Source organism: Aliigemmobacter aestuarii (assembly GCF_004799285.1).
Classification (GTDB): domain Bacteria; phylum Pseudomonadota; class Alphaproteobacteria; order Rhodobacterales; family Rhodobacteraceae; genus Aliigemmobacter; species Aliigemmobacter aestuarii.
In genome coordinates this window covers 619,951-673,740 of the sequence record NZ_SSND01000001.1, presented here as the reverse complement: position 1 = coordinate 673,740, position 53,790 = coordinate 619,951, and the positions used below count along the sequence as shown (strand labels likewise).

The 53,790-nt window shown below is 69.4% G+C and carries 59 protein-coding genes, 1 tRNA gene and 2 riboswitches (2 of these 62 cut by a window edge); of the genes, 20 read left to right on the top strand and 40 right to left on the bottom strand.

Going from position 1 to position 53,790, the window contains the following annotated elements; all coding sequences use genetic code 11:
- Window positions 1–497, bottom strand: partial view of a S8 family serine peptidase gene (locus tag E7811_RS03190; protein WP_246020193.1) — the 5' portion only. 889 nt of this gene lie to the left of the window's left edge; 497 of the gene's 1,386 nt are visible here — the first part of the coding sequence; it begins with the start codon at window positions 495–497; the stop codon falls past the left edge of the window.
- A gap of 190 nt (window positions 498–687) precedes the next feature.
- Between E7811_RS03190 and E7811_RS03185 the strand changes: the two genes are divergently transcribed.
- The 5 genes from E7811_RS03185 to E7811_RS03165 all read left to right on the top strand — a co-directional run bounded on the left by E7811_RS03185 (window position 688) and on the right by E7811_RS03165 (window position 4,894).
- Window positions 688–1,215, top strand: coding sequence for an RNA polymerase sigma factor (locus E7811_RS03185; protein ID WP_246020191.1), 528 nt, complete (start codon window positions 688–690; stop codon window positions 1,213–1,215).
- Complete coding sequence (locus E7811_RS03180; protein ID WP_136393128.1) at window positions 1,212–1,955, top strand: hypothetical protein; 744 nt, start codon at window positions 1,212–1,214, stop codon at window positions 1,953–1,955. Before E7811_RS03185 ends, E7811_RS03180 begins: the two co-directional genes overlap by 4 nt.
- 71 nt (window positions 1,956–2,026) lie before the next feature.
- Window positions 2,027–3,232 (top strand): FAD-binding domain-containing protein, encoded by a 1,206-nt coding sequence (locus E7811_RS03175; protein ID WP_136393127.1) that lies wholly within the window; start codon window positions 2,027–2,029, stop codon window positions 3,230–3,232.
- On the top strand, window positions 3,225–3,575 hold the full coding sequence (locus E7811_RS03170; protein ID WP_136393126.1) for a thiol-disulfide oxidoreductase DCC family protein: 351 nt from the start codon (window positions 3,225–3,227) through the stop codon (window positions 3,573–3,575). The genes E7811_RS03175 and E7811_RS03170 overlap by 8 nt, the downstream gene beginning before the upstream one ends.
- Complete coding sequence (locus E7811_RS03165; RefSeq protein WP_136393125.1) at window positions 3,572–4,894, top strand: ABC1 kinase family protein; 1,323 nt, start codon at window positions 3,572–3,574, stop codon at window positions 4,892–4,894. Before E7811_RS03170 ends, E7811_RS03165 begins: the two co-directional genes overlap by 4 nt.
- A gap of 115 nt (window positions 4,895–5,009) precedes the next feature.
- Here E7811_RS03165 and E7811_RS03160 read toward each other — a convergent pair.
- Window positions 5,010–5,084, bottom strand: a tRNA-Asn gene (locus E7811_RS03160).
- A gap of 81 nt (window positions 5,085–5,165) precedes the next feature.
- Window positions 5,166–6,080, bottom strand: a complete 915-nt coding sequence (locus E7811_RS03155) for an MBL fold metallo-hydrolase (protein ID WP_246020189.1) — start codon at window positions 6,078–6,080, stop codon at window positions 5,166–5,168.
- A 43-nt stretch (window positions 6,081–6,123) separates the two neighbouring features.
- On the opposite strand from E7811_RS03155, the gene E7811_RS03150 reads away from it, so the two are divergent.
- Window positions 6,124–7,443, top strand: coding sequence for an ATP-binding protein (locus tag E7811_RS03150; RefSeq protein ID WP_136393124.1), 1,320 nt, complete (start codon window positions 6,124–6,126; stop codon window positions 7,441–7,443).
- Window positions 7,444–7,445: 2 nt separating this feature from the next.
- Here E7811_RS03150 and E7811_RS03145 read toward each other — a convergent pair whose 3' ends face one another.
- Window positions 7,446–7,982 (bottom strand): CAP domain-containing protein, encoded by a 537-nt coding sequence (locus E7811_RS03145; protein ID WP_168732910.1) that lies wholly within the window; start codon window positions 7,980–7,982, stop codon window positions 7,446–7,448.
- A 156-nt stretch (window positions 7,983–8,138) separates the two neighbouring features.
- On the opposite strand from E7811_RS03145, the gene E7811_RS03140 reads away from it, so the two are divergent.
- A complete protein-coding gene (locus E7811_RS03140) occupies window positions 8,139–8,753 on the top strand; it encodes a CDP-alcohol phosphatidyltransferase family protein (protein WP_136393122.1) in 615 nt (204 codons plus the stop codon).
- Between the two features lie 362 nt (window positions 8,754–9,115).
- Window positions 9,116–10,090: an Lnb N-terminal periplasmic domain-containing protein gene (locus E7811_RS03135; protein ID WP_136393121.1), complete on the top strand. Its 975-nt coding sequence runs from the start codon at window positions 9,116–9,118 to the stop codon at window positions 10,088–10,090.
- A 15-nt stretch (window positions 10,091–10,105) separates the two neighbouring features.
- Here E7811_RS03135 and cobF read toward each other — a convergent pair whose 3' ends face one another.
- The 9 genes from cobF to cbiE all read right to left on the bottom strand — a co-directional run bounded on the left by cobF (window position 10,106) and on the right by cbiE (window position 16,911).
- Window positions 10,106–10,852: a precorrin-6A synthase (deacetylating) gene (gene cobF, locus E7811_RS03130; protein WP_136393120.1), complete on the bottom strand. Its 747-nt coding sequence runs from the start codon at window positions 10,850–10,852 to the stop codon at window positions 10,106–10,108.
- A 64-nt stretch (window positions 10,853–10,916) separates the two neighbouring features.
- Window positions 10,917–11,669: a CbtA family protein gene (locus E7811_RS03125; protein ID WP_136393119.1), complete on the bottom strand. Its 753-nt coding sequence runs from the start codon at window positions 11,667–11,669 to the stop codon at window positions 10,917–10,919.
- Window positions 11,670–11,684: 15 nt separating this feature from the next.
- Complete coding sequence (locus E7811_RS03120) at window positions 11,685–11,849, bottom strand: CbtB domain-containing protein (RefSeq protein ID WP_394345589.1); 165 nt, start codon at window positions 11,847–11,849, stop codon at window positions 11,685–11,687.
- Window positions 11,850–11,886: 37 nt separating this feature from the next.
- Window positions 11,887–12,109, bottom strand: a riboswitch (cobalamin riboswitch).
- 78 nt (window positions 12,110–12,187) lie between these two features.
- Complete coding sequence (locus E7811_RS18150; RefSeq protein ID WP_246020187.1) at window positions 12,188–12,505, bottom strand: DUF1636 family protein; 318 nt, start codon at window positions 12,503–12,505, stop codon at window positions 12,188–12,190.
- Complete coding sequence (cobA, locus tag E7811_RS03110; RefSeq protein WP_136393117.1) at window positions 12,502–13,233, bottom strand: uroporphyrinogen-III C-methyltransferase; 732 nt, start codon at window positions 13,231–13,233, stop codon at window positions 12,502–12,504. Before cobA ends, E7811_RS18150 begins: the two co-directional genes overlap by 4 nt.
- Window positions 13,230–14,564 (bottom strand): cobyrinate a,c-diamide synthase, encoded by a 1,335-nt coding sequence (locus E7811_RS03105; protein WP_136393116.1) that lies wholly within the window; start codon window positions 14,562–14,564, stop codon window positions 13,230–13,232. Before E7811_RS03105 ends, cobA begins: the two co-directional genes overlap by 4 nt.
- A 6-nt stretch (window positions 14,565–14,570) precedes the next feature.
- A complete protein-coding gene (cobM, locus tag E7811_RS03100; protein WP_136393115.1) occupies window positions 14,571–15,350 on the bottom strand; it encodes a precorrin-4 C(11)-methyltransferase in 780 nt (259 codons plus the stop codon).
- Window positions 15,347–15,733, bottom strand: a complete 387-nt coding sequence (locus E7811_RS03095) for a cobalamin biosynthesis protein (protein ID WP_136393114.1) — start codon at window positions 15,731–15,733, stop codon at window positions 15,347–15,349. Before E7811_RS03095 ends, cobM begins: the two co-directional genes overlap by 4 nt.
- On the bottom strand, window positions 15,730–16,911 hold the full coding sequence (gene cbiE / locus E7811_RS03090) for a precorrin-6y C5,15-methyltransferase (decarboxylating) subunit CbiE (protein ID WP_136394207.1): 1,182 nt from the start codon (window positions 16,909–16,911) through the stop codon (window positions 15,730–15,732). The genes E7811_RS03095 and cbiE overlap by 4 nt, the downstream gene beginning before the upstream one ends.
- A 10-nt stretch (window positions 16,912–16,921) precedes the next feature.
- On the opposite strand from cbiE, the gene E7811_RS03085 reads away from it, so the two are divergent.
- Window positions 16,922–17,671: a cobalt-precorrin-6A reductase gene (locus E7811_RS03085; RefSeq protein WP_136393113.1), complete on the top strand. Its 750-nt coding sequence runs from the start codon at window positions 16,922–16,924 to the stop codon at window positions 17,669–17,671.
- On the opposite strand, the gene cobJ is transcribed toward E7811_RS03085, so the two are convergent.
- Genes cobJ through E7811_RS03050 form a run of 7 tightly spaced genes read right to left on the bottom strand, consistent with a single transcriptional unit; the run spans window position 17,647 to window position 25,663 of the window.
- Window positions 17,647–18,381 (bottom strand): precorrin-3B C(17)-methyltransferase, encoded by a 735-nt coding sequence (gene cobJ, locus E7811_RS03080; RefSeq protein ID WP_136393112.1) that lies wholly within the window; start codon window positions 18,379–18,381, stop codon window positions 17,647–17,649. The genes E7811_RS03085 and cobJ overlap by 25 nt on opposite strands.
- Window positions 18,378–19,115 (bottom strand): precorrin-2 C(20)-methyltransferase, encoded by a 738-nt coding sequence (locus tag E7811_RS03075; RefSeq protein ID WP_136393111.1) that lies wholly within the window; start codon window positions 19,113–19,115, stop codon window positions 18,378–18,380. Before E7811_RS03075 ends, cobJ begins: the two co-directional genes overlap by 4 nt.
- A 2-nt stretch (window positions 19,116–19,117) precedes the next feature.
- Window positions 19,118–19,747: a precorrin-8X methylmutase gene (locus E7811_RS03070; RefSeq protein WP_136393110.1), complete on the bottom strand. Its 630-nt coding sequence runs from the start codon at window positions 19,745–19,747 to the stop codon at window positions 19,118–19,120.
- Window positions 19,748–19,749: 2 nt separating this feature from the next.
- Window positions 19,750–20,928: a precorrin-3B synthase gene (gene cobG, locus E7811_RS03065; RefSeq protein ID WP_136393109.1), complete on the bottom strand. Its 1,179-nt coding sequence runs from the start codon at window positions 20,926–20,928 to the stop codon at window positions 19,750–19,752.
- A complete protein-coding gene (gene cobN / locus E7811_RS03060; protein WP_136393108.1) occupies window positions 20,925–24,161 on the bottom strand; it encodes a cobaltochelatase subunit CobN in 3,237 nt (1,078 codons plus the stop codon). Before cobN ends, cobG begins: the two co-directional genes overlap by 4 nt.
- 15 nt (window positions 24,162–24,176) lie before the next feature.
- Window positions 24,177–25,211 carry a cobalamin biosynthesis protein CobW gene (gene cobW, locus E7811_RS03055; protein WP_136393107.1) on the bottom strand — a complete coding sequence of 345 codons (1,035 nt, stop codon included), beginning with the start codon at window positions 25,209–25,211 and terminating at the stop codon, window positions 24,177–24,179.
- A gap of 14 nt (window positions 25,212–25,225) precedes the next feature.
- Window positions 25,226–25,663: a DUF1636 family protein gene (locus E7811_RS03050; protein WP_136393106.1), complete on the bottom strand. Its 438-nt coding sequence runs from the start codon at window positions 25,661–25,663 to the stop codon at window positions 25,226–25,228.
- A 115-nt stretch (window positions 25,664–25,778) separates the two neighbouring features.
- A riboswitch (cobalamin riboswitch) is annotated at window positions 25,779–26,020 on the bottom strand.
- A gap of 41 nt (window positions 26,021–26,061) precedes the next feature.
- Between E7811_RS03050 and cobO the strand changes: the two genes are divergently transcribed.
- Together cobO and E7811_RS03040 are read left to right on the top strand one after the other, a co-directional pair.
- Window positions 26,062–26,715, top strand: coding sequence for a cob(I)yrinic acid a,c-diamide adenosyltransferase (gene cobO / locus E7811_RS03045; protein ID WP_136393105.1), 654 nt, complete (start codon window positions 26,062–26,064; stop codon window positions 26,713–26,715).
- A gap of 146 nt (window positions 26,716–26,861) precedes the next feature.
- Window positions 26,862–28,307: a cobyric acid synthase gene (locus E7811_RS03040; protein ID WP_136393104.1), complete on the top strand. Its 1,446-nt coding sequence runs from the start codon at window positions 26,862–26,864 to the stop codon at window positions 28,305–28,307.
- A gap of 7 nt (window positions 28,308–28,314) precedes the next feature.
- On the opposite strand, the gene bluB is transcribed toward E7811_RS03040, so the two are convergent.
- The 4 genes from bluB to E7811_RS03020 form a co-directional block, all read right to left on the bottom strand.
- Entirely contained in the window at window positions 28,315–28,938 is a 624-nt protein-coding gene (bluB, locus tag E7811_RS03035; protein ID WP_136393103.1) for a 5,6-dimethylbenzimidazole synthase, read from the bottom strand.
- 1 nt (window position 28,939) lies between these two features.
- Window positions 28,940–29,917: a threonine-phosphate decarboxylase CobD gene (gene cobD, locus E7811_RS03030; protein WP_136393102.1), complete on the bottom strand. Its 978-nt coding sequence runs from the start codon at window positions 29,915–29,917 to the stop codon at window positions 28,940–28,942.
- A gap of 20 nt (window positions 29,918–29,937) precedes the next feature.
- Window positions 29,938–30,831 (bottom strand): propanediol utilization protein, encoded by an 894-nt coding sequence (locus tag E7811_RS03025; RefSeq protein WP_136393101.1) that lies wholly within the window; start codon window positions 30,829–30,831, stop codon window positions 29,938–29,940.
- 96 nt (window positions 30,832–30,927) lie between these two features.
- Complete coding sequence (locus E7811_RS03020) at window positions 30,928–32,526, bottom strand: N,N-dimethylformamidase beta subunit family domain-containing protein (protein WP_136393100.1); 1,599 nt, start codon at window positions 32,524–32,526, stop codon at window positions 30,928–30,930.
- A 192-nt stretch (window positions 32,527–32,718) separates the two neighbouring features.
- On the opposite strand from E7811_RS03020, the gene E7811_RS03015 reads away from it, so the two are divergent.
- Genes E7811_RS03015 through E7811_RS03000 form a run of 4 tightly spaced genes read left to right on the top strand, consistent with a single transcriptional unit; the run spans window position 32,719 to window position 36,479 of the window.
- Window positions 32,719–34,074 carry an aminotransferase family protein gene (locus E7811_RS03015; RefSeq protein WP_136393099.1) on the top strand — a complete coding sequence of 452 codons (1,356 nt, stop codon included), beginning with the start codon at window positions 32,719–32,721 and terminating at the stop codon, window positions 34,072–34,074.
- 2 nt (window positions 34,075–34,076) lie between these two features.
- Window positions 34,077–35,006, top strand: a complete 930-nt coding sequence (locus E7811_RS03010; protein ID WP_136393098.1) for a BKACE family enzyme — start codon at window positions 34,077–34,079, stop codon at window positions 35,004–35,006.
- Window positions 35,006–35,464 carry a GNAT family N-acetyltransferase gene (locus E7811_RS03005; RefSeq protein ID WP_136393097.1) on the top strand — a complete coding sequence of 153 codons (459 nt, stop codon included), beginning with the start codon at window positions 35,006–35,008 and terminating at the stop codon, window positions 35,462–35,464. The genes E7811_RS03010 and E7811_RS03005 overlap by 1 nt, the downstream gene beginning before the upstream one ends.
- 1 nt (window position 35,465) lies before the next feature.
- On the top strand, window positions 35,466–36,479 hold the full coding sequence (locus E7811_RS03000; protein WP_136393096.1) for a histone deacetylase family protein: 1,014 nt from the start codon (window positions 35,466–35,468) through the stop codon (window positions 36,477–36,479).
- 317 nt (window positions 36,480–36,796) lie between these two features.
- Here E7811_RS03000 and E7811_RS02995 read toward each other — a convergent pair whose 3' ends face one another.
- The 3 genes from E7811_RS02995 to E7811_RS02985 all read right to left on the bottom strand — a co-directional run bounded on the left by E7811_RS02995 (window position 36,797) and on the right by E7811_RS02985 (window position 39,529).
- Window positions 36,797–38,353 (bottom strand): trimethylamine methyltransferase family protein, encoded by a 1,557-nt coding sequence (locus E7811_RS02995; protein WP_136393095.1) that lies wholly within the window; start codon window positions 38,351–38,353, stop codon window positions 36,797–36,799.
- A gap of 122 nt (window positions 38,354–38,475) precedes the next feature.
- Window positions 38,476–39,168, bottom strand: a complete 693-nt coding sequence (locus E7811_RS02990; RefSeq protein ID WP_136393094.1) for an HAD family hydrolase — start codon at window positions 39,166–39,168, stop codon at window positions 38,476–38,478.
- 79 nt (window positions 39,169–39,247) lie between these two features.
- On the bottom strand, window positions 39,248–39,529 hold the full coding sequence (locus E7811_RS02985) for a DUF3572 domain-containing protein (RefSeq protein WP_136393093.1): 282 nt from the start codon (window positions 39,527–39,529) through the stop codon (window positions 39,248–39,250).
- A 127-nt stretch (window positions 39,530–39,656) separates the two neighbouring features.
- Between E7811_RS02985 and E7811_RS02980 the strand changes: the two genes are divergently transcribed.
- Window positions 39,657–41,063 carry a diguanylate cyclase gene (locus E7811_RS02980; RefSeq protein ID WP_136393092.1) on the top strand — a complete coding sequence of 469 codons (1,407 nt, stop codon included), beginning with the start codon at window positions 39,657–39,659 and terminating at the stop codon, window positions 41,061–41,063.
- Window positions 41,064–41,088: 25 nt separating this feature from the next.
- Here the strand turns inward: E7811_RS02980 and E7811_RS02975 are convergent, their stop codons facing one another.
- From E7811_RS02975 to E7811_RS02960, 4 genes are all read right to left on the bottom strand, one after another.
- The gene (locus tag E7811_RS02975; protein ID WP_136393091.1) at window positions 41,089–41,577 is read right to left on the bottom strand and encodes a periplasmic heavy metal sensor; all 489 of its coding nucleotides are present in this window, start codon (window positions 41,575–41,577) and stop codon (window positions 41,089–41,091) included.
- Window positions 41,578–41,650: 73 nt separating this feature from the next.
- Window positions 41,651–42,043, bottom strand: a complete 393-nt coding sequence (locus tag E7811_RS02970; protein ID WP_246020185.1) for a dihydroorotate dehydrogenase — start codon at window positions 42,041–42,043, stop codon at window positions 41,651–41,653.
- Window positions 42,040–42,645, bottom strand: a complete 606-nt coding sequence (locus E7811_RS02965) for an RNA polymerase sigma factor (protein WP_168732909.1) — start codon at window positions 42,643–42,645, stop codon at window positions 42,040–42,042. Before E7811_RS02965 ends, E7811_RS02970 begins: the two co-directional genes overlap by 4 nt.
- 89 nt (window positions 42,646–42,734) lie before the next feature.
- Complete coding sequence (locus E7811_RS02960) at window positions 42,735–43,370, bottom strand: EF-hand domain-containing protein (protein ID WP_246020183.1); 636 nt, start codon at window positions 43,368–43,370, stop codon at window positions 42,735–42,737.
- Between the two features lie 184 nt (window positions 43,371–43,554).
- On the opposite strand from E7811_RS02960, the gene E7811_RS02955 reads away from it, so the two are divergent.
- Together E7811_RS02955 and E7811_RS02950 are read left to right on the top strand one after the other, a co-directional pair.
- Window positions 43,555–43,962: a DUF983 domain-containing protein gene (locus tag E7811_RS02955; protein ID WP_136393090.1), complete on the top strand. Its 408-nt coding sequence runs from the start codon at window positions 43,555–43,557 to the stop codon at window positions 43,960–43,962.
- Entirely contained in the window at window positions 43,955–44,644 is a 690-nt protein-coding gene (locus E7811_RS02950) for an NUDIX hydrolase (RefSeq protein ID WP_136393089.1), read from the top strand. Before E7811_RS02955 ends, E7811_RS02950 begins: the two co-directional genes overlap by 8 nt.
- 6 nt (window positions 44,645–44,650) lie before the next feature.
- Here E7811_RS02950 and E7811_RS02945 read toward each other — a convergent pair whose 3' ends face one another.
- The 3 genes from E7811_RS02945 to E7811_RS02935 are packed head-to-tail and all read right to left on the bottom strand — an operon-like array spanning window position 44,651 to window position 46,680.
- The gene (locus E7811_RS02945) at window positions 44,651–45,547 is read right to left on the bottom strand and encodes an EamA family transporter (RefSeq protein WP_136393088.1); all 897 of its coding nucleotides are present in this window, start codon (window positions 45,545–45,547) and stop codon (window positions 44,651–44,653) included.
- Window positions 45,548–45,587: 40 nt separating this feature from the next.
- Complete coding sequence (locus E7811_RS02940; protein WP_136393087.1) at window positions 45,588–46,484, bottom strand: fatty acid desaturase; 897 nt, start codon at window positions 46,482–46,484, stop codon at window positions 45,588–45,590.
- Window positions 46,471–46,680, bottom strand: a complete 210-nt coding sequence (locus tag E7811_RS02935) for a DUF2061 domain-containing protein (protein ID WP_136393086.1) — start codon at window positions 46,678–46,680, stop codon at window positions 46,471–46,473. The genes E7811_RS02940 and E7811_RS02935 overlap by 14 nt, the downstream gene beginning before the upstream one ends.
- A gap of 99 nt (window positions 46,681–46,779) precedes the next feature.
- On the opposite strand from E7811_RS02935, the gene E7811_RS02930 reads away from it, so the two are divergent.
- Complete coding sequence (locus E7811_RS02930) at window positions 46,780–47,643, top strand: helix-turn-helix domain-containing protein (protein ID WP_136393085.1); 864 nt, start codon at window positions 46,780–46,782, stop codon at window positions 47,641–47,643.
- On the opposite strand, the gene E7811_RS02925 is transcribed toward E7811_RS02930, so the two are convergent.
- The 3 genes from E7811_RS02925 to E7811_RS02915 form a co-directional block, all read right to left on the bottom strand.
- Window positions 47,640–48,170 (bottom strand): lipocalin family protein, encoded by a 531-nt coding sequence (locus tag E7811_RS02925; protein WP_246020181.1) that lies wholly within the window; start codon window positions 48,168–48,170, stop codon window positions 47,640–47,642. The genes E7811_RS02930 and E7811_RS02925 overlap by 4 nt on opposite strands.
- Window positions 48,158–49,171, bottom strand: a complete 1,014-nt coding sequence (locus E7811_RS02920) for a hypothetical protein (protein ID WP_136393084.1) — start codon at window positions 49,169–49,171, stop codon at window positions 48,158–48,160. The genes E7811_RS02925 and E7811_RS02920 overlap by 13 nt, the downstream gene beginning before the upstream one ends.
- Window positions 49,172–49,286: 115 nt before the next feature.
- Window positions 49,287–50,327 (bottom strand): aldo/keto reductase, encoded by a 1,041-nt coding sequence (locus E7811_RS02915; RefSeq protein ID WP_136393083.1) that lies wholly within the window; start codon window positions 50,325–50,327, stop codon window positions 49,287–49,289.
- A gap of 156 nt (window positions 50,328–50,483) precedes the next feature.
- Here E7811_RS02915 and E7811_RS02910 point away from each other — a divergent pair, with 156 nt between their 5' ends.
- The gene (locus tag E7811_RS02910; RefSeq protein WP_136393082.1) at window positions 50,484–51,137 is read left to right on the top strand and encodes a hypothetical protein; all 654 of its coding nucleotides are present in this window, start codon (window positions 50,484–50,486) and stop codon (window positions 51,135–51,137) included.
- A gap of 4 nt (window positions 51,138–51,141) precedes the next feature.
- On the opposite strand, the gene E7811_RS02905 is transcribed toward E7811_RS02910, so the two are convergent.
- The 3 genes in view from E7811_RS02905 to E7811_RS02895 are tightly spaced (at most 3 nt apart) and all read right to left on the bottom strand, a layout consistent with a single transcriptional unit that may run on beyond the window.
- Complete coding sequence (locus tag E7811_RS02905) at window positions 51,142–51,951, bottom strand: HpcH/HpaI aldolase/citrate lyase family protein (RefSeq protein WP_136393081.1); 810 nt, start codon at window positions 51,949–51,951, stop codon at window positions 51,142–51,144.
- A complete protein-coding gene (locus E7811_RS02900; protein ID WP_136393080.1) occupies window positions 51,942–52,778 on the bottom strand; it encodes an FAS1-like dehydratase domain-containing protein in 837 nt (278 codons plus the stop codon). The genes E7811_RS02905 and E7811_RS02900 overlap by 10 nt, the downstream gene beginning before the upstream one ends.
- A gap of 3 nt (window positions 52,779–52,781) precedes the next feature.
- Window positions 52,782–53,790 carry the 3' portion of a CaiB/BaiF CoA transferase family protein gene (locus E7811_RS02895; RefSeq protein WP_136393079.1) on the bottom strand. 86 nt of this gene lie beyond the right edge of the window, so only the last 1,009 of its 1,095 coding nucleotides appear in the window; the start codon falls outside the window, past its right edge; its stop codon occupies window positions 52,782–52,784.

Here is a 53,790-nt window from a genome sequence, read left to right as displayed (position 1 = left end):
TCGATCACCGCGTCGGGCAGCAGGCGCTGCAATTCGTCGCGTGCCTGCGCGACGGTCCGGGCGCGGGGCAGGCCAAGCCGCAGGAACCTCTGGCCGAACCGCGTGCTGATCCGCTGCGACAGGATGCGGTATCCCGCCGCCTCGATCCCGTCGAGGGGCAGGGATGCGGGCATCGCCATGACGATCTCCGGTGGCGGCCTGCGTGGACGGTTGACGGTGCGGGCCGGGCGCGACGGCTGGGCGCGGCGCGTCGGTGTCCGGGGGCGGCGGTCATCGTCGCGGTCGTCCCGCCGCCCGCCGCCGCCACGCCCGCCGCGATCGTCATCATCGTCGTCATCGTCATTGTGATCGTCGGCCCGCGCGACGGCGAGGCCGGTGAAGGCCGGGGCGGCATAACCCATGACGCTGGCCATCGCGATCCGCCGCAGAAGCCGCCTGCGATTGGCGTCCACCTTGTCCTTTTCCGTCGACACTGGGGCCTTGTCCTCGTCTGACATGAACGCAGTCTCCTTCGCGGTTGGGCCGGTGCAGGGCCGGCCTGTCCAGAACGGCAAAGGCGGCTAGGTTATTCCCTCGACCCGATCTAGGAAGCCGGCTTGGCCCGACGAAGGAAAAATTTTCGTGAGGTGGTGGAATACAGTCAAACCAGCCACCGTTGTAAAAGCGGAACGGCACAGGACCGGAAACGTGGACGAAAGCATCAGACAGGAGATGATCGCCCTTCTGCCCCGCCTCAGGGCGTTTGCACGGGCGCTGACCGGCGCGGCGGACCAGGCCGACGATCTGGTGCAGGTGACGCTTGAAAAGGCGCTGCGCGGGATCGCGGGTTATGAGGCGGGGACGCGGCTTGATTCCTGGATGTTCCGCATCATGCGGAACGCCCATCTGGACATCGTCCGCAGCCGCCGCCCCGAAACATCGGTCGATGACGCCGATGCGGCGGCCGAACTGGTGGGCGAGGACGGGCGGCGCACGACCGAGGCGCGGCTGCATCTGGCCGAGGTGCGGCGCGCGATGGCCACCCTGCCCGAGGACCAGCGCGAGGTGCTGATGCTGGTCTGCGTGGACGGAATGGCCTATCGCGAGGTGGCCGAAGCGCTTGGAATTCCGGCCGGAACCGTGATGAGCCGACTGAGCCGCGCCCGGATGGCGCTGGCCGCCCGGCTTGGCCTTGGGGCCGCCGGGGAACATGCAGGGAAAGGAACCCGGCAATGACGACGACAGGCAAGGATGATGTGGAGGATGCCATGCTGATGGCGCTGGCCGATGGGGAACTGCCCGAAGCCGAGGCGCGGGCGCTCGCAGCCCGGATCGCGGCGTCGCCCGCGTTGGCGGAACGCTTTGCCCTGTTTGCCGAAACCGCCGCGCAGCTGCGCGAGGCCTGGGCGGATGATCCAATCCCCGAGGCCTGGGTGGGCATGATCCGCGACGCCGGGAAGGACGCGCAGGACGGGGCCGGGGCGGCGAATGTGGTGGCCTTTCCGCCTGCGCACCGCCGCTGGGCCTTGCCTTCGGCTCCGCAGATGGCGCTGGCGGCCTGCCTGGCGCTCGGCATCGGTCTGGGCGGCTTCTGGCTGGGCCGCAGCGGGGCACCGGGGGTGGGTGACATGAACGCCGGGCCGCTGGCCGCCGCCGAACGTCTGGCGCAGACGGTCACGGGCGGGCAGACCGACCTGCCCGATGGCAGCAGGGCGCGCGTTCTGGCGAGCTTCGCGACCGATCTGGGCCTCTGCCGCCTTCTGTCGGTGGAAACCGCCGGGGCCGAGGCGATGGAACGGGCCATCGCCTGCCGCGACGGGCAGGGCTGGCGCATTGCGCTGGCGGTATCGACCCTCGGCGAGGGCAGCTTCGTTCCGGCTTCGGACATGGCGACCGGTCTGGTCGACGATTTCCTGACCGATATCGGGGCCGGCGCCCCGCTTGACCCCGAGGCCGAACGCGCCGCGCTGGACTGAGTGTCGCGCTTGCCTCCTGCCGACGCCGGAATACCTCTGCCCCGTGACGGGCACAGGGATGGATCGCGCGCATGGACGGAGGATTGCGGAGGGATGCGGAATTTCCGCTGACGCGGGCCGAGGCGCTTGACCGCCTTCGGGATTTCCTGCCGCGCGCCGGTGCGGATTATGCCCGGCTGCGCAACGTTGACCACGGGCCGGGGCAACACGATCATGTCTCGCGCCTGTCTGCGGCGCTGCGCCGCAGGCTTCTGTCCGAGTCCGAGGTCGTCGCGGCGGTCATCGCCCGGCACGGGCTTCGCGGGGCCGAGAAGTTCCTCAGCGAGGTCTTGTGGCGCAGCTATTGGAAAGGCTGGCTGGAACAACGCCCGGCCGTCTGGCCGGGCTATCGGCAGGCCCTGGCCAGGGCCGAGGCGGCATGTGCCGCCGATCCGGATCTGGCCCGGCGCCATCAGGCGGCGATTGACGGGCGGACGGGGATCGACTGTTTCGACCACTGGATGGGCGAGCTTGCCGAAACCGGCTATCTGCACAACTGGGCGCGTATGCAGTTCGCCTCGATCTGGGTCTTCACCCTCGGCCTTGCGTGGGAACTGGGCGCGGCGCTGACGCTGCGGCTGCTGCGCGATGCCGATCCGGCCTCGAACACGCTGTCCTGGCGTTGGGTGGCGGGCCTGCACACGACCGGAAAAGCCTATCTTGCGGATGCCGCGCGCATCCATGCGATGACGGGCGGGCGGTTTACACCCGACGGGCTTGCGCGCCATGCGGTCATCCCCGAAGACAGCATCGCCGTGCCCCCGGCGACATCCCCGCGCGCCCACAGACGGCCCGACCCGACGGAACCCGCGCTTCTGCTGGTCACGCCCGAAGACCTGTCGCTGGAAACCGAGGCCGCGATGGCGCGGCTCGACATCCGCGCCATCGCGGCCCTGCCGCCGACAACCGCGCCCGACCGCCGCGCGATGGCCGACGCGCTGGACCGCGCCGGGGCGCATTGGGGCCTGTCGCCCTCGGAATGTGCCGACCTCTCGGGCCTTGTCGACCTCGCCCGCCGCTGCGGCGCGCGCCAGATCGTGACCGGATACCTTCCCGTCGGCCCCGAGGCGGATCGCCTTTCCCCCCTCCGCGCCGCGGCCGGGGCCGCGGGGATCGCCCTTGCCGAACACCAGCGCGACTGGGATGTCCGCGTCTGGCCGCATTGCCGCAAGGGGTTCTTTGCCCTGAAGGAACAGATGCCCCGCCTCTTGGCGGGACTGGGGGCCGCCGATGGCTGATCCGCGCGTGACGGTCTGGTATGATGGCGCCTGCCCGATGTGCACACGGGAAATCGCGCTGATGCGGCGGCTTGACCGCCGGGGCGCGATCCGCTTCGTCGATGCGGTGGACCCGGCCACCGAGTGCCCGCTGGACCGCGCCAGCATGCTGGCCCGCTTCCACGCCCGCGAGGGGGACCGCCTGCTGTCGGGTGCCGCGGCCTTCGCCGCCATGTGGCGGGCGGTGCCGGTCCTGCGCCCCCTGGGCATCGTCGCGGGGCTGCCCGGCTTTGGCTGGATTTTCGAACGCGGCTATCGCCTGTTCCTGCGGGTCCGCCCGCGCCTGCAGAGGGCCTTCCGGTGACCGACCGCAGCCGCCGCGTTCCGCAGGCCCGCCTGTCGCGCCTTGCCGCCTTCGGCCAGATGGCGGGCGGCATCGCCGCCGGGGTTCTGGGCGAAGGCGCCCGCCGGCTTGCCCGCGGCGAACGTCCGCAGATGTCCGACCTGCTCTTGACCCCGGCCAACGCGCGCCGCGTGACGGATCAGCTTTCGCGCCTCAGGGGGGCGGCGATGAAGCTGGGGCAGATGCTGTCGCTTGACGCCGGCGACGTCCTGCCCGCCGAACTGACCGAAATCCTCGCCCGGCTGCGGGAAACCGCCCATGTCATGCCACCCGTCCAGTTGAGCCGCGTTCTGGCGGCGGGGTGGGGGCCTGACTGGCGCCGCCGCTTTGCACGGTTTGAGGCGACGCCGATCGCCGCCGCCTCGATCGGGCAGGTGCATCGCGCGGTGCTGCCTTCGGGGCAGGTTCTGGCGATCAAGGTGCAGTATCCCGGCGTCGCGGCCAGCATCGACGCCGACATCGACAATGTGGCGACGCTGTTGCGCCTTTCGGGCCTGCTGCCCGCATCGCTCGATGTCGCGCCGCTTCTGGCCGAGGCCAAGCGGCAGTTGCATGAAGAGGCCGATTACCTGCGCGAGGCCGATCAGATGCGCCGCTTCGGCGCACTGCTGGAAGGGGACGACCGTTTCGTGGTGCCCCGGCCCTTCGACGATCTGACCCGGCCGGGAATCCTCGCCATGGATTTCGTGCCCGGCACGCCGATCGAAACGCTGGAAGGCGCCCCGCAGGAAGCCCGCGACAAGGCGATGGGGGCGCTTCTTGACCTTGTCCTGCACGAGCTTTTCGACTTTGGCCTGATGCAGACCGATCCCAATTTCGCCAACTATCGCTGGCAGGCGGAAACGGGGCGGATCGTGCTGCTGGATTTCGGCGCGGCCCGCGCGGTCACGCCCGAAATCGCCGGGGCCTATCGCGCGCTCTTGCAGGCCGGCCTGGCCGGGGACCGGGCCGCGCTGCGGGCGGCGATGCTGCGGATCGGCTTTGCTTCGCCCGCGCTTCTGGCCCGCCATGGCGCCACCATCGACACGCTGACGGGGATTGTCCTTGACCATGTCGGCCAAAGCCGGGCATCGGGCCTGTTCGACTTCGCCGACCGCAGCTTCGTGGCCGACCTGCGAAACCGCGCCGCGCCCCTGATGGCCGACCGGCAAAGCTGGCACATCCCGCCGGCCGAAACCCTGTTCGTCCAGCGCAAGATCAGCGGCACCGCGCTTCTCTGCGTCCGCCTGCGCGCCCGCCTGCCGCTGGTCGAGATGGCCGGAACCTTCGCCGAAAGGTAGGGGAGCCGGTCAAGGCCGGACAAGACCGCACCGCAAGCCCGGTCAGCCTGGACGTTGCGTCAACAGGCCGTAAAACGCAGCCCGCGCCACTATCTGACTGCAATCAGAGGATTTTTGGCTCCGGCGGTAGGGATCGAACCTACGACCAATTGATTAACAGTCAACTGCTCTACCGCTGAGCTACGCCGGAACACGGGGGGCGATATAGCAAGGCTGGTGGGGGGCGTCCAGAGGGGAAGTGCAAGTTTTTTGCCAGGGCGGCCCGGTCGGTTCAGATCAAGGAAAACCGCGCGTCAAGCGACAGTTCCGGATCGGCCTGCACCAGATTTCTTTCCCAAAGATCAATGAGATGGGCAAGCGCGTTTCGGCGTGCAGCCGGCATCAGGGGCGCGGGCGTATCGGCATAGACCTGCGTGGCCAGCGCCTCGACCGTGGCTGGGCCCTTTGCCAGGGCCGTCAGCAGGGCGGCCTCGCGCGCGCGGCGGTGGCGGATCAGTTCGGCGATGCGCGCGGCCGGATCGTCCACGGGCGCGCCATGCGCCGGGTAGAACCGCCGCCAGCCCCGCGTCGCCAGCCGGTCGAGCGATCGCATGAAGGCCCCCATGTCGCCATCTGGCGGCGAGACCAGCGATGAGGCCCAGCCCATCACGTGATCGCCGCTGAACAGCCGGTCGCCCCATGCAAGGCACAGGTGCCCCGCGAAATGGCCCGGCGTGTGAAGCGCCTCGATCCGGACCCCGCCGGCGGCGACCGTCTCGCCGTCGGCAAGGCTGCGGTCGGGATGAAAGGCCGCGTCCACCCCCTCGCCGCCACCGGCCAGCCCCGCCTCGGCCAGCCGCCGCATCACCGGGCTTCGCCCTGCCGATGCTCCGCCGAAGGCCAGGACCGGCGCGCCGGTTGCCTCTTTCAGGGCGCGGGCCAGCGGCGAATGATCCAGATGCGCATGGGTCACGACGATGGCCGCCACCTCCTCGCCGGGTTCCAGCGCGGCCAGAAGGGCGGCCAGATGCGCCGGGCTGTCCGGGCCGGGATCGATCACGATGACCCCGCCTTCGCCAAGCAGGAACGTGTTCGTGCCCCAGTGGGTCATCGGCGAGGGGTTCGGGGCCAGTACCATCCGAAGCCCGCGTTCCGGGCGGGTCACGATCCCCGGTGCGGGGCGGAGGGCGGGTGAGTCATGCGCCATTTTCGTGCTTTTCCCCTGCTGCGCGGGCGGATAGCCTCGGCCCATGTTCAACCCCAAGACCATCCTTCCCCGAGGCCTTTACGGGCGCGCCGCGCTGATCCTTCTGGTGCCCATCGTCACGATCCAGCTGGTGGTGTCCATAGCCTTCATCCAGCGGCATTTCGAACGCGTCACGCGGCAGATGACCCAGGGTGTCGCGGTAGAACTTCGGTTGCTGCTTGACGATCTGGCGCGCGACCCGGTCGCCGCGGCCCAGACGGCCAAGGCGCTTGGCATGACGGTCAACCCGGTCGGTGATGGGTCCGATGCGGGGGGCGCCGCGGGGGCCGAGGCGGACCGGCGCGATCTGTGGGACCTGTCGGGGCGCCAGGTGATCCTGACCCTGCGGGCAGAGCTGGACGCGGTCGAGGGCGTCGATCTGCAGACCGATCCCGACGCGGTGCTGGTCCTGCTTCGGGGGCCGGGCGGCGATGTGACGGTGCGGATCGACCGGCGCCGCGTTTCGGCCAGCAATCCGCATCAGTTGCTGGTGCTGATGATCTTCACCTCGGTCCTGATGACCTTCATCGCCTATCGCTTCCTGCGCAACCAGTTGCGGCCGATCACCCGGCTGGCCAAGGCTGCCGAGGCGTTCGGCAAGGGCGAACACCTGCCCTACCGGCCCTCGGGCGCGGTCGAGGTTCGGGCCGCCGGCAACGCCTTTCTGGAGATGCGCGCCCGGATCGAACGGCAGATCGAACAGCGCACGATGATGCTGTCGGGGGTCAGCCACGACCTGCGCACGCCGCTTACCCGTCTCAGGCTGGGGCTTTCGATGCTGCCCGAGGACGAAGACACGCGCGCGCTTCTGGCCGATGTCGCAGATATGGAAAGGCTGGTGGACGAATTCCTGTCCTTCGCGCGCGGCGATGCGATCGAGGAACCCGAAGCCACCGATCCCCTGGCGCTGGTGCAACGCGTGGTGGAAAACGCAGGGCGCGCCGGGCAGGCCGTCTCCCTTGTCCGCACCGAAGGCGCGGGGACGATGCGGTTGCGTCCGGCCGCCGTGACGCGGGCGGTGGAAAACCTGATCGGAAACGCGGTGCGCCACGGCAAGCGGGCGGAAGTGTCCGTCCTTCTGGGTGAAAGAAGCTGCCGGATCACGATCGAGGATGACGGCCCCGGAATCCCCGAGGATCGTCGCGATGAGGCGATGCAGCCCTTCGCGCGTCTGGATCAGGCACGCGATCCGAACCGCGGCGGGGGGGTGGGCCTTGGCCTGTCGATTGCGGCTGACATCGCGCGCAGCCACGGCGGCAGCCTGCGCATCGGGCAGAGCGAAACCCTGGGCGGCGCGCGGATCGACCTGATCCTGGCGCGCTGACCTCAGCGCGAGGCGCCCGCCACCATCACCCAGTGCCGCCGTCCGCCATCGGCGATGCCGATCCCGATGTCGCGGGCCGCTGGCAGCAGAATATTCTGCCGGTGTCCCGGCGACCGCATCCAGAACTCGGTCAGGCGACCGGGTTCGGGAAAGCCCATGGCCGTGTTCTCGGCCCCGGTGCGGAAGGCATAGCCCGCGCGCCGCATCCGGGTGCGCAGGTCCGATCCGTCTGCCCCGGTGTGGCTGTAGAGGCCGCGGGCGGCATTGTCGCAGGCCTGCGATTGCGCAGCCCGTTCCAGCGCCGCCGACCGCCGCAAGGGGGCAAGCCCCGCCGCTTTCCGCCGGGCGTTGATCTGGGCCAGCGCGCTTGCCCGCAGCGATGCGGCATCGGCAGGCGCCGGGCAGGCGGTCAGCGGACGCCCGTCGGACTTGGTAGAGGCGGTCCCCGGCATGGTGACGGTTCCCAGCGGCACGGGCGCCACGACGACACAGGCCGAAAGCGACAGGACAAGGGGCAGAAACAAAAGGCGCATGGTCATTCCAGGGGCTTCGGCAGGGTTTTGGCGGCAGGGCATTGGCGCAAGCTAGCGATCAGGGTCGCGGCGTCAACCGTCGCGGGAAACGACCGGCGGGGTCTTGCCAGACGCGCGTCCATGAGCCAGCAAGGGCAAGCGGATTGGATGGAGAGGGCGGGTATGCTTGACGGACTGGCGCGGCGCGCGATCGACCCGGCGATGAACCATGCGGGCGCCTGGCTTGCACGGCGCGGGGTCGAGGCTGATACAATCACCCTTGTCGGTCTGGGCTTTGGCCTTCTGTCGGCGGCGATCCTCGCAATCGGCGCGCCGGGGGCGATGGCGCTTGTCCCCCTTCTGTTCAGCCGCCTTATGGACGGTCTTGACGGGGCCGTGGCGCGCGCGACGCAAAAGACGGATTTCGGCGGGCTTCTGGACATCGTCAGCGATTTCGCCTTCTACGGAGCGATCCCGCTCGCCTTCGTGCTGCGCGACACGGGCGAAAACGGCGTGGCGGGCGCGTTCCTGCTGTTCTGTTTCTACGTCAACGGCGCGAGTTTTCTGGCCTATGCCACGATGGCCGCGAAGAACGGGATGGAGACGACCGACCGCGGGGAAAAGTCGCTTTACTTCACCGCGGGCCTTCTGGAAGGGACCGAGACGATCCTGTTCTTCGTCCTGATCTGCCTTTTCCCGGTGCTGTTTCCGTTCCTCGCCTGGATCTTCGGCCTTCTGTGCCTTGTCACGGCGGCGGCGCGGGTCATGCTGGCCTGGCAGACATTCGATCTGGACTAGGGGGGCGCCCGCACCCGATGCGGGCCGCGCGTCATGGTGCGTACCGGCGCCGTGATCGATCGTTTTGGCCGGTCCGCGGGCAGGTTGGTCCGTCATCCAGATCCGGGCGTTTCCCGAGTTGATCCAAAAGAATCAAATCTATCCACAGACAAATCAGCTCATCAGACAAGAAATTATTTCCATTATCGAACATAAGCTTCCCTAAAAGGATGGATGTCATCAACGCCCGCAAACCCAAGCCTTCCAAGGTCCGGACCGGGCGCCAGCCGACCGGGGTATCCTCGAAGGGCCCGGCCTGACCATCGAACGAAGATCGGCGCGAAGCTGTCGCGGCCGCGACGGTTTTGCTGTATGAGGGTTCCATGGCCCTGCTTCGTCGCATCGGAATTGCCCTGTTCGCGCTGGCCGTCCTTGGCGGGGCGGCCTGGGCCGGAATGGCCTTCTGGCTGCACCTGCCGGGCGCTGCCCGTTGGGGGGCGCTGGCCGCCTTGGCCCTTGCGGCCATCGCTGCGGTTGCCCTTCGCCTCAGGTCCGCACGGGCCGGTTGGGCCGTTCTGGCGGTCTCGGCGCTGGTCGTCGGCGGGTGGTACCAGACGATCACGCCGCGCGATGATCGCGTCTGGGACATCGACGTATCGCGCGGCGTCAAGGCCCGAATTGACGGTGACCGGGTGACGCTGTCGGACCTGCGCGATTTCCGATGGGCCTCGGAAACGCAGGCCGATGCGGTCTGGACCGAACGGACCTATGACCTGACCCGCCTTGACAGCGTGGACATGCTGACCTCGGTCTGGGACAGCCCGGACATCGCACATCTTCTGGTCAGCTTCGGCTTTGCCGACGGCGAACATGTCGTCTTTTCGGTCGAGATCCGCCGCGAAAAGGGCGAATCCTTCAATGAGGTCGGCGGCTTCTTCCGGCAGTTCGAGCTGGTGCTGATCGGCGCGACGGAACGCGACATCGTGCGGCTGCGCACCAACCACCGCAAGGAAGAGGTGCGGCTTTACCCGGTCACGCTGACGCCAGATCAGCGCCGGGCGCTGTTCCTGTCCTATGTCGGGCTTGCGCAGGACCTTGAGGCCGCGCCGAGGTTCTACAACACGCTGACCGCGAACTGCACCACGACCGTCTACAGCCTGGCGCGGGTGCTGAAATCCGACCTGCCGGTGGATGAACGCCTGATCCTTTCGGGCCGCCTGCCGGAATATCTGGACGATCTGGGGGTTCTGGGCGGCGAGGGCAGCGTGGGCGATCGCCGGCAGGCCGCGCTGATCACGCCGCGCGCGCAGGCCGTGCCGGAAGGCGCGGATTTCTCGGCCGCGATCCGGGCGAGGTGAGCCGGCACCGGGCGATCAGGTGCCGCGCCGCAGGATGTAGATATCCATGATCCAGCCGTGCCGGGCGCGGGCCTCGGCGCGGGTTTCCACGATCTTCGCGGCGACCCCGGGCAGGGGGCCGGAAAGCGTGATCTGTTCGGTCATCCCCACATAGGCGCCCCACCAGATGTGCAGCCCCTCCATCGGCAGGGCGCGGAACGAACATTCGCCGTCCAGCATCACCGCGCAGGTGTCCACGCCGGGCGGAAAGCCTTCGTCGCGCAGGCGTCGCCCGGTGGTCACGGTGAAGGGGGCGCCGATCTCGTTCACCGGGATGGCATGGGCCGCCGTCAGCGCCTGAAGCGAGGTGATGCCCGGGATCACGGTGATCTTCGGTGCGGGCGACAGGCGCGCGGCGATGCGCAGCGTGCTGTCGTAAAGCGACGGGTCGCCCCAGACCAGCAGCGCCGCGCGGCGTGCGCCGGGATGCGCGGCGATCGTGCCGGCCCAGACACGGGCGATGGCATCGTGCCAATGGTCGACCCGGCGGCGGTAATCGGCAATCGTTTCGTCGCGCACCGGCAGGTCGAATTCGGCCAGCGTGACGGCCGGATTCGTCACCACCTCGGCACAGATCGCGCGGCGCAGGCCCGCAAGGTCATCCTTGTCAGGCCCCTTGCGCGGGATCAGGATCAGATCGGCCGAATTCAGTGCCCGGATTGCCTGAAGGGTCAGATGTTCGGGATTGCCGGTGCCGATGCCGACTAGAAGAAGTTCGATCATGCCGTGCCGTCCCGCTGGCCTGTCCCGATGGGGCGCCCGGACGTCGCCGGGCGCCGCCGGGGTATCATGCGGCCTTGCCGCGTGTCCAGAACCACGCCAGTGCCCCGCCAAGCGCCGCCCAGACGGCAAGCCCGGTGCCCAGCGTGCGCGCCGAATATAGCGTGCCGACCTCGGTCGGGGCCTGTCCCCAGTAGCCTTCCGGCAGGGGCGCGCCAATCACATGCGGTGCCGCCAGCAGCACCACGGCAAGCCCCGCCGTCAGAAGCGACCGCCCATAGCACAACAGGCCAAGCGCCGTCGCCGTCGCCAGCGCGGTGCCCCACCACCAGACCTGCCGGTCGCCCAGATCTGCGGCGATGCTGCCCGGCAGTTCCGGCGCCAGCCCCATCGCGGGGGCAAGCTGGAAGGCGGCAAAGCCCGAGATGCCCCAGAGCACCCCGACCTTCAGGTCGATCCGGCGTCCCATGCTTTCGGCAAGGCCGAAGCCCGCCGCCAGAAGCATCGCATAAGAGACATAGACCAGAACGGTGAACAGGACCGTCAGGCCGTTGCGGGTCAGGTCCGATCCGGTGCCGTGGCTGTGGCCATCATCGGCATGGCCGTCATCAGGGGCGGCGCCCGCATCTGCCCCGGCGGTCGGCGCGGGCGCATGGTCATGCCCGTCCTGCGCCGGCGCCGCGAAATGCGTAAGCTCGCCGGTTTCATATTTTTCGCCCAGAAGAATGAGGTCCTGAACGAATGCGAAATGCAGCAGGGCTGCAAGCAACCCCGCTACACCGCCAGCGAACAGCGCGCTGGCCAGCATACGTTGAAACATGTACGCGTCAGGCGATCAGTGGCAGGGGAAGCCGGTCGCGTGACGGATGTCATGGGCGGCGTCGTGCAGGGTGGCCGATTGGGCGTGGCCCGCCACGAACATCACCGACAGGCCCAGAACCGTCATGAACAGGACGGGCAGCAGCGCCGAGGTCACCTTGGCCGAGGAAAGCGTCGTCATCGTCATATCTCCATGCCGTCACACCCGACGGCAGTTTGAGTTTCATCCACGCAGGGCCGGTCTCCTGGCTTGCGGGTCGATGCGGGCCTTCGCCTTCCCATCCCGTCACCGGGACAGTGGCCTGATGAAAGCCCGCTCACCGCTTACAGTCGCGGGGGCGGCTGAGGCATGGGGCGCCGCCTTGGGTCCGCCCTGACCTCATTCCCGTTTCAGTCCCGGCGCTTCGCACCTGATGGGACACCTTGCCCTTCCATCTGCACAGGACGGGCCGTTCCGGTCAAGGGAATTTGCGGCAGCTTCGGGCGGTTTGCGACATCCGCCGCGCGGAAGGCGGAAATCTAGCCCGGAATGCGCGCCAGAGCCTTCATCCGAAGCGGCCCGAGCGGGCGGGCATCGGCAAGGTTGCCATCGGGCGTATCGCGGTAAAGACGGGCGAAGACCACAAGATGGGGCAGGTCGTCGGCCGTCACCTCGCCGAACAGATAGGCCGTCTTGCCCGGAGCGCGGAAGGCGATGGTCGACGGGCGCGCGCACCCCGACATGCATTCCACCGTCGCGATTTCGGCCGCGATGCCCGCCTTCTCCAGCGCGGGGGCCAGGTCCCCGGCGAAGCCCGAAGCGCCAAGCGTGCAGGTGGCGCAAAGGGTGATCTTCACGGCGTCTCGCCTTCGGCCAGCGGGCCGTAAAGGATCAGGCCCGGCATATCGCCCGGCCCCTCCGCCTCAAGCCGCGCGGCCAGCCCCGCGATCGTGGTGCGCAACAGGACCTGCGTCGGATGCCCCACGGCCTCGGCCAGAAGGGCGGGGGTGTCGCCGGGCAGCCCGCGCGCCATCAGCTCGGCCACCAGCCGCGCGAAGGTGCGCTTGCCCATGTAGACCACCGTTGTGGCCTGACCGTCGGCCAGGGCGGCCCAGTTCAGGCTCTCGGGCAACCCGCCCGTCACATCCGCGCCGGTCACGAACTGCACCCGCCTCGCGGTCAGCCGCCGGGTCAGCGGAATACAGGCCGCCGCCGCCGCCGCCGAGGCCGAGGTGACTCCGGGCACGATCTCGAACCCGATGCCCGAGGCGCGCAGCGCGGTCAGTTCCTCTTCCAGGCGGCCGAAAAGCCCGGCATCGCCGGATTTCAACCGCACGACACGCGCGCCCGTCAGTGCGTAATCGACCAGCAGGCGGCTGACATGGTCCTGCTTGGGCGAGGGGCGACCGGCCCGCTTGCCCACGCCCACCAGATCGGCGCCGGGCCGGGCGTGGCCCAGGATCGGCCCCGACGACAGGTCGTCGAACAGCACCACATCGGCCTTTTGCAGCCGGTCCACCGCCTTGAGCGTCAGCAATTCCGGATCGCCGGGCCCGGACGAGACGAATGAGACAAAGCCGGTCATGCGCTGGCCTCTGCGATCAGGTGAAAGAAGGTGCCCGTGGCCCTTCCGCCGCCGGGGTATTCGCGGAAAGATCCGGTTTCGTCAACCGCCGCGCCATCCGGGCCGGTCACGACGGCCAGCGCCGCGTCGGGCTGGGAAAGGATCGTGGCATAGTGGAATTCATGCCCGCGCAGCGCCGCGCCGGGGTCATGGCCGGGGATCGGCGCGGCAAGGCGCGCGTGGCGATAGCCAAGGTGCATCCGGCGCTTCGCGAACGAGGTTTCAAGGCCAAGAAGCCCGGCCATCCGATGCCGCGTGCCATCCTTGTCGACCAGCCCCGCCCCCATCGCCATGTAGCCCCCGCATTCCCCGTGCACGGGGCGGGTGTCCGCGAAGGCGCAGAGCCGCGACCGGAAGGTCTGTGCCGCGGCCAACCGGCCTGCGTGCAGTTCGGGGTATCCGCCGGGCAGCCAGCAGGCGCCCGCGCTGTCGTCCGGGCCTTCGTCGGCCAGCGGCGAAAACGGCAGGATCGTCGCACCCGCTGCCCGCCATCCGGCCAGAAGATGCGGATAGACGAAGGAAAACGCCGCATCCCGCGCCAGGGCGATGCGTTCGGCGGGCGGGGGCACTGCCAGCGGCGCCGCCGGGGCAAGCCCTGCCACGGCCGCCCCGCGCACCGCCCCAAGGTCGATATGCCCGGCCACGAAGCGCCCCGCCTCGTCCAGAAGGGCGGCAAGGCGCGGGTGCTCTTCGGCCTGGACAAGGCCCAGGTGCCGTTCGGGCAGCTCGATCGAGGCACGGCGTGGCAGGGCGCCCAGAACCGGCAGCCCCGCCGCCTCCATCCCCTGCCGCAGCAGGGTTTCGTGCCGGGGACTGGCCACCTTGTTCAGTACGACCCCGGCCAGCCGCACATCCGGCCGGAATCCCGCGAACCCGCGCGCCACGGCAGCGGCCGATTGCGCCTGCCCCGACACGTCCAGCACAAGGATCACCGGCCAGCCGGTCAGCGCCGACAGATCGGCCGAGGCACCGATGCCCGCCTCGCCCGGTGCCACGGCCCCGTCGAACAACCCCATGGACCCTTCGGCGATCACCAGATCCGCGCCCTCGGCGGCCGAGATCAGCCCGGCGATACGCCCTGCGCCCATCGACCAGGTGTCGAGGTTCACGCTGTCGCGCCCCGCCGCGGCGGTGTGGAAGGCGGGGTCGATGTAATCCGGCCCGCTCTTGAAGGGCTGCACCGTCACCCCCGCTGCGCGGAACGCCGCCAGCAGACCAAGCGCAAGCGTCGTCTTGCCGGTGCCCGAGGCCGGGGCCGAGATGATCACGCCGGGGGGGAAGGGGCGGGGCATGGCCGTTCAGGTGCCGGGAAAGCGGGGATGGGTGCCGACGGGCCGATAGCGGCGGTCGTAATCGCCTGCGTAAAGGCGGCTTTCGTCGAAATCCTCGGCCCCGATCGCGCGCCCGACAAGGATCAGCGCGGTGCGCTCCATCTCGGCGCCGACGGCGGTTTCAAGCGTGGCGAGGGTGGCCTTGACCACCCGCTGATCGGGCCAGCTTGCCCGCCAGACCACGGCCACCGGGCAATCCGCGCCGTAATGCGGGGTCAGGTCCGCGACCACCCGGTCCAGCACATGCACCGAAAGGTGGATGGCGAGCGTCGCGCCGGTGCGGGCAAAGTTCTGAAGCGTCTCGCCTTCGGGCATGGCGCTGGCGCGGCCCGAGGTCCGCGTCAGGATCACCGATTGCGCGATCCCCGGCAGGGTCAGCTCTGCCCCCAGCGTGGCGGCCGCGGCGGCGAACGAGGGCACGCCCGGCGTCACGTCATAGGGGATGCCTATCTCGCGCAGGCGGCGCAGCTGTTCGCCCATGGCCGACCAGACCGACAGGTCGCCCGAATGAAGCCGCGCCACATCCTGACCGGCCGCATGGGCGGTGGCGATTTCCCCGATGATCTGGTCAAGCGACAGGGGCGCGGTGTTCACGATCCGCGCACCGGGCGGACAATGGGCCAGAAGCGCCTCGGGCACCAGCGATCCGGCGTAAAGGCAGACCGGGCAGGCGGCGATCAGGTCGCGCCCGCGGATCGTGATCAGGTCGGGCGCGCCTGGCCCTGCTCCGATGAAGTGAACCGTCATGCCCCGTCTCCTTCCCGTCCGTCCCCTTCGGCAAGCGCCGCCGTCGCCATTCCGCAGGGCGAGGTCACGCGCCCCGCGATGATCCGCGCCCCCGGTCCCGCCGCCGCCAGCGCCGCCGCCTCGGCCAGCGATCCGGTGCCGAACCGTTCCTTGACCCGTTCCGACCGGGTTGGCGTCTTCACCCCCGACAGGCGACTGGCCGGAACCGACACGACAGGCAGGCCCATCCGCGCCGCCAGCACCCGCAGCGCCGCTGCATCGGCCTTTTCGGCGGCGGTGGCAAGGGCCTCGGGCATGGGTGCGTCGGGGCCAAGCGCCGCAAGGGCCGCGGCCAGTGCCTCGGCCGTCGCGGCCGCGCGAAAGCCGATCCCCGCCACGATCATCGCCTAACGCTCCATTGTACGACGGGCCGCGCCGCCTGCCAGTCGCGCATGCGCCCCAGCGTGCCGGCCTGCGCGATGTCGATCCGCATCAGATGGCCGCCGTGGGTGGCGTGCAACTGCGCCAGCAGGGTTTCCGATTCCAGCGTCACGGCATTGGCCACGATCCGCGTGCCGGGGGGCAATACCGCCCAGAGATGCGCGAAAAGCCCCGCATCCCCGCCACCGCCGACAAAGACGGCATCGGGTGCGGGCAGCCCCGCCAGCGCCTCGGGCGCGCGGCCCGTCGTGACGGTCAGCCGGTGATCCACCCCGAAGGCCGCCGCATTGGCGCGGATGTTCGCGGCGCGATCCGCCCGTGGCTCGATGCAGCAGGACATGCCCCCGGAAAGGCACCATTCGACCGAGACCGAACCCGACCCGCCGCCGATGTCCCAAAGCACCTCGCCCGGGCGGGGGGCAAGCGTGGACAGCGTCAGGGCCCGCACGGGGCGCTTGGTGATCTGCCCGTCATGGGCGAACAGGTCATCCGGCAGGCCGAAGCCGCGCGGCAATCCGGCGCGGCCCCGCGCCCTGACCGCGACCACAACGGGCGTGGAAATGTCAGCCATGTCAAAGGCTTGTGCGGCGGTCTTGCGGATGTGTTCGCGCGGCCCGCCAAGCGCTTCCATCACCCAGAGATCGCTGTCTCCAAAGCCCAGGCCGCAAAGCCAGCGTGCGAATTCCGCAGGCGCCGCGCCGTCGCGCAGGGTGGCGATGATCCGCGCGCCCTCGGCAAGGCCGGGCCGCAGGCGGGCGAAGGGCGCGGCGTGCAGGCCGATGCAGGTGGTCTCTTCGATCCGCCAGCCAAGGCGCGCGGCGGCCAGCGTGAAACAGGACGGCGCCGGAAAGACCTGCCATTCCTCGGGGGAAAGGTGGCGCGCCACCGATCCGCCCGCGCCATGCCAGAACGGATCGCCCGAAACCAGCATTGCCACCGGCTGCCCGCGCAGCGCCAGAAGGGGGGCCAGGTCAAAGGGCACCGGCCACTCCCGCCCGCGTTCGCCCACGTCCACCAGCGCCAGATGGCGCGGGCCGCCGAAGATGACCGAGGCCGCTGCCAGCGCGGCGCGGCTTGCATCCGTCAGCCCTTCCGCGCCATCTTCGCCCAGACCGATGATCGCCAGCCACGGAGCCTTCATGCCCTCAGCCATGCCGCGCGTCCTTCTTCTGGGGGGCACGACCGAGGCCAGCCTTCTGGCCCGCCATCTGGCGACCGCCGGGGTGGATGCGGTGTTTTCCTACGCCGGGCGGACCGATGCGCCGGTGGCTCAACCCCTGCCCACCCGCGTCGGCGGCTTTGGCGGGGTGGCGGGACTTTGCGCCTATCTGGGGGCCGAAGGCATCACCCATGTGATCGACGCAACCCACCCTTTCGCCGCCGGGATGAGCGCCAATGCCGTTGCCGCCTGCGAGGCGGCGGGTGTGGCCCTTCTGGCCTTTGAACGCGCGCCCTGGGTCGCGGGCCCCGGCGACCTCTGGACCCATGTCGCCGATATCGCGGGCGCGGTCGCGGCCCTGCCAATGGCGCCCGCGCGGGTGTTTCTGGCCATCGGCAAGCAGACGCTGGCCGCTTTCGCCGCCCGCCCGCAGCATCACTATCTGATCCGCCTTGTCGATCCGCCGCAGGGCGCGCTGCCACTGGCCGATGTGGCGGTGGAAATCGCGCGCGGCCCCTTCACCCTGGATGGCGACCTGGCGCTGATGAAGGCCCACCGCATCACCCATATCGTCGCCAAGAACGCGGGCGGAACCGGCGCGCGGGCGAAACTGGATGCCGCGCGCAGCCTTGGCCTGCCAGTCATCCTGATCGACCGCCCCCCCGCGCCGCCCCGCGCGGTCACCGACGATCCGGCCGAGGTGCTGCGCTGGCTGGGTCATTCCGCCCGCCTCGGGGTATAGACCCAGCGTCCGACCCGCCGTGTGGCGGAATTGCCGACCAGAACCACGGTCCGCATGTCCGCCATTTCGGGCGTGGCCTCGGCCAGCGTGACGGTGCGGAGCGCCTGCTCGGGGGTGGTGACGGCGCGGGCGAAGGTGATCAGCCGGTCAGGCCCGCATTCCTCGCGCAGCACCTCCAGCGTGCGGGTGAACTGGTGCGGGCGGGATTTCGACCGCGGATTGTAGAAGGCCATCGCGAAATCGGCCTGCGCGGCCAGCCGCAGGCGGCGTTCCACCATGTCCCAGGGCTTCAGGTTGTCCGAAAGGTTGATCGCCGCGAAATCATGCCCGAGGGGGGCACCCGCCGCCGCCGCCGCCGCCAGCATCGCGGTGATGCCGGGCAGGATGGCGATGTCATGGGCGTCGGGGTCGGGTTCGGCCTCCAGCGCCTCGAACAGCGCGCTGGCCATCGCGAAGACCCCCGGATCGCCCGAAGACACGATCACCACGTGCCCCCCTTCGCGCGCCAGACGCAGCGCATGTGCGGCACGGTCCAGTTCCACGCGGTTGTCGCTGGCATGCAGCGTCAGCCCCGGTCGCGGGGCCACGCGGGCCACATAGGGTATGTAGCCGATCACGTCGGTCGCCTGATCCAGCGCCGCGCGCACCGGGTCGGTCACCAGCGATTCGTCCCCGGGGCCAAGCCCCGCCACCCTGATCCAGCCGTTCATTCGCCGGCCTCCATTTCGGGGCGGCGACCGTGGCCGTGGACGATCACGATCGCGAAATAGGGGCAATCGTGATCCTCGACCTCGGCCAGCCGTTCGATCCGCTGGCCCGGCATGGTGCCGCGTTCCACAAGCCAGGCGTCCTGAAGCCGTCCGACGGTGGCCAGCGCCCGGCGCACGCGGGGCAGGTTGCGGCCGGTCTTCATGATGACCAGCGCATCGGCCCCCTGCATGTGATGCACCAGGTCCTCTTCCGGCAGCGTCCCCATCAGCACCGTCAGCACATCGTCGCCCCAGGTGATCGGCGTGCCAGTGGCATGCCAGCACCCGGTCATCCCGGTGATGCCGGGGATCACCTCGACCTCGGCCCGGCCCTGAAGGCGGGTGTAGAGATGCATGAACGAACCGTAAAAGAAGGGATCGCCCTCGCACAGCACGACGACATCGCGCGTCGCCGCCAGATCGGCCAGACGCGCGGCCCAGTCGTCATAGAAACCCGCCAGCGCGTGGCGGTATTCGGGGCTGTCGAAGGGCAGTTCCGTCGTCACAGGATATTCCATCGGATATTCGGTGACGTCCGCGCGCAGCATGTCCTGGACGATCCGCCGGGCCTGCCCCTGCCGCCCGATCTTGCGGAAATAGGCCACGTGATCGGCCCCCCGGATCGCCCGGTCGGATTTCACCGAGATCAGGTCCGGGTCGCCGGGGCCGAGGCCCGCACAGATGATCCGCCCCATGGTCATTCCTTCCGGCTGGCAAGCGCGTTGACGGCGGCGACGGTGATCGCAGATCCGCCCAGACGGCCGCGGATGATCATCGAGGGCACGGGCGGCGCAGCCATCAGCGCCTCTTTCGATTCGGCCGCCCCGATGAAGCCGACCGGGCAGCCGATGATCGCGGCCGGGCGCGGGCAGGCCGGGTCTTCCAGCATGTTCAGCAGGTGGAAAAGCGCAGTCGGCGCGTTGCCGATCGCCACCACCGCGCCCGCCAGATGCGGCCGCCACAATTCCAGCGCGGCGGCGGACCGCGTGTTCCCCATTTCGCGCGCAAGGCCGGGGACGCGGGGGTCGTGCAGGGTGCAGATCACCTGGTTGTCGGCGGGCAGGCGCGGGCGGGTGATGCCTTCGGAAACCATCCGCGCATCGCACAGGATCGGCGCGCCGGCCTCAAGCGCGGCCCGCGCGGCAATCGCCATGCCCGGGGTGAATTCGGCGAAGGCCTCAAGCCCCACCATCCCGGCGGCGTGGATCATCCGCACGACGACGATTTCCTCTTCGGGGGTGAACCGGGCAAGATCGGCCTCGGCCCGGATCGTGGCGAAGGACTGGCGATAGATCTCGGCCCCGTCGGTGATGTAGCTGTGCGGCATGGTCAGGTGGTCTTTTCGGTCTGGGGGGCGGTCAGAAGGCCGGGATCGGCGATCAGGATTTCGGGGGAAAGCCCGGCACGGGCGGGCGGATCGGCGGCGGCGCCATCGCGGATCAGGTGAAAGCCGCCAGGCGTCGCCGTCAGTGTCAGGGGCGCCGCGCCGGGCAGGGCGCAGCCCTTGGCGCAGCCCGCGACATGCAGAATAGCGCCTTGCGGCAGATGCGGGGCCAGCGCGCGGGCCAGCGGGCGGGTGGGCGCATGCGCCTGAACGCAGCCGGGCGCGCCGGTGCAGGCGATGACGCGCAGCAGAGGATCGGCCGGATCGGTGATCAGCCCCGGCAGGCCGGGCAGGGCACGCGCGCCCTCGATCAGGACCATCCGCCAGGGCGTGATGCGCAGCGCGCCCGTCGCGCCAAGGGCCGCCAGCGTTTCGGCCTGCATCTGGCCGAATTCGAAACCCACCAGCGCGCCTTCGGCCACAAGGCCGGGTCGGGGCGCGGGCATCGCGCCTTCTGGCGCCCTGACCCGGCGCCAGTCTTCCGGCGGCAGGATGCCCCGGCGGATCAGCGCGGCCATCCGCCCGCGTCCGCCCGAAACCCCGCCCGCGCCGACGAACCAGCGCCCAAGGTCGATGACGGCGGCGGCCACATCCCCCGCGGCGACTTCGCGGCCTAGGTCGCAGCCTTCGGCACGCACCACGAACCGCCCGCCGCAGCGTTCGATGCGGATATCCGCCGCGGTGTCGCGCAGGACAGGCCGGGGGCCGGTATCCAGCGCATAGCCGAACTTGCCGGGCAGGTCGGGTGCATCTGGCGCGGCAAGCGCGGCGATCAGCGCGCGGGCCATGTCCTGCGTCCCGTCGCCCTCGGCCCAGAACGGGGTGACGACGATGTTGCGCCGCGCCTCGACCGCGGCATCCGCGTCGATCAGGCCAAGCGCGCGCAACCCCTCGATCAGGGGCGCGTGGCTTTCGGCCGTGACCCCGCGCAACTGCACATTGGCGCGCGCCGAAAGGTCGATCAGCCCGTTGCCATGGGCGGTGGCCAGCGCGGCGATGCCTGCGGCCTGATCCGGGGTCAGCCGCCCGCCCACCGGGCGCACCCGCACCACCAGACCGTCGCCCGAGGCCATCGGGCGTAGCGCGCCAGGGCACCAGCCCTGAATGACCGGAGCGGTCGTCATGCGCCCCCCTCCATTGCGGCCGCGATGGAGTTGCGCCGCGTCACCCACAGCCCCGCATCGCGCAAGGCCGCGAACCGCGCCCGCAACGCCGCCAGCGCCATCGGGTTCTCGCGTTCCATGAAGGCCACGAGATCGGGGCGGCCCAACGTTGCCTCATGGTACAAATCGAACAAATGCACAGGGATATTTCGGGTCAGGTGGGCATATGCCGCCATATTATCCAACGTCGCGGTAATCTCGGCGGCCCCGCGGAACCCGTGCCGCATCATCCCGTCGGCCCAGGCCGGATTGGCGGCGCGGGCGCGCACCACGCGGCCGATCTCTTCGGTCACGGTGCGGGCGCGGGGGGCGGCGGGGTTGGTCGTGTCAAGATGATAGGCCGCGGGTGCCTCGGCCCCGAGCGCGGCCAGCGCTGCCGCAATCCCGCCTTCGTGGGCGGCGTAATCCGGGGCCATCAGCACATCGGTTTCGGTCAGGTCCTGCACATGGGCAAAGGCATCGGCGGCCTTCAGGCGCGCTTCCAGCGCGGCGCGGTCGTCGCGCACCTCGCCATCGGCGCCGATCGCCCAGGAACTGGCCGAAAGCCAGGCCTCGCCCGCGGCCAGACGGCCCGCCTCGGAATAATCCTCCAGAGCCTCACCCATGCCCATGCCGTAAAGTCCGGGCTTCGGGCCGAAGACGCGGGGCGCGCGGGTGACATAGGGATTGTCCTCGGGCGCCTCGTCGCGGTCGGCCAGCGCCGCCGCGCCGGCCTCGAACATCTGGGCAAGGCCGGGAAAGATGTCGCGGAACAGGCCCGACACGCGCAGCGTCACGTCGATGCGGGGGCGGCCCAGCAGGGCCAACGGCAGCACCTCGAAGCCCGAGACGCGTTCGCTGCCCTCGTCCCAGCGGGGTTTCAACCCGGCCAGATGCAGCGCCATCGCCACCTCTTCGCCCGCCGTCCGCATGGTGGCCGACCCCCACAGGTCAAGCACCAGGCCACGCGGCCAGTCGCCCTTGTCCTGCAAGTGGCGGCGGAGCAGTTCCTCGGCCAGTTTCACGCCCTGCGCATGGGCCGCGCGCGAAGGCACCGCGCGGGGATCGACCGAAAACAGGTTGCGCCCGGTCGGGGCCACATCGGACCGCCCGCGATAGGGCGAACCCGACGGGCCGGGGGCCACCCTGCGGCCATCCAGCGCGGCCAGCAGCCCCGCCCATTCGCCCGGCGCCTGTCCGAACACATGCAGGCCGTCGCCGTACTGGCTTTCCTTGATGTCGCAGACGAAGCGGTCGATCCGGGTGATCGCCTCGGCGGCAGAGGCATCGGAGGGCAGGCCCAGGTCGGCCTCGACCCCCGCGCCCTGCGCCTCGTCGCGGATCGAGGCGATGAGCCGGTCGCGGCGCGCCGGGTCCAGCCCGTCGGCGGTGGAGTATTCGTCCAACAGCCGTTCCAGCCGCAAAAGCCCCTCGGGCACCCGCGCGGTGGCCATCGGCGGCGGCATGTGCCCCAGAGTGACGGCACCGATCCGCCGCTTGGCCTGCGCCGCCTCTCCGGGGTCGTTCACGATGAACGGGTAGATCACCGGCAGGGGGCCGATCAGCGCCTCGGGCCAGCAGTCTGCCGAAAGCGCCGCAGACTTGCCCGGCAGCCATTCCAGCGTGCCATGCGCGCCGACGTGGCACAGCGCATGGATGCCCTGCGACCGCAGCCAGAGGTAGAAGGCGACATAGCCGTGGCAGGGGGTGCGGGCAAGATCGTGGTAATCGGCGTCCCGCGTCGTCACCTCGCCCCGTTCGGGTTGCAGCGAGACGATGGCCTGCCCGGCCCGGACCGCCGGAAAGGCAAAGGCCCCGTCCTGCACCAGCGCATCATCCTCGGGCGCGCCCCAGGCCTCGGCCAGGCGGTCGCGCAGCGCGCCGGGCAGCGCCAGTAGCGCCGCGCGATAGGCTGCAACGGGCCATGTAAGCCTGTCCTTCGTAAGCCGGATACCCAAATCATCACAATGGCTTGTGGCGTATCCTTCAGAATTCAGTTCAGCAAACAGCGCCGCTGTGGAGGCCAGCGCATCCAGCCCCACCGCATGGGCAAGCTGGTCGGGCCGACCCGGATAGGTGGACAGCACCACCGCCAGTTTCCGGTCGGCCCGCGGTGTCACGGCCAGCCGGTGCCATGCGGCAACCCGGTCGGCCACCTGCGCGATCCGCCCCTCGTCGGCGCGGTGCGCGAACCGCGAGAATTGCAGGTCCGGGTCCTTGCGCCCCGGCGACTTGAAACTGGCCACGCCTGCGAAAATTCGCCCGTCCACCTCGGGCAGGACAACATGCATCGCCAGATCGGCAGGCGACAGGCCACGGTCCGATCCGGCCCAGTCCCGCCGGCGCGCGGTCGACAGGGCGACCTGAAAAACCGGGCAGCCGGGGCCGTCCAGCGGGGTTTCGCCATCCTCGCCCTTTGCGGAAAACGCGGTGGCGTTGACGATCGCGACCGGCGCCAATCGCGTCAGGGCCGCGCGCAGGAAATCACCCGCGCCGGGGGCCTTCAGCGACGGGGCGAACAGCCCCGTGGCCGCAAAGCCGCGCGCCTCAAGCGCCGCGATCAGGGCATCGACGGGCGCGGTATCGGCCGCCGTCAGATAGCTGCGGTAGAAGGTGACGGCGACGCGCGGGCGGTCGCTGTCGTCCGGCCCGGCGACCACGCCGCGACCCGGCAGGTACCAGCCGCAATCGGGCACGGTCTTTTCGCCCATCACCGGCCCGGCATAAAGCCCCGCCGCCAGCGCCAGCTGCGCCAGCGCGGCCTGCGCGGCCACCGCGCCGCCCGCATCGCAAAGCGCCATCAGCCGCCGGAGCGTCGACACCGGCAGGGTCGAGGCCGCGTCCAGCGCCGGGTCCACCCTCCCGTCGGCAGGCAGCACCGCCAGCGCGATGCCCTTCCGGCGGCACAGGTCCTGCACCGAGGCAAGGCCATAGGGCCAATAGCTTTCGCCCCCGATCAGGCGGATCAGGATGCCCCTGGCCCCGGCCAGCGTGTTTTCCACATAGGTATCGACCGACAGCGGGTGCCGGAGGGCGACAAGGTTCGCCAGCCGCAGCGACGGAAGCGATGTCCGCCCGCGATGCCAGCCCGCCGCGAAGGCGCCAAGGTCGCTGTCGGAAAACGAAAGCACCACCAGATCGGCCGGGGTCTGACCCAGGTCGAACGGGGTGTCCGTTTCCTCAAGCCCGTGGCTTTCGCGGAAGACGACATGCATCGGCGGCGGCCCCCGTCAGGCGCCCAGAACCGCGCGGATCGCGGTCTCGTCGATGTGGTCGTGTTCGGCGATGACGACAAGGCGGCTCAGGCGGGGCTCGGTCCCCCAGGGGCGGTCGAACTGGTGACGCACCCGTTCCCCCACCGCCTGCACCAGAAGCCGCATCGGCTTGCCCGCCACGGCCACATGGCCCTTGACGCGCAGGATGTCCTGTTCGCGCGCAAGGCGCCGGATCGCTTCGGCCAGTGCGTCCGGATCGGTCACCTCGGGCAATTCGATCACGACCGAATCGAAATCGTCATGCTCGTGGTCGTCGTGGCCGTCGTGGTGGCTGGGACGGGCGTGCAGGTCGTCCTCGGCCCGGGCGTTCAGGCCCAGGACGACGCGCGGGTCGATCACGCCCTCGGTCATCGGCAGGATGGGCAGCTTGCGCGGGGTTTCCGCCTCGATCACCGCGCGGGCGGCGGCAAGACCCGCATCGCCGGCAAGATCGGCCTTGGACAAAAGCACGATGTCGGCACAGGCGATCTGGTCCTCGAAGACCTCCGACAGGGGCGTTTCGTGATCCAGGCTTTCATCCGCCTCGCGCTGCGCCTGCACCGCGGCCTCGTCCGGGGCAAAGCGCCCGGCGGCCACGGCCTCGGCATCGGCCAGCGCGATCACCCCGTCCACGGTGATGCGCGACCGGATCGCGGGCCAGTCGAATGCCTTCAGAAGGGGCTTGGGCAACGCCAGGCCCGAGGTTTCGATCAGGATATGATCGGGCCGCTTCGGCATGGCCATCAGCGCCTCGATCGTCGGGATGAAGTCATCGGCCACGGTGCAGCAGATGCAGCCGTTCGCCAGCTCGACGATGTTCTCTTCCGGGCAGTTCTCGTCGGCGCAGGATTTCAGGATGTCGCCATCCACGCCCACGGTGCCGAATTCGTTGACCAGAACGGCCAGCCGCTTGCCCTGCGGGTTCTGCATCAGGTGGCGGATGAGCGTGGTCTTCCCGGCGCCCAGAAAGCCGGTGATCACGGTGACGGGGATCTTGGTCAGGTCGGTCATGGGGCGTCCTCGGGTCAGATGTCGATCGGGGGAATGCGCGCAAGGCTCTGCTTGCGGAAGATGGTGGGCCGGTCGCGCCAGGGCACGATCCCGTCGGCGGCCCGGGCATAGGCGGCGGCGCCCAGAAGGATGTCGATCGCGTCGCCCGCGGTCAGGCGGCCATAGACGTAGGACCACTTGCCGGGGGCCGAAAGCGCCACCGAACAGCCCTGCGAACAGGCCGACAGGCATTCGACCTCGCGGATGGTCACGCCCTCGGGGCAGGGCAGATCGGCCAGCGCCGCGGCAAGCTGCGCGCCCGCGCGCATCCCGCCCGGCGCGGCCCCGGCCTGCGCCAGCGGGCAGTTGGCGCATTGCGCGGCATCGGCACCGCCCGACGGGCAATCGGTGCAGGCCGCGACCGTCGCCGCGCCCTTGCAGGTCACACACACATGCAGCACCGCCGCCGCCATCGGTTCGTCCTTCCTGGGCCAGGGCAGAGGGGCTGTGCAGGACCGGGGGACGGGCCGGTGACACGCTGCCGCGGATCAGGCCCACCTGCCGGCTGCGGATCACCCCGTCCGCCCGTTCAGTCGTCATCGGCTGGCAGGTCTCCCGGCTTGCGGATCCAGGGCCGGATGGCCCAGCGGTCACCCTGCCTTCCCGGCCGTGCCCGTCGCGGGGGCAGGGGGCCAGTGGCCTCGGGCGACCTTTCCGGTCACGGTCGCGGGGGCGGCTGCGCTTCGGTTCCCGGCCTTGCGGTGTCGGAAAACCTGTCGCATTCCCTCTTGGCCTGCCGTAGGACAGGCACCAGCGCTGGTCTGATGTCAAACGGCAGCAGGCCCGCAATGTCAAGGAGAGGAACGGCACCATGACCGATGAACACGACATCCCGGCCGAAAGCGGACCGGAAAAGGTGACCGATCCCGATGCGCGCCATGCCCAGAAGATGGCCAAGAAGAAGGCCGCGCGCGACAAGATCATGGCCACGAAATCGGGCGAGAAGGGTTTGGTGATCGTTCACACCGGGCCGGGCAAGGGCAAGTCCTCGTCCGGCTTCGGGATGATCCTGCGCTGCATCGCCCATGGCATGCCCTGCGCGGTGGTGCAGTTCATCAAGGGCGCCTGGGACACTGGCGAAAGACGCCTGATCGAGGGGCATTTTTCCGATCTCTGCCAGTTTCACGCCATGGGCGAGGGCTTTACCTGGGAAACCCAGGACCGCGCCCGCGACATCGAGATGGCGCGCAAGGGTTGGGAAAAGGCCAAGGAGCTGATCCGCGACCCGAAGATCCGATTTGTCCTTCTCGACGAGATCAACATCGCGCTGCGATACGATTACCTGCCCATCGACGAGGTGGTGGCCTTCCTGCGCGACGAGAAGCCCGCGCTGACCCATGTCTGCCTGACGGGGCGGAATGCCAAGGACGAGCTGATCGAACTGGCGGACCTCGTGACCGAAATGACGTTGGTCAAACATCCCTTCCGGTCGGGCATCAAGGGCCAGCCCGGGGTGGAATTCTGAAGGCAGCCGGGGGGCGCTGCCCCCCGGACCCCCGGAGTATCTGGGAACAGATGAAGGCGCGAGATCTTGGTTCGAATCTTGTTTCAACCTGATGCAAATACCCCCGCCGGAGGCATCCGCGCCATCCGGACGCGAAAGGCGCGGACATGAGCCGGGCGGTGATGATCCAGGGGGCCGGGTCCAACGTGGGCAAGTCGCTTCTGGTGGCGGGCCTGTGCCGGGCGGCGCGGCGGCGGGGGCTTTCGGTCGCGCCGTTCAAGCCGCAGAACATGTCCAACAATGCCGCCGTTACCGTCGACGGGGGCGAGATCGGGCGGGCGCAGGCGTTGCAGGCGCGCGCTGCGGGGCTGGAGCCGGTGGTCGACATGAACCCGGTCCTTCTGAAGCCCGAGACCGAGACGGGGGCGCAGGTCGTCGTGCAGGGGCGGCGTGTCGCCACGGTGAAGGCGCGCGACTATGCCGCGCTCAAGCCGTCGCTGATGGCGCCGGTGCTGGACAGTTTCGGGCGTCTGAAGGCCGCGCATGACATCGTCATCGTCGAGGGGGCGGGCAGCCCGGCCGAAGTGAACCTGCGTGCGGGCGACATCGCCAACATGGGTTTTGCGCGGGCGGCGGATGTGCCGGTGATCCTTGCGGGCGACATCGACCGGGGCGGGGTCATCGCGCAGATCGTTGGCACGCAGGCGGTGCTCGATCCGGCCGATGCGGCGATGATCGGCGGGTTCCTGATCAACAAGTTCCGCGGCGATCCGTCGCTGTTCGACGATGGCTATCGCCTGATCGCCAAGCGCACGGGCTGGCGCGGCTTTGGCGTGGTGCCCTTTTTCGCCGATGCCGCGAAGCTTCCGGCCGAGGACGCGCTGGATCTGCCGCGCGGGCAGGCGGGCGGCGGCTTTCGCGTCGCGGCACTGGTCTTCTCGCGCATCGCGAATTTCGACGATCTCGATCCGCTGGCGCAGGAGACGGGCGTCAGCCTGACGATGGTGCGGGCCGGAGAGGCGATCCCCGATTGCGATCTGGTGATCCTGCCGGGGTCGAAGTCGACGCGCGGCGATCTGGCCTTTCTGCGGGAACAGGGCTGGGATCTGGACCTTGCCGCACATCTGCGCCGGGGGGGGCGTGTACTGGGCATCTGCGGCGGCTACCAGATGCTTGGCCGCGTGGTGCGCGACCCCGAGGGGATCGAGGGGCCGCCCGGCGAAACCCCCGGTCTTGGCCTGCTGGATGTCGAGACGGTGATGACGCGCGACAAGCGCCTGAGCAGGGTCTCGGCGATCCATGCGGCAAGCGGCGCGCCGCTGGAGGGATACGAGATTCACATCGGCCGTACCGACGGGGCCGACCGCGCGCGCCCCTTCGCCCGGATCGAGGGCGAGGCCGAGGGCGCGGTTTCCGCCGACGGGCGGGTCACGGGCAGTTATCTGCACGGGATGTTCGCGGGTGACGCCTTCCGCGCGGCCTATCTGGCCGGCCTTGGTGTCGAACCTGCGGGCCGGTCCTATTCCGCGACGGTCGATGCTGTGCTGGACCGGCTGGCCGATCATCTTGAGGCGCATGCCGATGTCGCGGGGATGCTGGTGCTGGCCCGTTAGACCGCGCCTAGCGGACCTGCCAGACGGTTTCGCTGTCCTCCTGCCAGCCTGCGCGGTGCAGGAGAGGGCGGTCGTCGGTGAATTCGGGATGGCCGAGGCAGAGATAGGCCGTGAACGTCCAGTGTGGCGGAACCCCGAACAGCCGTTCCATCTCGGCCGGATCGAGGATCGACACCATGCCGAGGCCCAGGTTTTCCGCCCGCGCGGCCAGCCAGAGCGTGTAGATCGCCATCGCCGTGGATTGCTGCAACGTTTCGGGCAGGGTGAGCCGGCCCAGCCTGTGGCCCTCGGCGGGATCGGTTTCGGTGAAGACGGCCAGTTGCACCGGGGCGCGGTCCAATCCGGCGAGTTTCAGCGCGAGGTAGTCCTGCCGCCTTTTCCCGTCATATTCGGCCGCGGCGGCGGCCTGGCAGCGGGCAAAGCTTTCACGGACACCTGACCGCAGCGCGGGCGCGCGAACCTCGATCACCCGCCAGGGCCGCGAATTGCCGACCGAGGGCGCGGCGGCCATCGCCTCGCGCAGGCGGGTCAGCACCTCGGGCGCGACGGGCGCGGTCTGAAAGTGGCGCACGTCGCGCCGCCATCTCAGGATATCGGCCAGAGCCTGGCGGTGATCCGGGCCAAATTCCATCTCAGGCGGCCAGCGCTGTTTCGAGCCGGGTCCATTCGGCGGCCGATCCCGGCAGGCCGAGGCGCAGCCAGCGCGGCGACCAAGGGAAGATCCGGCTCCAGATCCGGTGCCGGGCCAGCCGGTCGCGCGCGGCTGTCGCATCGGGCGTCTCGTAAAGCCGGAACAGATCCGTCCCGCCGACAAGCGACCAGCCCGCGCGCCCCGCAAGGTCATCTGCCCGCGCCGCATCCTGGCGCAGCCGGGCTGTGGTCCTGCGCGCCCAGTCGGCGTCCTGCAAGGCCCGAGTGGCCACCCGCAGGGCCGGGCCGGCAACGGGCCAGGGGCCTGCTGCCTCGGCCAGGGCGGCGATCACCGGGGCCGGACCGATCGCGAACCCGAGCCGCAGCCCTGCCAGCCCATAGAACTTGCCAAAGGACCGCAGCACCACCGGTTCGCCCTCGGCCCCGGTCAGATGCGGTGCCAGCGACAGGGTCGGCGTCGGATCGGCAAAGCTTTCATCCACGATCATGCGTCCCACGCGGGTGGCCATCGACAGAACCGAACCCGGCCGCCAGCGTCGTCCGTCCGGGTTGTTGGGGTTCACCATAACCGCAAGGTCGGCCCCTTCAAGTGCCTCGGGCGACAGGACCTCGCGGACCTCCCATCCGGCGACGCGCAAGGCCGCGGCATGTTCGTTGTAGGTGGGTGACAGGACCCGCGCCTCGCGCCCCGTCCGGTGCGGCAGAAGGCGCGGCAGCAACTGGATCGCGCCCTGCGCGCCCGACAGGGCGACCATCGGCGCGGTCGTGCCATAGGCGGTGCGGGCGGCCTCGATCAGGGCTTCGGTCGCTGAACGGGTCGGCAGGCCCGTCCAGTCTTCGGGGGCAAGCGCGGGCAGCGGATAGGGCACGCGGTTGATCCCGGTCGAAAGGTCGATCCAGTCGTCGCCGTCCCAATGCGCTTGCGCCCAGTCGATGTTTCCGCCGTGATCGCGTGTCATGTGACCTCTCCTGCGGCGGATCAGAAACCACCGGCGCGGGTGGCGCGCAAGCGGCGCGGCGACGAAACGCCGGTGCGGAACGACAGAACGGCGCGAAAACCCGCCTCGCGCAGGGCCTCTGTGGCATGGGCGGGAATGGTGCCGGGCGCAAAGACCAGCCCGCGCGCCGATCCGGTATGGGCCGCGACATGGCCAAGCGCGCCAAGCGTGCGGGCAAGATCGGGCGTCGGGTCCTGACCGCCGCCGCGGCGCGCGGCACTGCGCAGGGCCGACAGGCTGGCCAGCCGTGCAAGCCGAGGCAGGTCGCGGGCGGCGGAGGCGGCCTGCCAGTCGCCCCAGAGGTCGGTGATGTCGGGGAAGTCGCCATCGGCCGGATCGGTGCGGCGCGGCGGGCCGAAGAAGCCGCCGATCACGTCGGTGGGCGGCGGCGGCGCGGCGCGGCCCAGGATGCGCCCTTCGCGCGAGGCCCACAGCAGCCGGTCGGGCGCGGTGAACATCAGCGGGTCGCTGGCGCCTTCGCTGGCCACCGCCGCACGGGCAAGCCCGAGGGCATCGCCGCCATAACCGGCAAGCCCGGCCAGCGCGACCAGCGCCGCGGTCGAGGACCCGGCCCCGCCCCCCAGTTCCATGCCTGGGCGAAGGAAAAAGCGGCCGCGCGCCGAAAGGCCCAGCTGGCCAAGAAAGCGCCGCGCCTCTTCCGGCGTCACCGGAAGGGGGCCCGCCCCCTGCACGGACAGGCTTCGGGCCGGGCGGAACCGGCCCATCACGGCCAGCGCGGGGCAGGGCAGGCTGACCAGCGCCACCGGGCCATCCGGCCCGAGCCGGCCCTGGATCCATTCCCCGAAATGGCCGCAGATGCGGATGCGGCGTTCGCCGCCTGTCCATCGCGATGCGCTGTGAAACCCGCCCTGCACGCCCGTGCCTCTTGCCGCGGGGCATCCGCCGCCCCGTTGGCGCAATTGCCAGATCGGCCCCCGGGTCCGCAAGGGCAGAACGCGCCCCGGGACGGATCAGCCGCGCCAGGGACCGCGCAGAATGCGCCGCGTGACCTGTTCCACCGGGCCGTCGCGGGCGATCAGCCCGGCCACCCATTCGCAGGACCCGGCGTTGAACACCGCGCCCTTGCCGCGCCGGTATTCCGCCATCACCCCGTTGCCACGGCTGGCCAGCCCGATCGTTTCCGGCGTCACCTTGCCATGGACGAACTGCGCCACTTCCTCGGCGTCGAGCGTGCCGATGAAGGCGTCTGCGTCCTCTGGCCCGGTCGAATGGGCCAGCGTCGTGGCGGGCGACAGGCCCACGATCGTCAGGTCGCCCTGCAATCCCGCCCCGGCGGCGGGATGGGGCAGGCCGTGTGTCATCGTATAGTCGATCCCGTCCACCTCATAGCCGAAGATGCGCGAGGCCGCGCCCAGGACATCGCCATAGCCAAGCCCCGTATCGGCCACCGACCAGTGATCGGGCCGCCAGATCGTGAACCCGCCTGAGCCATGCGCGGCGCAGCGGCTCCACCCGGCATAGACGCCCGCCGAGCCGGTCAAGCCCATCGTCGCCGTTGCCGGGCGGTTGACCTGCGGATGATCCCAATAACAGGTCAACCGGCTGGACTTTTCGGTCATGGCCGGGTCTTCCGCCTCGGCTCGCGTCTTGAAGCAGGTCTGAACGGTCAGGTCATCCGACAGCCGCGTCTGCCAGAAGAAGTTGCCGCCGAACCGCGCCAGCTCTCCGCCCGCGTCCACCCAATCCTCCAGGTGGTCGCGCATTTCCCAGGTCCAGTATTCGTCATGGCCGACGATGAGCGCGCGGGAATAGGGGGCCAGCACTTCGGGCCAGGCGTGCAGGTCGTGCTGGGTGGCGATGTCGAGCCGGATGCCTTCGGCCTCGCACCACAGCGCGAAGGGCCGCTCGAACGCCCCCCAGCCCGATGAGGCGTATTTCTTCGACACCCCGCTGGCGCGGGCGTATTCCATGTGCGGATAGCGCGGGCGCGTCCTCAGCGGCGAGGCGTGGGGGATGCGCGGCGCATCCGCTGGCCATTCCACGAAACCCCGCGCCCACGGCCTGAGGATCGACACATGGGGCGCGAAATCCCGCCCCGAAGGGCCGGTCAGCCCCTGATAGTGGTTCGACCCGCCCCAGTCGTTGTAGGCGCACCAGGTGCCGGTCGCGAGGATCATAAGGATGTCGCCGCGCGGCGCGCCGGCGCCTGGGCGAAGGGCGAACATGTGTTCGCTGGCATGGCCCGGCACCTCCATCCGGATACGGTAAAGCCCGCTGGCCCAGTCCTGCGGCACCGGCAGTTCCAGCCGCACGGGCCAGCCGCAGCCGGTGACCGAACATTGCGCCGGGGTTTCGGCAAACCCGCCAGGGATGTCACCTTGCCAGACCGGCCGGGGCGTCAGGCCGTCGCGCAGGATCGTCACGGCGATGCGGGGCGCGTTCGACATGGCGTGCAGGCGCAGCACCTCGCCGGGGGCAAGGCTGAGCGCATCGGTATAGCCCCAGACCTGCGGCCGCGACGGATCTGCGCTGGCCATCTCGTAGTAATGGCCCATCACCGGATCGCCGGTGTCATGCGGTGCTGCGACGAAGAATCCCTGCAATGTCATCGGTTTTCCTTTCTCTCGCCCCGCATCAAAGCGCATCGCGCCCTTGCCTGTCACGCCTGAAACCGACCTTGGCAGATCGCCGGGCCGGTCCGGCAGTATGCGCCCGAAGTCGACCGCCCGATGTCGTTTCGGGGGTGGCGTCCGGGCAATGCGCCAGTCTAGGCTGGCTTCATCCCGAAACCGGAGCGACCGATGACCGCCGATCTGCGCAACGCCAAATCCTTCCTGTTCTACCAGACCGAACACCCCCGCCCGGTGCTGGACCGGGCCGAGGGCATCTACATGTGGGATCAGGACGGAAACCGGTTCATCGACGGCTCGTCCGGCGCGATGGTCTGCAACATCGGTCATTCCAACCCCCATGTGCTGGACGCGATGCGCCGCCAGATGGAGAAATCGACCTTCGGCTACCGGCTGCATTTCGTCACCGAGGCGTCGGAATCCCTCGCGGCGAAGATGTGCGAACACGCCTGGCCGGGGATGGATCGGGTGTTCTTCGTCTCGGGCGGGTCCGAGGCGGTGGAAAGCGCGATGAAACTGGCCCGCCAGCATGCCGTCGCCACCGGGCAGGGCAGCCGGTGGAAGGTGATTTCGCGCTGGCCGTCCTATCACGGCTGCACGCTGGGGGCGCTGGCCGTCACCGGCTATGACGCGCTGACCGATCCGTTCACGCCGATGATGCAGGTGATGCCCAAGGTCCCCGCGCCGACCGCATGGCTTGACGGGCTTGATCCCGACGACCCGGCGACCGGCGCGCATTACGCCGCGATGCTTGAGGCTAAGATCATCGAGGAAGGGCCGGAAACCGTGCTGGCCTTCCTGGTGGAACCCGTGGGCGGTGCCTCTACCGGCGCGCTGGTGCCGCCGAAGGGCTATATGGAGGCGGTGCGCGAGATCTGCACGCGCCACGGCGTCCTCCTGATCCATGACGAGGTGATGTCGGGCGGCGGGCGTCTTGGCACGCTTTACGGCGGCCGCAACTGGAATGCAGCGCCCGATATCATGGCGGTGTCGAAGGGGTTCGGCGCGGGCTATGTGCCGCTTGGCGCCATCGTCGCGCGCGGCGATCTGGTCGAGGCGGTGCTGGCCAAGGGCGGTTTCCTGCACGGCTTCACCTATGCAGGGAACCCGCTGGCCTGCGCCGCGGGCCTTGCGGTGATCGAGGAAATCGAACGGCAGGGCATGATGCAGAATTCGCTGTCCACCGGCGCGCTGCTGAAGGCCGAACTGGTGAAGCTGATGGATCGCTTCCCCTTCATCGGTGACGTGCGCGGCATGGGGATGCTGCTGGCCTTCGAGATCGTCGCCGACCGGAAGACGCGCGCGCCTCTCGCGCCAACCGTGAAGGCCTTCGACCGGATCGTCGAGGCCGCCTATCGCCGGGGGCTGATCGTCTATTCCCGCCGGTCGCGCGGGGGCTATTCGGGCGACCATATCCTTGTCGCCCCGCCGATGATCACCACACCCGCCCAGGTGGGCGAAATCATGGAACGGCTGACCGGCGCCCTGGCGGAATTCGCCGCGGAAACCGGGCTTGGGGGGGCCTGAGGATGGACGACCGGATCATCATATCCTGCGCGATCACGGGGTCGATCCATGTGCCCTCGCAATCGCCATACCTGCCTGTGACGGCCGAAGACATCGCGGCGCAGGCCATCGACGCGGCGCGCGCGGGCGCCACGATCCTGCACCTGCATGCGCGCGATCCGTCGAACGGGCGCCCCTCGTCCGATCCGGACAACTGGGCGGGCTTCCTGCCGGCGATCAAGGCGGGCTGCGACGGCGTGGTGAACATGACCACAGGCGGTTCGGCGGTGATGACGCTGGACCAGCGCCTTGCCGGGCCGATGCGATTTCAGCCCGAGATGTGCAGCCTGAACATGGGCACGATGAACTTTGCCCTCTATCCGATGATCGCCCGGATCAAGGAGTTCCGGCACGACTGGGAACGCCCGTTCCTTGAAAACTCCGACGACCTCGTGTTCAAGAACACGCCCCGCGACATCGCCCATGTGCTGCGGGTGATGGGCGCCGAACGCGGCGCGCGGTTCGAGTTCGAATGCTATGACGTCTCGCATCTCTACATGCTGAAGCACTTCGTGGACCGGGGCGCGGTCAGCGGGCCGCTTTACATCCAGTTCGTCTTCGGCGTTCTGGGCGGCATGGCGGCGGACCCGGCGATGCTTGTCCTTCTGAAGCAGACGGCGGACCGGCTGTTCGGCGACGGCTACATGTTCTCGGTCCTGGCTGCGGGGCGGGCGCAGGTGCCGATGGCCACCATGGCCGCCACGATGGGGGGCCACGTGCGCGTGGGCCTTGAGGACAACCTTTACATCGACAAGGGCGTTCTGGCGAAATCGAACGCCGAACAGGTGATCCGCATCCGCGAGATCATCGAGCGCCTGGGCCGTGTCGTCGCCACCCCAGCCGAGGCGCGCGCGATGCTGGGCCTGAAGGGCGCCGACAGGGTGGCCTTCTGATGATCGCCTGCCGTCCCGTCACGCGCGCGGATGCGGCCACGCTGCACACGCTGTTGCAGGCGCTGTCCGACCATGACGGCGGCGGGCCCGTCGGGCCTGTCGAAACGCTTGTCGCCCACGGGTTCGGGCCGCGCCCGCTGTTTCACGCGCTCCTGGCCGAGGATACGGGGCAGGTCCTGGGGATGATCCTGTTCTATCCCGACTATTCCACCCATCGCGGGCAACCGGGTCTTTTCGTGCAGGATTTCTATGTCCTGCCCGAGGCGCGCGGGCGCGGCGTGGGGCGCAGGCTGCTTTCGGCGGCGATGGCGCATCAGGACTGGGGCGCGGGCTATGTCACTTTGGGGGTCGATCCTGCGAACCGGGCGGCGCGCGCCGTCTATGACAAGCTGGGCTTTCGCCCGCGCGGCTATGATTTCCTCATTCTCGACGGGGCGGGGCTGGAGGCCCTGAAATGACATGATCACCGTATATGACGACCGCCAGCGCAGCCATGATCCGCAGATGTTCCTGTCATCCGGCGCGCCGCAACCCTGCCCGGAAAAGCCCGCCCGGATCGATGCCCTGATGGCCGCCGTCCGCCGCATCGGCGGGCCGGTTGTGTCCCCCCCCGATGCCGGGCTGGCACCGGTCGCGGCGATCCATCCCGACCGCTACCTGACCTTCCTGCAGAACATCTTCACCCGCTGGAGCCGGATCGAAGGCGCCAGCGCCGAGGTGATCCCGAACATCCACCCTGCGAACCGCACCGACGGATACCCGAAATCCGCCGTCGGGCAGGCCGGGTTCCACATGACCGACACCTCCTGCCCGATCTCGGCCGAGACATGGGATGCCGCCTACTGGAGCGCGCAAAGCGCCATCCATGCCGCCGATCTGGTGCTGGCGGGGGAACGCGCCGCCTATGCCCTGTCGCGCCCGCCGGGGCACCATGCCTTTGCCGAACTGGCGGGGGGCTTCTGCTATCTGAACAATTCCGCCATCGCGGCGCAGCGTCTTGTGGATGCCGGGCGGCGGGTGGCGATCCTCGACGTCGACCTGCACCACGGCAACGGCACGCAGGGCATCTTCTATGACCGGGGTGATGTGCTGACCCTGTCGATCCACGCCGATCCCGAACGGTTCTATCCCTTCTTCTGGGGCTATGCCTCGGAAACCGGCGAGGGCGCGGGAAAGGGGGCGAACCTGAACCTGCCCCTGCCGCGCGGCACCGGGGATGACGGATTCATGGCCGCGCTTGATGTGGCCCTGCGGGCGGTGGCCGCGCATGGCACCGACACGCTGGTCTTGGCCCTGGGCCTTGACGCGTTCGAGGGCGACCCGTTCGGCGGCCTGCGCGTTTCCACCCCCGGCTTCGCCCGGATCGGCGCGATGGTGGCGGGGGCGGGCCTGCCCACGGTGATCGTGCAGGAAGGCGGCTACCTGTGCCCTGAACTCGGCGACAACCTCGAGGCGGTGCTGCGGGCGTTCTGAGGGGGCGGACCTTTGCTGCCTTTTGCATAGAGGTTCGCACTGCGGACGGTGCGGACAATCGCCCCAGTAGGGCCGCGACCGACCGAGGGTGGGCGCTTCACCGTCTGTGGCCTGGCGCTTTATTGTGCCAGACACATCGAACGGCTGAACCCGCAGCACCGTCGCAATCGCGCCCGCCCTGGGGGGCGGTCGGGCGCGGCCCGGGCCGCTTGCGCGGCTGTTCCGGGCAAAGGTCGACGATTTTTTCCGTATTGCGTGACGGCGCTAGGGGCCGGTTTGACCCGATTGCAGCCCTCCCTTCGCCTCAAACGCCCCCCTCAGAAATCCGTGGGCGCGCCGCCTTCCTGTTTGCGGCGGGCGACGAAGCGGGTCAGTTCCTCCAGCGCGGCGCCGTCGATCTCGGGCGCCTCGAACTCGGCCATGATCGCCTTGTAGATCCGGTGCGCGCGTTCCGGCGTCCAGTGCGCGCCATCGGCGGCCCAGGCCTCGTAATTCCGCCAGTCCGACACGAAGGGCGCATAGAAGGCGGTCGAATAGCGGTCTTGTGTGTGCTGGCAGCCGAAGTAATGCCCGCCCGCGCCCACCTCGCGGATCGCGTCAAAGGCGATGTCGTCGGGGGTCGTGGCGGTCACGCTATCCTCGAAATAGCGCTGGATCATCTGCAAGACTTCGCAATCCATCACGAATTTCTCGGGGGACGCGATCAGCCCGCCCTCCAGCCAGCCCGCCGCGTGATAGACGAGGTTCGACCGCGACTGCACCGCCGCCCAGAGGCTGTTCGAGGTTTCCCACATCGACTGCCCGTCGGGCACATTCGCCGCGCAGACGCCCGACGACCGCAGGGGCAGTTTGTAGAAGCGCGCAAGCTGGCCGGTCATTTGCGTTGCGCGCATGTATTCCGGCGTGCCGAAGGCGGGCGCGCCCGATTTCATGTCGACGTTCGAGGTGAAGGTGCCGATCGCCACCGGACAGCCGGGGTTGATGTATTGCAAAAGCGCAATGGCCGACAACCCTTCGGCGATCGACAGGGCCACGGCGCCCGCCATCGTCACCGGGGCCATCGCGCCCGCCAGCGTGAAGGGCGTGACGATCACGGGCTGGCCGCGCCGGGCAAGGCGCATGGCGCCGTCCAGCATCGGATAGTCATGCTTCAGCGGGCTGACCGAGTTGATGTTGGTATACATCCGCGGGCGCGCGTCGAATTCGGAATGCGACAGCCCGCCCGCGATGCGGACCATCTCCATCACATCCTCGACCCGTTCCGCACCCAGGCTGTAGGCATGGCAGACCTTGTCGGTCAGGGTCAGCTTTTCAAACAGGCAGTCCAGATGCCGGATCGAGGGGTGGATGTCGACCGGCTCCACCGGATAGCCGCCCGCCACATGGATGCAGTTGAAATACTGCGTCAGCTTCAAGAATTCCTTGAACGTCTCGAAATCGCCGGTGCGCTTGCCGCGTTCCAGGTCCCAGGCATTGGGCGGAGACGAGACGTTGACGAACACCATGTTCCGGCCGCCGATGACGATCTCGCGCGCGGGGTTGCGCGGGGTGATGGTGAAGGTTTCCGGCGCATGGCCGACCATCTCCATCACGAAATCCTCGTCCATGCGGACGTTTTCGCCGGTGACGATGCAACCGGCCTTGCGGAAGATTTCCAGCGCCTCGGGATTGAGGATCTCGATCCCGATCTCTTTCAGAACCCGCATCGCGCCGCGGTGGATGGCATGCACGCCGTCGGTGTCCAGCGGTTCGGTCGGCCGGTCGGTGTTGACCGGGATGCGCCAGGGCATCTGGTCGATGACGGCGCTGCCCGCGCGGCTCTTGTTGCCGGCGCGGCCCCCGGCACGGCGTTTGCGGCCTTGTTCTTCGGTCATTCCCCGGTCTCCGTCGGAATCCGCGATGCGTTTCGCGGTTGCGTGCAGAATGGCGGAAATGCGACCGGGAAGAGCACAAGGAATGCGACGCGAAAGCGTCGTTTTTTGATTTCCGATGAGGCTCAGCCGTCCAGGCTGTCGATCCAGCCCTGAAGCGCGCCGATATCGGGCAGCACGACGTCGGCCAGATCGGCCAGTTCCGGGGCCTCGGCGATTCCGGTCAGCACGGCTACCGTGCGCATCCCGGCGGCGCGTCCGGCCTGCAGGTCATGGCGGCTGTCGCCCACCATCGCCACGCGATGCGGTTGCAGCCCGGTTTCGCGCAGGAATGCAAGGCACATGCCCGGACCGGGTTTCGGCCCGTGTCCGGAATCATACCCGGCAATGAAATCGAACAGCGGCGTGATGCCGTGCCGGTCCAGGTGCGCGCGCGCGGGGGCCTCGGTGTCATTCGTCGCGAGGCCCAGCTTCAGCCCCCGGTTCCTGAGCGCACCCAGCGTCGCCGCCAGCGGCACCGCCTCGGCCATCGGCGCTTGGGCCGCCTCGCCGTTGATCCGGGCCACCAGATCGCCGAACTCCCATCCGGGCAGGGCAGGCAAGAGGCATTCGGCGATCTCGGACGCGGTTCCGGCAATCACCGGGCTGTCATTGGCGAACTCTCCCCGGGCCAGGTCGAAGCCGATCATGCCGCCAAGGGCCGCGGCCTCGTCCGCCGTATCGGCGACCGAATGGAGGAAGGCCTGCGCCCATGCGCCCCAGCTCTTGCGGAAATCGAACAGCGTGCCGTCCTTGTCGAAGACGATACCGTCAATCATTCCTGCCCCCGAAATCGCACTTTGCCGTGCAGTCTGCCGGGTGCAGTCTGTCGGGGCCCGGCGGGCTTTGCAAGCTGTCTCAGGTCCAGTGTTCCTGCATCCCGCCCGGCAGCGCCGCGCGGGCGCGCGCGGGCAGGTCGAAGGCCAGCCCCGCATCGGTGCAGAAGGCGATCACCCACTGGTCGTCCATCAGGATGAAATCCAGGACCGAACCCAGGAATTCGGGATCGCCCGCGCCCTTCCGCAAGTCATCGACAGAGGCCCCGGTGGAGCCGAGAAAGACCGGCAACAACTCGTCATTCGCGGCCAGCCAACCCAGGGCCTGCAAGGCCAGCGTCTCGGCGGTTTCCTGCCTGATCATGCCACGCACCCCTCTTTCCCAACGTATCGTTACCGAAGTCCGGCGCTTCGAATGCAATTCGGAAAGGAATTCTTAACCAATCACGCGCTAGCTGGAAACAGGCGCAATTCAGGAAACAAACGCTCCCATGCCGGGCAGTGTCATCATCGCTGACGAAATCGCGGCCAACCGCATCGTCCTGAAGTCAAGGCTGGAACAGGCCTTCTATCAGGTTAAGGCGGTTGCGTCCGGCCGGGCCTGCATCGAGGCGGCCCGCCAGCATCCGCCCGAACTCATCATCCTTGACCACGACCTGCGCGACATGCCCGCGGCGCAGGTGATCGCAGTGCTTGGCGACGATCCGGATCTGGCCGACGTGCCGGTGCTTGCCCTGTCCGACAGGCCGACGGCGGCGACCCGCTATCTGGCCCTGCGCGCCGGGGCCGCGGAGCTTTGGCCGAAATCCGTCGCGCCCGCGACGCTTCTTGCACGGATGCGCGGGCTCCAGCGTGCGCGGGGTCAGAACGCGCAGCTCGCGCCCAAGGGATTTGCCGACATGCGGCTTGGTCTGGCGGATGCCGCGGCCGAATTCCAGCATCACGGATCGGTGGCGATCCTGTCGCTTCGCCGCCAGGGGGGGGTGGTGCTGCGGCAGGCCGTTTCGCGGCTGATGGCGGAACGGGTGCAGATCGTCTCGCGCGAGGATCTGCTGGGCCATATGGCGGCTGCGCAGTCGCTTGGCCGGTCGGCGCGACATGACGCGATCCTGATCGAACTGGACGGGTCAGACGATGATGGCGTCGGGCGGCAACTTGTGGCCGACCTGCACAGCCGGGGCGGCGGCGGGCAGGTGCCGATCTGCCTGATCGTTCCGGCCGGGGCGGGCGATGTCGCCGCGCTATATGACCTTGGCGCGGACGAGATCGTCGAGGGACCGGCCGACCCGGACGAGATCGCGCTGCGCCTTTCGCGGCTCGCCAGCCGCAAGCGCAAGGCCGACCGGCTGCGCGCCTCGGTCGAAGATGGGCTGCGCCTGTCGATGATCGACCCGCTGACCGGGCTTTACAACCGCCGATACGCGATGCAGCGCCTGACCCGGATCGCCGAGGATGCCGCGGCACAGCGGCTGGATTTCGCGGTGATGCTGATCGACCTCGACCGGTTCAAGGCGGTGAACGATGATTGGGGCCATGCGGCGGGCGACACGGTGCTGGTGGAAGTGGCCGCCCGTCTGCGCGCCGCGCTGCGCTCTGGCGACCTTCTGGCGCGGATCGGGGGCGAGGAATTCCTGGTGGTCCTTCCCGACACCGATGCCGACGGCGCGCGCGGGCTGGCCGAACGGCTGTGTCGGGTGCTTGAGGATCGTCCCGTCACGCTGCCGGAAGGCGGGCTTCTGACGGTGACGGCCTCGATCGGTCTTGCCATCAGCGACAAGGGCGCGCTGCCGATGCGGGCCGAACCCGTGATGGCGATGGTCGACCGCGCCGACCGGGCGCTGATGGCCGCGAAATCCGCCGGGCGAAACCGCATCACGGTTAGCCAGTCGGCAGCCTGAGGGCGCTGTGCGCCTGGAAGCCCGGTCAGTTCCGGCCGTTGCCGTCCCGATCATCCCGAGCATCGCGGTCGTGCCCGCGGCTCAGCGTCCGTTCCAGACGGTTGGCAAAGGCCGCGCGCTCTTCCGGTGTCATCGCGGCGATCCGCTTGACCAGCAAGGACTGGCCATCGGCGATCCGGTCGGCGGTGCGGCGCGAGGCTTCGGCCAGGGCCGATTGCAGCGCGGCGGGATCGAACGGTTCGGCCCTGAGCGCCGTCAGAAGCCGCGCCGCATCCACCCGGCGTTCCTTGCGGATCTCGCGGATATCGGGCCGGGTGGACAGGAAATCGCGGCGCAGGCCGCGCCGGTCGTCATCCTCCAGCGCCTCGGCCAGGGGGCCGAAGCCGCCATCGGCCACCGCGCCGGGTTGCATCATCGGCCCGCCGTGCCGCAGGAACGCCCCCGCGACAAGGCCGAGAACCGCCAGGTTCAGCGCCACCGACAGGGCAAAGGCGATTTTCCAGCCGCGCGACATGCCGCCTTGCGGGGCAGGGGCGGGGGACGGGGAAACAGGCGGAGGGGAAAGGGGATCGGCTCCGGTCATCGCATCAGCCCTCATCTGTCCAGTAATCGTCAAGCCCCGGCATCAGGTCCACGCCGATCGCCGCCGTCGCGGTGACGGGCAACAGGGTTTCGGTCAGGGGCGAAAGGCCCGCCGGCGGGGCAAATCCCAGCCAGACCCCGGCAAGGCCCGCCGTCGCCACGCCAGCCAGACCGAAGCTGCCGCCGAAGGCCGCCGACAGTCGCGCCCAGAGGCCGGGCGGCGCAGCGCGAGGCGCCAAAGCCGCAGGCATCGCGGCGGGTGTCGTGTCGGGCTCGGGCTGCGCGGCATAGGCATCGGCCAGCACCCGCGCCAGAAAATCGGGCGATGCTTCGGCCCGCGTCTCGCGCGCGGTTGCGAAAAGATCGTCAAGCTGATCGTCTGTCATCCTGCGGGTCATTCCTGGCCCTCCTCGTCCTCGTATCCCAGATCGGCGCGGCGTCCTGCAAGCAGTCCGGCCAGCGCCCGTTTTCCCCGCGCCGTCAGGCTTTCCACCGCCTCGACGCCGATCTCCATCACGGTGGCGATCTCGGGGTTCGTCAGGCCTTCGATGTGGCGCAACACAACCGCCTGCCGTTGCCGGTCGGGCAGGGCATCAAGCGCTGCCTGAAGCGCGGCCATCCGGTCGGCCTCGATCAGCGCGGCCACGGCGCCTGCCTGCACGTCGGCCACTTCGGGCGCATCGTCGAGCGCGACAGAGGGGCGGCGCTGGCGGCGGCGCAGCCGGTCGGTGCACAGGTTCGTCACCACCCGGAACAGCCAGGTCGAGACCTGCGCCTGTCCGGTCTGCCATTCGGCAGCGATGCGCCAGAGCCGCAGCATCGCTTCCTGCGCCACATCCTCGGCCTCGGCCCGGTCGCCCAGGATGCGGGCGGCATAGGCCAGCGCGCGCGGCGCAAGCCTGAGCGTCAGCGCCCGCGCCGCCGCGCGATCCCCGGCGGCGAATAGCGCCAGCAGGGTTTCGTCGGACTGGTCTGAATGGGCGTCATAGGGCATGGGCATCGCGGATCATGCTAGCGCAGTCGCATGGGGCGGGAAACAGGCGGCGCGGAGTGGGGATCAGCCCCCGCACCGCCCGTCGGGCGTGGGGATCAGTTGTTCCCCATGCCCCAGCCGCGACCCTGACCATCACCTTGGCCGCGACCGTATCCGCCATGGTCATGACCGCCACGGCCATGGCCGCCGCCCATCCGGTCGCCCATGCCGCCACCCATCCGGTCACCCATGCGTTCCATCATGGTCTCGCGTGCGGCGTCGATCTCGGCCTGGGTGATCGCGCCGTCATCGTCGGCATCCACGCGGTCGAACATCCGCCCGCCCGCATCCATGCCGCCACCCATGCCGCCACCGGCCAAAAGCTCGGCGGCGGTCAGGAACCCGTCGCCATCGGCGTCCATGCGTTCCAGCATCCGGTCGGCGCGGGCCTTGGCGCGGGCCTCGGCCCCGGCCATTTCCATCGCCTGAAGCTCTGCGGCGCTGATCTTGCCGTCCTTGTCGGCATCAAGCCCGTCGATGCGCGCCTGACGGTGGGCGGCCAGTTCCTCGGGCGTGATCTTGCCGTCCGCGTTGGTGTCGACGGCCGCGAAATCGAATTGCGCGAAGGGACCGGCGCCATCCATCATGCCCATGCGGCCCATTCCGCCCCGGTCGGCCATCGCGGCGCTGCCCAAGGCAACGGCAATCACGGCGGCAAGTGCGGTAGTGGAAAGAATCATCTGCTTTTTCATCGTCGGCTCCTGTTTTTCCGATCAAGGCAGGTCCGCTGCCTTCTGGAACTTGAACGCTCCGCGTGGCCGCTTCCGTCGCGGCGGTGGCAATTTTTTGCGACATGGGGACGCAAGCCCCGCCTTCGCCCTCTACTTTCCCTGAACAGGGGCCTATGTTCCGGGGACCAGGAACAGTGCGACAGCCATGACAGACACCCACATCGCCGCGATCGACGCGGCCCCCGCCGAAGAACGAGACCTTTCCACCGCCCTCATGCACGGCTGGCGCAGGCGTTGCCCCTGTTGTGGCAAGGGCCCGCTGCTGCGCGGCTACCTGAAGGTGCGCGATACCTGCACCGTCTGCGGCGAGGACCTGCATCACCAGCGGGCAGACGACGGCCCGGCCTATCTTACGATCCTCATCGTGGGTCACCTGATGGCGCCTCTGATCCTCTGGGCCTTCGTCAAGTTCCGCCCCGATCCACTTGTGCTGACCACGATCTTCTCGATCGGCACCGTGGCGCTGTCGCTGTATCTGCTGCCCCGGATGAAGGGGATCATGGTCGCGATCCAGTGGGCCAAGCGCATGCACGGGTTCGGCGGCGGTGACTGAGGACCTGCCGGTTCGCGATGCGGCCACGGTGATCCTGTGGCGCGAAGGCCCGGCCGGCCCCGAGGTGCTGATGGGCCAGCGCGGGGCGGGGGCGGCCTTCATGCCGTCGAAATTCGTCTTTCCCGGAGGGGCGGTGGACCCTGCCGACCGTGACGTGATCCTGGCCGCGCCGCTGGCCGACCGTTGCCGCGCGCGCCTGTCGCTTGCCGCGCCCGGCGGTCCCTCGGCCGAGGCACTGGCCGCCGCCGCGATCCGCGAGCTGTGGGAAGAAACCGGGCTTGCCCTGGGCCGCCCGGGGCAATGGCCGGGCGAACCGCCCGCCGATCAGGGCCACGACTGGGCCGGGTTTGCCGCCCGTGGCCTTGTCCCCGGGGCCGAAGGGCTGCGCTTTATCTTTCGCGCGATCACGCCGCCCGGCCGCACGCGCCGGTTCGACGCGCGTTTCTTCCTTGTGCCCGCGTCATCCGTTCCCGGCGATATCGACGATTTCTCGGCCGCGTCCGAGGAACTGTCGCATCTGCACTGGATCGCGCTGACCGAGGTGCGCAAGCTGGACCTGCCTTTCATCACCGAGGTGGTTCTGGCCGAGGTCGGCGTCATCCTGAAGGACCCGGCCCGCGACGACGGGGTGCCCTTCTTCGACAATTCGGGGGCGGTCCCGACCTTCCGGCGGCTGGCCTGACCGGCCTCAGGCGGCCAGCACGATCCCGACGATGGACAACGCCAGAAGCGCCATCCCCGCCAGTTCGCGCAGGCTGGCGCGTTCCTTGAAGATCAGGATCGACACCAGCAGCGAAAAGATCAGCTCCACTTGGCCAAGGCTGCGGACATAGGCCGCGTTCTGCAGCGTGAAGGCGGTGAACCATCCCAGCGAACCCAGCACTCCGGTCACGCCCACCCACAGGGTCGCCCGCCAGATCGAAACGACGCGGGTGATCTCGCCCGGTTCGCGCAGCCGCAGCCACAGCGCCATCGCCAGCGTCTGGAACCCGGTCACGCACATCAGCGCAAAGGTCGCGCGGAACAGCGGATCATCGACCGGCACGGCCAGCGTGGCCGCGCGATAGCCGATCGCCGACAGGCCGAACAGGCCACCCGCCAGCAGGCCAAGCCCCATCGCCCGGTTGAACAGGCCCGTGGCGCCCCAGCCGCCCTTGGGCCGCGACAAAAGCAGCACACCCACGAGTCCGACAAGGATCGCCAGCAGGCCGGGGGCCGATACGGCCTCGCCCAGAAGCAGCATGGAAAAGGCCGCGACCTGCACGGTTTCGGTCTTGGTGAAGGCAATGCCCACCGCGAAACTGCGTTCTGAAAACAGCGCGACGGTGCAGAAGGTGGCGATGATCTGCCCAAGCCCGCCCATCATCACCCACAGCCAGAAGCCGGGTGCCAGATCGGGCAGCGGATAGCCCCTGAGACCCATCAGCACTGCGCACCCCGCCGCCGCCAATGGGACCGCGAAGATGAAGCGCGAAAACGTCGCGCCGCTGGTGGAAAGGCCAAGGCCCTTCAGCTGCTTCTGAAGGCCGAAGCGCAGCGTCTGCAAGGCCGCGGCAAGGATGGTGACCAGAACCCAGGTTTCCATCGCGCATGCATGGCACGGGCCGGGGGTGATGGAAAGCCCGTCAGTCCTTCGGCATCAGCGGATGGGGCACCGGATCCTTCGCGCGCAGAAGGTAGCGGCGGAAGACCTCGGCATAGCTGGCATAGCGATAGCCTTCGTTGCGGCGCAGGTAATGGTCGCGGTTCGCCGCATAGGTCGCGGGCAGCCGGTACCACGGCACCGCCGGGTGCGTGTGATGGACGACATGCAGGTTGTTGTTCAGGAACAAAAGCGCCAGCGGCCCCCGGTCTTCGATCACCACGGTGCGGGCGCGCGCGGCCTCATGCGCGCGGTGTTCCAAGAAGGTGCGGATCTTCAGCAGGCCATGCCCGCCCCAGGCGGCCAGCAGATAGGCCCACCACGGCATCGCCGCGGGCCAGAGCCATAGCACGACCAGAACCACGCCCGCCCCGTGCAGCGCCCAGTCACGCCGGACCGCGGCATTCCCGGCCCGGATCAGCGCCAGCTCGGACCGGATCCACAGGACATTGCCCAGGATCGGCCCCAGCGTGATCCGCCCCAGAAGCGTGTTGTTCGCCCGGAACAGCACCTGCGCCCAACCCGGCAGGCGCGCCCAGACCTTCGGATCGAAATAGTTCGATTCCGGATCGTCATAGGGATCGGTCAAGATCGGATCGTGATGATGCGCCAGATGGGTGTCGCGGAACCGGCCATAGGGCACCGTCAGCGTCAGCCCCGGAAAGACCAGCGCCTCGTTCACGGCAGGGTTGCGGAAGGGATGGCCGTGCAGCACCTCGTGCTGCAGCGACGAGAATTGCGCGATGGCAAGCGTGGTCAGCACGATCCCCGCAACCGGCGACCAGCCGTAAAGCCAGGTCGTGCCAAGCGCCCACAGGACATAGGTGGCCAGTAGCACAAGCAGCGTGGGCCATTCCACAACCGGTTCAGTTCTGGCCATGACGCCCCCATGCGACAGCGTTCCAGACCCGCTCGTAGGCGATGTAGCAGGTCACCCCGATCACCGTGTTCAGGATCGCCATCCCGCCGCCCAGAAGCGCCGATCCGGTCATCGCAAGGCCCACGAGGCTCATCGTCACGAGGCCGAGAAGATTCCACAGAATCGCTTTCAGAAGAGTGCGTTGAGGGGTGTCCATGATCCGACCTGCCGTTTCCGGATCACTAGCGGATCGGGTCTTGCGGGGGTATCCGGTGTTTGGTTAACATTTTTCACCGAATGTGATAAAAGAAAACGCATGCAGGAAATTCACGACAAACGCGACCGCTCGCGCCTGTTCCGCGAAAGGCTCGCGCAGGCGATGGCCGAGGCGGGCAGCAATCAGGCCGCGCTCGCCCGCCGGGTGGGGGTGGATCGCTCCACAATTTCCCAGCTTCTGGGCGGCGAGGGCGCGCGGATGCCGAATGCGCAGGTGGTAGCCGAATGTGCCGCCGCGCTCGGGGTCAGCGCCGACTGGCTGCTGGGTCTGAGCGACCGGCCCGAACGTCTGGCCGCCCTTCTGGCCACCTCGCTTTCGATCACCGAGGCCCCCCGCGCCCTGATCGACGAGACGATCTTCGGCTGGCACCAGGAGGCGGCGGGCTACAAGATCCGCCATGTTCCCGCGACCCTGCCCGACATGCTGAAGACCCGCGCGCTGGTGGAATGGGAATACGAGCCCCACATCGGGCGCACCGCCGAACAGGCCCTGGGGGCCTTCCGCGACCGGCTGGACTGGATGCGTGGGGCGCGGTCGGATTACGAGATCGCGCTGCCGCTGCACGAACTCGTCTCCTTCGCGGGGGGCGAGGGCTATTACCGGGGGCTGCCCGCGCCGGTTCGGATCGAACAGATCGATCGGCTGATCGGCCTGACCGAACAGCTTTATCCCGCGCTGCGGCTTTATCTCTTCGATGCGCGGCGGGTGTTTTCCGCCCCGGTCACCGTCTTCGGCCCGCTTCTGGCGGTGGTCTATCTGGGACGGCACTACATCGCCTTTCGCGACAGCGCCCGCGTGGCCAGCATCAGCGGCCATTTCGACTGGCTCGTGCGCGAGGCGGCGATCGGCGCGCGCGAGGTGCCCGCGCATCTGCGCGCGCTGCGGGATACGATTTCGGCCTAGCCGCCCAGAAGGCGAAGTTTTGTCAGGTCATATCCGCCCCAGTCGAACACCTCGCGCGCGGCGGTCAACCTGTCCTGCGGCAGCCGCCCGTCGCGGTTCAGGATGAACCCGAACCGGCCCGAGGGCGTGGCGATCGCCATCGTGCGGTAATCGACATCGACCCAGACGATCCACCACGGCTCGCCCACGCCCTGCGGATCGGCGCCCGACAGCGTGATGCGGCCCGGCACCGGCATTTCGGCCCGGCCACGGAATTCGGCCCGGCCCGGCGGCAGGCACAGCGCCACATCGGCATCATAGCCGCCCGCCGCAGGGGCCAGGGACACGCGGCCGGGTGCACAGGCCGCAGCGTTCGGCGCGGCGAAGGCCGCCACCTGCACCCAGTCGCCCGCGATCCGTGCCGGGTCGAGCACCGCATTGGAATAAAGCCCCGCGCCCGCATCGCGGAAGCCTTCCACCTTGGGGCGCGGCGCGGCACAGCCCGCAAGGGCCAGCGCAAGGATGAGGGCAATCGTTACTCTAGGCACTGTGTCGTCCTCACCCCGTTGTCCAGAATGATCTCGTGGCAGCCCAGAAGCGGCGCGATCGGGGCGCAGGTTCTGGACCGGGCAAGGCAATAGCCGTCGCAGTCGCGCCCGGTGCGGCAGGATTTGCCGGCATCGCGTGTGGGCCGCACGCAAAGGAAGGCGGATTTCGCCTTGCTGTAGGTGCCACCGCCGCGTTCGCAGGCCCGTTGGGCCGCGCTTTTCAGGGCCTCCGGCACTTCGGGCGCGGGGGTGGTGGCGGTTTCGATCAGGTCCGCATCCTGTTCGGGCGTGCGCGCCTTTGCCGGATCGTTGGCGGCATCGGTCGCCGGTCCGGTGGCAGATCCGGTGGCGGGCAGGACATCGACGGTTGCCGATTGCAGCGGATCGCCGTTGGTGTCGAAGGCAGCCGCCCCCGGCGCGGCCGGATCAGCGGCGGGCGCGTCGGCGGCCTTGCGCTTGCCGAGCCCCAGAAAGCTGAACAGCGGTTTTCGTTCCGGGGCCGGTTCTGCCGCCGTCGCAGCGGATGCGGCGGCTTCGGGCAGGCCGGCGGCCGCCACCTCTGCCGCATCCGGCGATGTGGGCGGCGATGTGGGCGGCGGGGCGACCGGAAGCGCCGTTTCAGATATGGCGACGGTTTCTGCGGCAGTTTCGGTCACGGGCGCGGCTGTGGCGGCCTCCCCGGTCGCGCTGCGCCGCCCCAGCCCGAGAAAGCCGAACGGCCCCCTGCGTGGCGCGGCCGCTTCTGCCACGGGGGGAGGGGCATCTGCCAGTGCCGCGCCATCCGTCGCAGGGCCCGCCTGAACCGACTGTTCGGCGGACCATGCCACCAGATCCCCCGTTGCCGCCGCCTGCGCCGGAACCGTCCGCTGGTCCGATCCCGGAAGACCGGGGATGCCGCCCGTCGCGGTCGCGGCGCCGTCCGGCTTGCCGGTGCCCACGGGCGTGCAGCCGCCCAGCACAATGGCAAGGCCGATCAGCAGCGCGGAAAGGGCATGACGCATCGGAAAGGGGCCTGTTCGTTGTTTTTCTGCCAATAGGCCCGAACCTGCCCCCTGTTGCAAGCCCCGCCTTCCGCCCGCGCCCCCGGCGGGCGGCAGAGTGCCGAAGGATGCGGTCTCAGAACGGGGCGGGGAAGGCCCTGTGGATGCGGTCGATCCCGGCCAGCACGTCCGCGTCCAGCGTCAGGTCGGCGGCGGCGATGTTGGTGGCGAGCTGCTCCATCGTGGTCGCGCCGATGATCGGGATCGTCTGGAAGGGGCGCGACCGGGTGAAGGCCAGCGCCATCTGGCAAGGGTCCAGCCCGTGGTCGCGCGCAAGGCCCAGATAGGCCGACACCGCCTCGAACACCCGTTCGGTGATCCGCCCGCCCAGTTCGGGCGTGCGCGTCCGGCGCGATCCGTCCGGGATCACGCCGCCTGCGTATTTCCCCGACAGAAGCCCGCAGGCCAGGGGCGAGAAGGCCAGAAGCGGCATGTCTTCCAGCACCGAAAATTCCGCCCAGTCGGTATCGAACTGGCGGCATAGCAGCGAATATTCGTTCTGCACCGCCCCCATGCGCGGCAGGCCATGCGCCTCGGCCAGGGCCAGCCAGTTGGCCGCGCCCCAGACGCTTTCATTCGACAGGCCGATCGCACGGATCTTCCCTTCGGCGACCAGATCGGCGGCGGCCTGCAACACCTCGTGCATGTTCGCGCGGACCTCGGCCGGGTCCTGGAACTGCGGCGCATAGCGCCACATCTGGCGGAAATGATAGCTGCCCCGGTTCGGCCAGTGCAGCTGGTAGAGGTCGATGTAATCGGTCTTCAGTCGCCGCAGCGACGCTTCGACCGCCGTCCGCATCGTGGCCCCGGTGATCGGCGCGCCGTCGCGCACGGCCTTCTGGCCCTCGCCGGTGATCTTGGTGGCCAGCACCACCCGGTCGCGCCCGCCCCTTGCAAACCAGTTGCCAATGATCGTCTCGGTATCGCCGATGGTTTCGGCGCTGACCGGGTTGGTGGGATACATCTCGGCCGTGTCCCAGAAATTCACCCCGCGATCCAGCGCATGGGCGATCTGTTCATGCGCCTCGGCCTCGGTGTTCTGGGTGCCCCAGGTCATGGTGCCCAGGCAATATTCGGAAACGGTCAGGCCGGTCCGGCCAAGGGGGATCTGTTTCATCGGCAGTCATTTCTCCTTCTTGGTGCCCAGACTAGACAGCAGGGCCGCAAGGGCAAGGGGGGCGGGAAAGGGCAGCGGGGAAAGGGCGGCGGGGAAAGGGCGGCGGGGATTTCCGTCGGGATTGAGAACATTTGCGGAACATGGCAGATTTCCGCCATGACGACTCGGCTTCTTGATCCCCGTGGCCGCCCCGCGCGGCCCGAGCCTTCGGTGGCGCTTCCCGGCGGGATGACGCTGGTGCGCGGGCGGGTGCATGAATTCTGCGGCCTGTCGCGGCGGTCGCTTGCGGCGATGGCGCTGGCGGCGACCGATGGCCCGGTCCTGTGGCTGCACAGCGCCTGGCAGCCCGATCGCATCTGCCCCGACGGGCTGTGCGGGATGGCCGAGCCTTCGCGGCTGATCCTTGGCCTTGCGCGACGGCCCGAGGATCTGCTGTGGTCGGCAGAAGAGGCGCTGCGGGCCGATGCGCTGGCTGTGGTGGTGATCGATGCCGACCGTGTGCCGGGGCTGACGGCGGTGCGGCGTCTGCACCTGGCCGCCGGGGGCGAAGGCCATCTGCGCCGTCGCGTGGCGCCCTTGTGCCTTCTCCTGCTGCCGGGCGATGGCGGCGCGCCGGGGGTGGAAACCCGCTGGCACATGGCACCCGCGCCGGGCGAGGGGCCGGGGCTGGCGTCACAGGTCCTGCCGCCGGGGCGGTGGCGGCTGGAACGCCGCCGCGCCCGGATGGACCCGCCCGCCGCCTGGGCGCTGGCCGAGACCGAGGCGGGCAGGCTGGAGGTGCGGCCCGACAGCCCGCCGGGCTGGCCCTGAGCGGTCATGCCCCGTGCCCGCCGCCTTCGCCCCTTCCGGCGGCCAGAACGGCCCGCGCCCGTCGCCGCACCGGTTCATCCGTCATCCGCCCGTCCACCACCGCCGCCCCGTCGCCCGAGGCCAGCACCCGGCGCGCCCAGTCGATTTCCCCCGGCGAAGGCGCAAGCGCGCGCAGGATTGGCGCGACCTGTGCGGGATGGATGCACAGCTTGCCGGTCATGCCCATGTCGCGCGCGTGGGCGGCATCGTCCGCGACCGCCTCGGCATCGCCAATAGCCGCCGTCACCCCGTCCAGCGGCGGCGCGATCCCCGCGATCCGTGACGCCAGAACCAGTTCGCCGCGCACCGGCAAAAGCACGTCGCGCCGATGCGCACAGCCCATGTCGGCGCAGAAATCGAGCGATCCGAAGGCCAGCCGCACCACCCCCGGCAGCGCGGCGAGGGCCCGCGCCCCGGCCAGCCCGCGCGCCGTCTCGATCAGGGGGATGAGCGGGACAGCCGGCAGCGCGGCCAGAACCGCCGCGACCCCGGCCGGGTCTTCGGCCTTGGGCAGCATCACGGCGGCAAATCCGCCCGCCCCCGCGGCGGCCAGATCGGCCTTGTGCCATTCGGTCCCCGCCGCATTGATCCGCAGGATCACCGGCAGGCCGGTGAACCCCGCCGTCACCGCCTGACGGGCTTGCGCCTTGGCCCCGGCGGCCACGCCATCCTCAAGATCGAGGACCATCGCATCCGCGCCCGAGGCGGCAGCCTTGGCAAATCGGTCGGGCCGGTCGGCGGGCACGAACAGCGGGGCGCGGACGGTCAGGACCATTCCGCCACCGCCTCCATCGCGACCGGGCCGCCCGGCCGCGCCGTCCAGAGTTTCAGGCCATCCCCCTCGTCCGTCGCGCAGCAGAGCATGTCGGCATCGTCGAACAGCGGCGACAGGCTGCGGTAGTCGAAGCGTTCCGGCATCGCTCCGCGCAGGTCGGCCGCGAACTGGCACAGCAGCGTGGCCTGCATCGGCCCATGCACCACAAGGCCCGGATAGCCCTCCACGTCGGTTGCATAGGGTTTGTCGTAATGGATGCGGTGGCCGTTGAACGTCATGGCGGAATAGCGGAACAAGAGCGTGGCCGATGGCGTGATCCGGCGCCGGTGCGGTGCCTCGGGGGCGGGTTCGGCGGGGGCCACCCGCGCCGCGGCTGTCACCTCGCGATAGACGATGTCCTGCCGTTCGGTCAGTGCGGGCTGGCCATTGGCGGAAATCGCATGGTCCACGGTGACAAAACACAAGGGGCCGGTCCGCCCCTGTTTCAGCGTCACGTCGCGGATCGTCGAAACCCGTTCCACCAGATCGCCCACCCGGATCGGCGCGTGAAAGCGGAAGGCGCCCCCCGCCCACATCCGCCGGGGCAGGGGCACCGGCGGCAGAAAGCCGCCCCGCGCCGGATGACCGTCGGGGCCAAGCGAGGCCGTGGGCGCGGCGGGCTGCGCAAGGCACCAGTGCACCAGAAGCGCCGCCTCGTCACCTTCATCGCACGGCGCCTCGCGGTCGAAGGTGGCGTTGAACTGGCGGGCCAACCCGGCGGAAAGCCATTCGGTCGCACGTTCCTCGCGGCCGATCCACTGGCGGAGATGGTCAATGTCGATCTGCATGGGTCATCCCTTCGCCGGGTTCAGGGCCGGGACAGGCCCGTAATCGCGGTCCTCGCCCACCAGTCGCGCGCCGGGGGCGGGCAGGCGGATCGGGCCGTTCGGGCTGTTCACCGTGATCCGCCGCAGATGCGGATGCGTGGACAGGCCCGCCATGTCGTTCAGCCTGCCGAAGGCGATGCCCGCGCGGTCCAGCCGCGCCGTCGCCTCGTCCCCGTCCATCCGGGCGAAGGCGCGGGCGACAAGCGCATCGGTTTCCGCCCGGTTCGCCACCCGCGCGACATTGCCGGCAAAGCGCGGATCGTCGGCCAGCGCTGCATCCCCGATCACCTCGGCGCAAAGCGCGCGCCATTCCCTGTCGCTCTGGATCGAGATCAGGATCGGCGGACCCGTGCGGGGACGGAACACGCCATAGGGCGCGATCGACGGATGGGCCAGACCCAGCCGCCGGGGCGGCTTGCCGCCTTCGTGCTGCAACAGCGGCACCGCCAGCCAGTCGGCCATCACATCGAACATCGACACCGAAATTTCCGCCCCTTCGCCGGTGATCCCGCGCCGGATCAGCGCTTCGAGGATCGCCGCGTGGGCGGTCGCGCCGGTCGCGATGTCGACGACCGAAATCCCGACCCGCGCCGGTTCGTCCGGCCCCCCGGTGATGGAACACAGCCCGCTTTCGGCCTGGATCAGAAGGTCATAGGCCTTGCGGTCGGCCATAGGGCCGGCTTCGCCATAGCCCGAGATCGAACAGGTGATCAGACGCGGATCGGCGCGGCGCAGGTCGGCGGGTGCAAACCCCAGGCGCGCCAGCGCGCCGGGTTTCAGGTTCTGGATCAGCACGTCGGCGCCCTGCAAAAGCCCGCGCAGGACCGCGCGCCCCGCCTCGCCCTCAAGGTCCAGCGTGACGCTTTGCTTGCCGCGGTTCAGCCAGACGAAATAGCTGGACTGGCCCTGCGCCGCATCGTCATAGCCGCGCGCAAAATCGCCCCCCGGCCGTTCCACCTTGATCACCTCGGCC

Coding starts and splice junctions, on each gene's coding strand:
- cobO (WP_136393105.1), top strand. CDS start 26,062: ATGACCGATGAACACGACATCCCGGCCGAAAGCGGACCGGAAAAGGTG.
- cobF (WP_136393120.1), bottom strand. CDS start 10,852: ATGATCGAACTTCTTCTAGTCGGCATCGGCACCGGCAATCCCGAACAT.
- E7811_RS03150 (WP_136393124.1), top strand. CDS start 6,124: ATGTTCAACCCCAAGACCATCCTTCCCCGAGGCCTTTACGGGCGCGCC.
- E7811_RS02965 (WP_168732909.1), bottom strand. CDS start 42,645: ATGCCCATGCCCTATGACGCCCATTCAGACCAGTCCGACGAAACCCTG.
- E7811_RS03120 (WP_394345589.1), bottom strand. CDS start 11,849: ATGACGACGCTTTCCTCGGCCAAGGTGACCTCGGCGCTGCTGCCCGTC.
- E7811_RS03125 (WP_136393119.1), bottom strand. CDS start 11,669: ATGTTTCAACGTATGCTGGCCAGCGCGCTGTTCGCTGGCGGTGTAGCG.
- E7811_RS02905 (WP_136393081.1), bottom strand. CDS start 51,951: ATGGTCCTGACCGTCCGCGCCCCGCTGTTCGTGCCCGCCGACCGGCCC.
- E7811_RS02985 (WP_136393093.1), bottom strand. CDS start 39,529: ATGATCAGGCAGGAAACCGCCGAGACGCTGGCCTTGCAGGCCCTGGGT.
- E7811_RS03180 (WP_136393128.1), top strand. CDS start 1,212: ATGACGACGACAGGCAAGGATGATGTGGAGGATGCCATGCTGATGGCG.
- E7811_RS02970 (WP_246020185.1), bottom strand. CDS start 42,043: ATGACCCGCAGGATGACAGACGATCAGCTTGACGATCTTTTCGCAACC.
- E7811_RS03135 (WP_136393121.1), top strand. CDS start 9,116: ATGGCCCTGCTTCGTCGCATCGGAATTGCCCTGTTCGCGCTGGCCGTC.
- bluB (WP_136393103.1), bottom strand. CDS start 28,938: ATGGAATTTGGCCCGGATCACCGCCAGGCTCTGGCCGATATCCTGAGA.
- E7811_RS03010 (WP_136393098.1), top strand. CDS start 34,077: ATGGACGACCGGATCATCATATCCTGCGCGATCACGGGGTCGATCCAT.
- cobG (WP_136393109.1), bottom strand. CDS start 20,928: ATGACGACCGCTCCGGTCATTCAGGGCTGGTGCCCTGGCGCGCTACGC.
- E7811_RS03050 (WP_136393106.1), bottom strand. CDS start 25,663: ATGGCGGCGGCGGTGCTGCATGTGTGTGTGACCTGCAAGGGCGCGGCG.
- E7811_RS02900 (WP_136393080.1), bottom strand. CDS start 52,778: ATGCAGATCGACATTGACCATCTCCGCCAGTGGATCGGCCGCGAGGAA.
- E7811_RS02940 (WP_136393087.1), bottom strand. CDS start 46,484: ATGGCCAGAACTGAACCGGTTGTGGAATGGCCCACGCTGCTTGTGCTA.
- E7811_RS02960 (WP_246020183.1), bottom strand. CDS start 43,370: ATGAAAAAGCAGATGATTCTTTCCACTACCGCACTTGCCGCCGTGATT.
- cobJ (WP_136393112.1), bottom strand. CDS start 18,381: ATGAACGGCTGGATCAGGGTGGCGGGGCTTGGCCCCGGGGACGAATCG.
- cbiE (WP_136394207.1), bottom strand. CDS start 16,911: ATGAAGGCTCCGTGGCTGGCGATCATCGGTCTGGGCGAAGATGGCGCG.
- E7811_RS03085 (WP_136393113.1), top strand. CDS start 16,922: ATGCCGCGCGTCCTTCTTCTGGGGGGCACGACCGAGGCCAGCCTTCTG.
- E7811_RS03145 (WP_168732910.1), bottom strand. CDS start 7,982: ATGACCATGCGCCTTTTGTTTCTGCCCCTTGTCCTGTCGCTTTCGGCC.
- E7811_RS03020 (WP_136393100.1), bottom strand. CDS start 32,526: ATGACATTGCAGGGATTCTTCGTCGCAGCACCGCATGACACCGGCGAT.
- E7811_RS02955 (WP_136393090.1), top strand. CDS start 43,555: ATGACAGACACCCACATCGCCGCGATCGACGCGGCCCCCGCCGAAGAA.
- cobA (WP_136393117.1), bottom strand. CDS start 13,233: ATGACCGGCTTTGTCTCATTCGTCTCGTCCGGGCCCGGCGATCCGGAA.
- E7811_RS02930 (WP_136393085.1), top strand. CDS start 46,780: ATGCAGGAAATTCACGACAAACGCGACCGCTCGCGCCTGTTCCGCGAA.
- E7811_RS02945 (WP_136393088.1), bottom strand. CDS start 45,547: ATGGAAACCTGGGTTCTGGTCACCATCCTTGCCGCGGCCTTGCAGACG.
- E7811_RS03140 (WP_136393122.1), top strand. CDS start 8,139: ATGCTTGACGGACTGGCGCGGCGCGCGATCGACCCGGCGATGAACCAT.
- E7811_RS03155 (WP_246020189.1), bottom strand. CDS start 6,080: ATGGCGCATGACTCACCCGCCCTCCGCCCCGCACCGGGGATCGTGACC.
- cobN (WP_136393108.1), bottom strand. CDS start 24,161: ATGCATGTCGTCTTCCGCGAAAGCCACGGGCTTGAGGAAACGGACACC.
- E7811_RS02975 (WP_136393091.1), bottom strand. CDS start 41,577: ATGTCGCGCGGCTGGAAAATCGCCTTTGCCCTGTCGGTGGCGCTGAAC.
- E7811_RS03040 (WP_136393104.1), top strand. CDS start 26,862: ATGAGCCGGGCGGTGATGATCCAGGGGGCCGGGTCCAACGTGGGCAAG.
- E7811_RS03105 (WP_136393116.1), bottom strand. CDS start 14,564: ATGCCCCGCCCCTTCCCCCCCGGCGTGATCATCTCGGCCCCGGCCTCG.
- cobM (WP_136393115.1), bottom strand. CDS start 15,350: ATGACGGTTCACTTCATCGGAGCAGGGCCAGGCGCGCCCGACCTGATC.
- E7811_RS03005 (WP_136393097.1), top strand. CDS start 35,006: ATGATCGCCTGCCGTCCCGTCACGCGCGCGGATGCGGCCACGCTGCAC.
- E7811_RS02995 (WP_136393095.1), bottom strand. CDS start 38,353: ATGACCGAAGAACAAGGCCGCAAACGCCGTGCCGGGGGCCGCGCCGGC.
- E7811_RS03095 (WP_136393114.1), bottom strand. CDS start 15,733: ATGATCGTGGCGGGGATCGGCTTTCGCGCGGCCGCGACGGCCGAGGCA.
- E7811_RS03175 (WP_136393127.1), top strand. CDS start 2,027: ATGGACGGAGGATTGCGGAGGGATGCGGAATTTCCGCTGACGCGGGCC.
- E7811_RS03170 (WP_136393126.1), top strand. CDS start 3,225: ATGGCTGATCCGCGCGTGACGGTCTGGTATGATGGCGCCTGCCCGATG.
- E7811_RS02935 (WP_136393086.1), bottom strand. CDS start 46,680: ATGGACACCCCTCAACGCACTCTTCTGAAAGCGATTCTGTGGAATCTT.
- E7811_RS02915 (WP_136393083.1), bottom strand. CDS start 50,327: ATGAAACAGATCCCCCTTGGCCGGACCGGCCTGACCGTTTCCGAATAT.
- cobD (WP_136393102.1), bottom strand. CDS start 29,917: ATGACACGCGATCACGGCGGAAACATCGACTGGGCGCAAGCGCATTGG.
- E7811_RS03070 (WP_136393110.1), bottom strand. CDS start 19,747: ATGCCGCACAGCTACATCACCGACGGGGCCGAGATCTATCGCCAGTCC.
- cobW (WP_136393107.1), bottom strand. CDS start 25,211: ATGACCGACCTGACCAAGATCCCCGTCACCGTGATCACCGGCTTTCTG.
- E7811_RS03000 (WP_136393096.1), top strand. CDS start 35,466: ATGATCACCGTATATGACGACCGCCAGCGCAGCCATGATCCGCAGATG.
- E7811_RS02920 (WP_136393084.1), bottom strand. CDS start 49,171: ATGCGTCATGCCCTTTCCGCGCTGCTGATCGGCCTTGCCATTGTGCTG.
- E7811_RS02980 (WP_136393092.1), top strand. CDS start 39,657: ATGCCGGGCAGTGTCATCATCGCTGACGAAATCGCGGCCAACCGCATC.
- E7811_RS02910 (WP_136393082.1), top strand. CDS start 50,484: ATGACGACTCGGCTTCTTGATCCCCGTGGCCGCCCCGCGCGGCCCGAG.
- E7811_RS03075 (WP_136393111.1), bottom strand. CDS start 19,115: ATGGGGCGGATCATCTGTGCGGGCCTCGGCCCCGGCGACCCGGACCTG.
- E7811_RS03015 (WP_136393099.1), top strand. CDS start 32,719: ATGACCGCCGATCTGCGCAACGCCAAATCCTTCCTGTTCTACCAGACC.
- E7811_RS02990 (WP_136393094.1), bottom strand. CDS start 39,168: ATGATTGACGGTATCGTCTTCGACAAGGACGGCACGCTGTTCGATTTC.